Genomic DNA, 54,605 nt, shown 5'->3' with positions numbered 1-54,605 from the left:
GGACAGGAACCCCTGCGCGCCCGCCTGCAGGGCACGGGCGGCAAAGCCTGTCTGGTCGTTCATCGAAAAGACCAGGATGCGCGCGTCGGGTGCGGCGGCCAGCAGCGGGGCGACCAGGTCCAGGCCACCCGCGCCGGGCAGGCTGATGTCCAGGACGATCAGGTCGGGGGCGGGGTCGCGGGTCAGCTGGTCCAGCGCCTCCTCTCCGGACATGGCCTGGCCCACCGGGTCATAGCCCAGATCGCGCAGCAGGCGGCTGGCGCCCAGATGGGTGATCGGGTGGTCGTCGATGACCAAGGCGCGTTTCGTCACGGGTTCGTCCTGTCCTCAGTGCTGGCGGTCGTCAGGGCTGTCCGGCCTGCCGGGGCAGGTCCGCGATCAGGCGCGTGCCGGGCGACCCGGCCTCAAGGCGCAGGGTGCCGCCCAGCAGGGTGATGCGTTCGCGCATGCCCGTCAGGCCGGTCCCCTCGCGCCGGTCGGGGGCCATGCCCACGCCGTCATCGGCCAGCACCATGCGCCAATGCGCCGGATCGGTCCAGAGCCGGATGTCCACCCGGTCCGCCCGTGCATGGCGCAGGGCGTTCGTGGTGCCCTCCTGCAGGATGCGGAACAGGGTCAGCGCGGTGGCCTCGTCGGGCTCTGGCAGGCCCGCGGCCATGTCCAGCGCAAAGCGGGTGCCCGGAAAGCGGCGGTTCAGATCGGCCACGTAATCCGCCAGCACCGTGGCCAAAGGCAGCTGTCCCACCGCCATCGGGCGCAGATCGTCCAGCAGGGTGCGGTTCACGCGGGCGATCTGTTCCGCGATCGCCGCGATCTGGTCGGCCGATGCGGCGGTCGCGGGGTCGGGCGCCGCCTCGCGCAGCGCATCGGCCTCGACCCGAAGGCCGAACAGGCACGGGCCCATCTCGTCGTGCAGGTCGCGGGCGATTGCCTTTCGTTCGGCATCCGCGCGGGCGATCACCTGGTGCTGCAGGCGGGTGCGGTCGGTGCGGGCCTGTTCCAGCGCCTGCGCCAGCCGGTCGGCATGGGTGGCCAGCGCCGCCAGGTCGGGATGGGGCAGCGGGCCGATGCGGCTGTCCAGGTCGCCCCGCGTCATGTCGGACAGGCGCGCGGCGATGGTCGCGACCGGGCGCAACCCCTGCGCCAAAGCCCCGGCGATCAGCGCCGCCTGCAGGACCGCCGCCGCCGCCGCCAGCGCCATCAGGTCGCGGATGTCGCGCCAGGCGCGGGCGATCTCCTCGGCCGGGTCGCCGGTGATCAGCACATAGCCGCGCGGGCGGCCGACGATCACCACCGGCAGGCGGGTTTCCTGCGGGTCGGGGGCGACCAGGGCCGCGAACCAGCCGGGTGCGCGCAGCGCCGGGTCGGGCGGACCCGCGGGCTGGCGCAGCGTCCCGTCCAGCGCGTTCAGGATGCCGATGCGAGCATGGCGGGGTTCGGTCAGCCGTTCGGGCAGCCGCGCCATGATGCGGTCGGGCGGCACGGCCCCCTGCATCGTGCCGATCGTGGCCAGCACCAGGTTGCGCGCCGTCTCGGCGCCCATGCGCGTTTCGGTGGCGATGTCGCGACGCAGCCGGTCCAGGCTGCCCAGGGCCAGCAGCGCGATCAGGCCCAGCTGGACGATCAGGATCAGCGTCAGGATGCGGGTGCGCAGCGTCATAGCGCGACAGTGCCGCCAAGCGGTTGCCGGGGCAATGGTCCGCGTCCCCGCCGCAATCGTCGCGGCGGTGAACGGGCGGGCTTTCCTGTCCCGACGGCCCCGCGTAAGGATATGCGGATGAGCGATTATGACGATCTGTCGGCCCGCATCCGGGCCCTGTGTGCGGGCGAGACCGACGAGGTCGCGCTGATGGCGACCGTCGCCTGCGAACTGCATCATTCCGACGACCGGTTCGACTGGACCGGCTTCTATCGCGTGGTGGGCCCCGAGCTGCTGAAGATCGGGCCCTATCAGGGCGGGCACGGCTGCCTGGTCATCCCGTTTTCGCGCGGGGTCTGCGGGGCGGCGGCGCGCACGCGAACGGTCCAGATCGTGCCCGATGTCGAGGCCTTCCCGGGCCACATCGCCTGTTCCAGCAGCACCCGGTCCGAGATCGTGCTGCCTGTCTTGGGCGCGGGCGGGCGGCTGATCGGGGTGCTGGACATCGACAGCGACCGTCCGGATGCCTTTGGTCAGGCCGACGCGGATGCGTTGACGGCGATTCTGGCGGACGCCTTCGGGCATCTGTGATCACGATGGGGACGGCAGCACGATGATCTGGGACACCTTGGCGAACATTCCCGCGGGACAGCTGACCGCGTTCATCGCGGGCGGGCTGGTCCTGAACTTTGCGCCCGGTCAGGACGTGTTCTTCGCCAGCGCCTGCGGCATCCAGGGCGGGCCGCGCGCCGGGGCCTGGGCCGGGTTCGGCGTGGGCCTGGGCGTGCTGATGCACGTGGCGCTGGCGACCGTGGGCCTGGGCGCGATCGTCGCCGCCCATCCCGAGGCGCTGCGCGCCATCAAATACGCGGGCGCGGCCTATCTGCTGTGGCTGGCGTGGAAAAGCTGGCGGTCGGGCGACATCGACCCGTCGGCCCGGGGCAGCGTCAGGGTCTGGAACATCATCCGCCGCGGGTTCCTGTCCAACGCGCTGAACCCCAAGCCGGTCCTGTTCCTGCTGGCCTTCCTGCCGCAGTTCACCAACGCCGCCTGGGGCCCGGTCTGGCAGCAGATCCTGGGCCTGGGGCTGATCTTCGCATTCACGGGGACGCTGGTGACCATGGGATACGGCATCGTCGGCGGGATCGCAGGTGGGGTGATCGGCAAGCGGCTGGGGATGGTCAACAAGATCGCCGCCGTCATGTTCGCGGGGCTGGCGCTGCGCCTCGTCTGGAAATGACCGAATTCGTCTATGACCCGCCGCCGGACATCCCGGTGGTCCTGCATGCCGACGACCACGTGCTGGTGGTGGACAAGCAGGCGGGGTTGCTGTCGGTGCCAGGGCGCGGAGAGGATCGGGCCGACTGCCTGATCGCCCGCCTGCGCGAGGCGTTTCCGACCGTGCTGCTGGTGCATCGGCTGGACCTAGACACGTCGGGGGTGATGGTCTTTGCCCTGACCCCGCAGGCGCAGCGCCACCTGTCCAAGCAGTTCGAGGATCGGCTGACCAAGAAGGTCTATGTCGCACGGCTCTCGGGCCGCCTGCAGCCGGAGACCGGTCGGGTCGACCTGCCGCTGATCGTGGACTGGCCGAACCGGCCCCGCCAGAAGGTGGACCATGCCGAGGGTCGGCCCGCCCAGACCGATTGGCGCGTCGTCCGCGCGACCGATGCCGAAACACGGGTGCGCCTGATGCCCGTCACAGGGCGCAGCCACCAGCTGCGGGTGCACATGGCGTCCCTGGGCCACCCGATCCTGGGCGATCCGCTTTATGCGACGGGGACGGCCGCCGACCATCCCCGCCTGATGCTGCATGCCGAAAGCCTGCGGTTCCGCCACCCCGACACCGGGGTGCAGACCGGGTTTTCGGCAAAGGTGCCGTTCTAGGCGTCCGCTTCGGCATACCACGGTGCCACGACGACCTGCGTACCCGACCCGCCCTCGGCCACCAAGGCTGCGAACGCGTCCAGGTCGCTGCCCCGGTGGTGATACGGATAGACCACGTCGGGGGCAAAGGCGGTGACTGCCGCCGCCGCCTGATCCACCGACATCGTATAGGGCAGGTTCATCGGCAGGAACGCCACATGGATGTCGGTCAGGGCACGCAGTTCGGGCGTATCCTCGGTATCGCCGGCGATCAGGAAGCGCTGGCCCCCGATGGTCAGGATATAGCCGTTGTCGCGGCCCTGCGGATGGTTCTGCAGCCGGTCCTCGGTGATGTTGTAGGCGGGGATGGCCTCGATCGGCAGGCCCAGGGCCTCTCCGCTGTCGCCGTTGGCCATCGTCGTGGTGCGTTCGGCCATGGCGGCAGGCAGCATCCCGGCCACGGCGGGGTTGGCGATCATCGGCACCTCGGGCAGGGCGTCCAGCGTCGGCTGGTCGTAATGGTCGCCGTGTTCATGGGTGATCAGGATCAGGTCGGGCGCAGGCAGGTCGGCATAGGCCTCGGCACCGCCGACCGGATCGACATAGATCACCCCCACGGGCGTCTCCAGGACCATGCTTGCGTGATCGACGGGGTGGATCACGACCTCTCCACCCTCGACGGCATGGCGAAAGCCGCCGTCCTGCGCGCGGGCCGTGCGGGGCAGGACCAGGGCGGGCAGGACGGCGGTGCCCATCAGGGCTGCGGCCAGTTTCAGTCCGGTGCGACGGGTCAGGTGCATGCTGTCTCCTGCGGAACGGGGCAAAGAAAGGCCAACCCCGGCGGCGTGCCGGGGGTTCCGGCCCGCGCTTGCGGCGCATTGCCGCGTGACCTACAGCTTGGGGCGCAAGCCATGGCAGGGGATCGGGATGACACATCTGTGGGTCAGGGCGGAAAGCCGCCCGAACGAGGATCGCGTGGGCATCACCCCGGACGGGGTCGCCGCGCTGATCGGGCAGGGCATGCGCGTCACGGTCGAGGACAGCCCCCGCCGGATCATCCCGACCGACGCCTATGCCAAGGCCGGCGCGGCCATCACCCCCGAGGGCAGCTGGCCCACCGCGCCTGACGATGCCATCGTCTTCGGCCTCAAGGAGCTGCCCGAGGACGGCACCCCCCTGCGCCATCGCCACGTGATGTTCGGCCACGCCTTCAAGAGCCAGCCCGCGGGTCGGGTGCTGCTGGACCGGTTCCGGGCCGGGGGCGGGGCGCTTTATGACCTGGAATATCTGACCGACGACACGGGGCGCAGGCTGGCGGCCTTCGGGTACTGGGCGGGCTATGCGGGGGCGGCGGTGTCGCTGATGGCCTGGGCCGCGCAGCAGTCGGGCGGCATCTGCGGACCGGTGGCCGCCTATCCCGACCGGCACCGCCTGCTGGACGACCTGCGGGCGCGGCTGGACGCCACCGGCCGCCCGCGTCCGCGGGCCATCGTCATCGGCGCCAAGGGCCGCGTTGGCAGCGGCGCGGCCGACCTGCTGACCGCGATGGGCGTCACCGTGACCGGGTGGGACATGGCCGAGACCGCCCATGGCGGCCCCTTCCCCGAGGTGCTGATGCACGATGTCTTCGTCAACGCGATCCTGGCCCATCCCGGCGCCCCGGTCTTCGTGTCCGCCGATGCCGTGGCGCCGGGTCGTACGCTGAGCGTCATCGGCGACGTGGCCTGCGACCCGACCAGCGATTTTTCCCCGATCAAGGTCTATGACCGCACCACCACTTGGGACGCGCCGGTCCTGCGGGTGGCGGATGCGCCGGTGCTGGACGTGATGGCGATCGACAACCTGCCCTCGATGCTGCCGCGCGAAAGCAGCGAGGATTACGCGGCCCAGCTGCTGCCCGTGCTGCAGGGGCTGGACGACCTCGACGCGGGCGCTTGGGGCCGGGCGGGTGCGTTGTTTCGCGACCATCTCGACGCGCGCTGACATGGGCGCCGTCACGGCCGCCTGACAGGGACGTGTTGCCGCAGGGGGGAACGCCAGGCCGTGTCACGAATTGGGCAGGGTATTCACCGGATCGGAGGACCCCATGACGCGCCGTACGACGACAAGCCTGACCACCCTTGCCGCCACAGGATTCCTGGCCTCGATGGCCGCGGCGCAGGGTTTCAACGACGCCGCCCCCAACGGGGCCGCCTATGACCAAAAGCCCGCCTTCGAAGGCCAGACCCGCGCGCCCATGCTGGACGGCACCGGCCTGCAGCAGCAGGTCCTGGTCGAGGGGCTGGAGCATCCCTGGGGCCTGCAGGAATTGCCCGACGGGAACTGGCTGATTACCGAACGCCCCGGCCGGATGCGCATCTATACCACCGACGGTACCTTGTCCGAACCCATTCAGGGCCTGCCCGAGGTCGATGCCCGCGACCAGGGCGGCCTGCACGACGTGTCCGTCGCGGACGATTTCGCCGACACCCGCCGCGTCTGGTGGACCTATGCCGAACCCCGCGGCGACGGCACGAACGCCACCGCCGTCGCGACCGGTATCCTGTCCGAGGACGGCACCACGATGGACGACGTCCAGCGCATCTGGCAGCAGCAGCCGGCATGGGCCTCGACCAAGCATTTCGGCGCGCGGATCGTGCATGACGACGAGGGCCACATCTTTGTCGGCCTGGGCGAACGCAGCGACCCCGAACCCCGCCAATACGCCCAGGACCCGCAGGCGACCCTGGGCAAGATCATCCGCATCAACGCCACCGACGGCACCCCGGCCGGGGCGGGAATCGAGGGCGCGCTGCCCGAGATCTGGTCCATCGGCCATCGCAACATCCAGGGCGCCGCGATGGGCCCCGACGGCCAGCTGTGGATGAACGAGCACGGCCCCAAGGGCGGTGACGAGCTGAACGCCGTCGAGGGCGGACTGAACTATGGCTGGCCCCTGGCCACCTATGGCACCGACTATAGCGGGGCCCAGATGGGCGCGACCCAGGTCGAGGGCACCGAACAGCCGGTCTATTACTGGGATCCGTCGCCCGCGATCAGCGGAATGGCCTTCTATGACGGCGACATGTTCCCCGACTGGCAGGGGGACGCGCTGATCGGCGGGTTGCGGTCGGGCGACATCATCCGGCTGGAACTGGACGGCACCACCGTGACCGGAGAGGCGCGCCTGGCACAGGGCATCGGCCGCGTCCGCGAGGTCGAGGTTGCTCAGGATGGCGCCTTGGTCGTCATCACCGACGAGGAGAACGGCCGTCTGGTCCGCCTGACCCCGGAAGGGTGATCCAGCCACGATCGGTTCTGGGGCGGTCCTGCGGGGCCGCCCTTCGTCATACCGGACGCTGCAGGTCGTCCTCGATGTCGCCGGGAGAGATGCCCAGCCCTTCCAGCCCGGCCTCCAGCAGATCGGCCAGTCGGGGTTCGCCCATCAGGTAATCCTCGGTCGGGATGGTCCGTTCGATCCGGGCGGTCCGGATCGCCTCCTCCAGTTCGGACGGCTCAAAGCTGTCGCGCCCGATCCACATCACGGCGACCAGGCTGGCCTGCTCATCCTCGTTCAGGCCCGCGATGAAGTCGTGCAACTCGCTCCGGGTGCCATGCTGGCGTCCGCCGCCCTGATGGGCCCAGGGATTCACGCCGCTTTCGTAATCGCGGGCGCGGATGATCACATGGGCGATCTTGTCGACGGCAATCTGCAGCATCGCGGCACCTCCTGTCTGGGCACAGGATCGATCCGCGCGCGCCCTGCGTCAATCCCTGCGACCGAACAGACGTTCGATGTCCGACAGCTGCAGCTTGACCCAGGTCGGGCGGCCGTGATTGCACTGGCCCGATTTCGGTGTCCGCTCCATCTCGCGCAGCAGGGCGTTCATCTCGTCCGCACCCATCCGGCGGCCGGACCGGACCGACCCGTGGCAGGCCATCGACGACAGCACCGCATCGATGCGCGCCTGCAGCCGGTCCGAGGCTCCCTGATCGGCCAGATCGTCCAGGATGTCGCGGATCAGCGCGCGCCCGTCTAGCCGCGCCAGCATTGCTGGCACCTCGCGCAGCGCGACCGCGCCCGGGCCGAACGGCTCGACGACCAAACCAAGCGCGGCCAGATCGGCGGCGATGGACAGGATGCGATCGGCATCGGCCGGGGACAGCTCGACGATCTCGGGGATCAGCAGGGCCTGGGCCGGGATGCCCGCGGCCTGCGCCTGCGCCTTCAGCCGCTCATAGACCAGCCGTTCATGGGCGGCATGCTGATCGACGATCACCAGCCCGTCGGGCGTCTGCGCGATGATGTAGTTCTCGTGGATCTGCGCGCGCGCGGCCCCCAGGGGCGCGTCCTCCATCGGCGCGTCGGCCACGACCGGGTCGAACCGCGCCGACGGCGTCTCGGCAAAGCCCGGCATCTGCAGGTCCAGCGCCGCCCGCACGGCCGCCGCCGACGGCCTGTCGGCCTGCCATGCGGGCCGCGGGTCTGACCGGTTTTCGGCCAAAGGTTCGGGCCCCGGCTCGACCTGCACCGCCTGCAGCGTCGCGTGGCCCACCGTGCTGGAGGCGCGGTGCCCGGCCCCCGCCATCGCGTGGCGCAGGCTGCCCACGACCAGCCCGCGGGCCGATTGCGGGTCGCGGAACCGCACCTCGGCCTTGGCCGGGTGGACGTTCACGTCCACCATCTGCGGATCGCATTCCAGAAACAGCACCGCCGCCGGATGCCGGCCCGCCGCCAGCACGTCCATGTAGCCCGCCCTGAGCGCCCCGGTCAGCAGCTTGTCGCGCACCGGCCGCCCGTTCACGTACAGATGCTGCGCGACCGCCGCCCCGCGCGAATAGGTCGGCAGGGCGGCATAGCCCGTCAGGGTGATCCCGTCGCGTTCGGCATCCATGGGCAGGGCGTTGTCGATGAAATCCGTCCCCATCAGCCGGGTCAGCCGCGTGGTCAGCGCCCCGAACAGCTCTCCCTGCTCGGCATCGGCGCGAAAGATCTCGCGCCCGTCGGCGGTCAGCGAAAAGCCCACATAGGGTTCGGCCATCGCCAGGCGGCGCACCGTGTCGGCCACCGACTGCGTCTCGGCCCGGTCGGTGCGCAGGAACTTCAGCCGCGCGGGCGTGGCAAAGAACAGGTCGCGCAGCTCGACCACGGTGCCGCAATTGGCGGCCGCCGGGCGCAGCGGGTCCAGCCGCCCCCCGGTGACCGCGATGGACGCCCCCTCGCCCCCCCGCGTGCGCGAGGTGATGGTCAGCCGCCCGACCGCGCCAAGCGAGGGCAGCGCCTCGCCGCGAAAGCCGAAGCTGGTGATGGCCAGCAGGTCGGTCCCGTCGATCTTGCTGGTGGCATGGCGCGACAGGGCCAGCGGCAGGTCGTCCGGCACCATGCCGCAGCCGTCGTCGGTGACGCGGATCAGCCGCTTGCCGCCGTCCTGGATGGCGATCTCGATCCGGGTGGCGCCAGCGTCCAGCGCATTCTCGACCAGTTCCTTGACCGCCGAGGCCGGACGCTCGACCACCTCGCCCGCCGCGATGCGGTTGGCGGTGGCCTCATCCAGCTGGCGGATCACGGCGCGGCCGTCGGGGCGTATCTTGGGGGCATGGCTGTTCATCGCCCCAAATCTAGCAGGACTGCCCCGCCGCTGCCAGAGATTCGCGGGGCATCAGCCCCGCGGAACGACCGCGCCGCGCCCCTTGGGGGCGCGGCGCCACCGCTGTTGTCGGCTCAGTTGGTGACAGGGTCCGATTCGATCCCCTCGGGGCGGCCGACCAGCACGAAGCGCAGCCGTTCGGGGTCCAGCAGGCGCTGCGCCACGCGGGACACGTCCTCGGAGGTCACCGCCTCGACCTTGGCATTGCGGGTATCGATATAGTCGATCGGGAATCCGATCAGCTGCATGCCTGCCAGGATCGATGCGATGCGTCCGTTCCCGTCGAACCGCAGGGGATATTCCCCGGTCAGATAGGTCTTGGCATCGGTCAGTTCCTGGTCCGTCACACCCTCGGCCATGCGGGCCCATTCGGCGCGGATCAGCTCCACCGCTTCGGCCGTGGTGGCGTTCGATCCCGACATGCCGCCCTGCCAGGTCTGGCCGTACAGCCCCGTGGCCAGCGCCGTTCCCACGCCATAGGTCAGCCCGCGCTTCTCGCGGATCTCCTCCATCAGGCGGGAACTGAAGCCCCCGCCGCCCAGGATGTGGTTGGCGACGAAAGCCGCGAAATAATCGGGGTCGTCGATCGGGATGCCCGGCCCGGCAAAGGCCACCACGGTCTGCGGGCTGTCCCAGTCGATGACCGTCGTGCCGCCGGTCACCTGCAGCTCCGCCTGCTCGGGCAGGGGGGCGGTCGCCTGTTCCGGCAACCCGCCCAGGATGCGGTCCAGCAGCAGCCCCAGCTCCTCGGCCGAGATGTCGCCCGCCGCGCCCACGACCACCCGGTCGCGCGCCAGCACGCGGTTCTTGGCCGCCACCAGGTCCTGCCTGGTCAGGGCCGCGACGCTCTCCGCCGTCCCGTTGATCGAGGTCGCATAGGGATGCTCGCCCCAGGCCTGCGCCGCCATCTCCTTGGCGGCGATGCTGTTCGGATCGGTCGCCTCGGACCGGATCACTGCCTGCACCTGTCCGCGCACGCGGGTCAGCGCATCGTCGTCGAACCGCGGCTGCGCCAGCGCTTGGGCCAGCAGGTCGGCGGCGGCGTCGCGGTTCTCGGTCAGGGACTGGAAGCCCACGGACACCGTGTCGTCGCTGGCCGAAAAGGACAGCCGCGCGCCCAGGTCCTCGACCGCCTGGGCGAACTGCGTGGCGCTGTTCGACCCGGCGCCCTCCTCCAGCAACGCGGTCATCATGTTGACGGCGCCGCGCTTGCCCTCGGCGTCCATGCTGGCACCGCCGCGGAACTGGATGTCCAGCGCCACAAAGGGGATGCTGTCGTCCTGGACCAGCCAGGCCTTGATCCCACCCGGAGAGGTGACGTCCTGGATCTCGATCGCCTGCGCCGGCACGGCCAGCAGGGCAAGAACGGTGGCGATTGCGGCACGGATCATCCTTGCACCTCGGTCTGTTCGTCGGGGGTGGCCGGGGCCGGTTCCTGGGTCGCGGCGGCCTCCGCCTCCGCGGGGGCGGGCAGCAGCCAGCCGGTCACGGCGGGCGCCTGCAGCACGTCGCGGGCGGCGGCCATCACGTCCTCGGCGGTGACCGCGTCCAGGATGTCGGGCCAGTCGTTCACGTCCTGCACGGTCAGGCTGGTCGACAGCCCCTGGCCATAGTCATAGGCCCGGCCATGCGCCGAATCGCGCGAATAGATCTCCTCGGCCCGGATGCGGGTCTTGACGCGCTCCAGGTCGGCCTCGTCCGGACCCTCGGCCAGAAACTGCGCCAGCGCCTCGTCCAGTGCCGCTTCGGCCTCCTCGGGCGGGGTGCCCTCGGCCGGAACCAGCGACAGCATGAATTCGGTCCGGTCCAGCGACAGCCCGTCATAGCTGGCCCCCGCCCACAGCGCGGTTCCCGGCAGCGTTAGCTGCTGCGCCAGATACGAGGTCTGCGAGGACCCGCCCAGCAGCGCCGCCAGCACGGTCAGCGCCGCCGCATCCTCCTGCGCGCCCGGATCGCGTTCCGCGGCCAGCACGGTGCGGATCATCCGGGGCTGCGCGACGCGCGGGTCCGACATCTCCAGCCGCCGCGCGGTCCGCTTGGGCGGCTCCTGCGGGCGGATGCGCGGTTCGGCCTCGCCCTTGGCGGGGATGGCGCCGTAATGCTCCTCGGCCAAGGCCCGGGCCTCCTCGGGGGTGACGTCGCCGGCGATGACCAGCACGGCCTCGTTCGGCGAATAATGCGTGTCGTACCAGGCGACCGCGTCGTCGCGGGTCAGCGCCTCGATCTCGTCGCGCCAGCCGATGATTGGTCGGCCATAGGGGTGGTTGTCATAGACGACCGCGTTCAGCTCCTCGGCGAACAGGGCGGCGGGGTCGCTGTCGACGCGCTGCGCGCGCTCCTCCAGCACGACCTGGCGTTCGGCCTGCCAGTCCTCATCGCGGATGTTCAGGTTGGCCATGCGGTCGGCCTCCATCCCCATCACCAGGGGCAGGCGGTCGCTGGCGATGCGCTGGAAATAGGCTGTGAAATCCCACGATGTGAAGGCGTTGTCGCTGCCGCCGTTCGCGGTCACCGTCTTGGACAGCTCTCCGGGCTCCAGCGTGTCGGTGCCCTTGAACATCAGGTGTTCCAGATAATGCGCGATGCCGGACTTGCCCGGCACCTCGTCCGCCGCGCCGATCTTGTACCAGACCATCTGCACCACGACGGGCGCGCGCTCGTCCTGGATGACCACCGTCTCCAGGCCGTTGGGAAGGGTGAAATGGGTGACGCCGTCGGGCATCGGGGCGGCGGCGTCTTGCGCCAGGGCGGGCAGGCCGGTCAGCGACGTGCCAAGCGCCAGGGCCACGGCCAGGGCGGAACGGGATGCGGGGTGACGCATGGGTGGAGCAACCTCCTCTTGCTGAGGGGCAACTTGGACGTCAGGGGCAGGCCGCGCAAGCCACGCTCGCGCGAATGTGCAGCGCCGATGGCAGGGGTCGCGGCGCCAGCCGCGCGCCCGGACGGCCCCCTCGCTGGGGGCGGGCCGGGCGACCCGTTCCGACCCGTGCGCCGGTCAGGCGGTCAGACGCACCGGCAAGGACAGCGGCCCATGCGCCTGCAGCCCCTGTTTCCACCGCACCGGCCCATCCGCCGCCATCCCCGGCGCGCGGGCCAGCAGGGCCGTGAACAGCGTCTCCATGTTCAGTCGCGCCAGATTATTGCCCAGACAGACGTGCACGCCTGCGCCAAAGGCCAGATGCACGTTCGGACGGCGGGTGACGTCAAAGCGGTCGGCATCGGCAAAGGCCTCGGGGTCGCGGTTGGCCGACGCGTAAAGCAGCCCGAACAGCGTGCCCTTGGGCCAGTCCCGCCCGCAGATCGTCAGGTCCTCCGACGCATAGCGGTGAAAGAACGGCAGCGGCGCGGCAAAGCGGAACATCTCCTGCACGGCCTGCGGCATCAGGTCCGGCTGCGCGCGCAGCAGGGCCGCCTGGTCCGGGTGATCCAGCAGCGCCACCATCCCCGACCCCAGCACGTCGATGGTCGATCCATGCCCCGCATGCAGGATCTGCATGATCGTGGCGATCAGTTCGTCATGGGTCATCAGGCCCGCGCGCTCGGCCTCGATCATCGCGGACATCAGGTCGTCGCGCGGGCGGGCGGCGCGTTCGGCGTGCAGGTCCTCCAGCAGCGCCGCGAACAGGCGCGTGGCCTCCTCGGCGCGGGCCTTCTTGGCGGACGTCCGGTCGATGTCGAAATAGCTGACCACGTGATCGGACCATTCGGTCATCTGCGGCGCCAGCGCCGGGTCCGTGCCGATCAGGTGGCCGATCACCTGCCCCGGCAGATGCGCCGCCAGATCGGCGATGAAATCGATCCGCCCCTGCGGGACCAGGCGGTCCAACGCAGCATCGACCCAGGACGTCACGAAGCTGCGCATCCCCTCCAGCCGGGTCCTGGTAAAGAACGGGAACACCGCGCGGCGCAGCCGGTCGTGATCCGGCCCATCCGTGTCCAGCATCGAGGTCTGCACGAAGCGTTCGTGGAACGGCATGTCATGGAAGTTGCCCGCGACCTGCATCGCGCGCACCTGTTCGGGCGGGGCAAAGGCCGCGGGCGCGCGCACCATGCGCCGGTCCAGCGCGATGGCGCGCACATCCGCCATGCGCGATGCCAGATGGCCACCGAAGCCCGGCCAGAGGGGCAGGCCCGGCTGCGCCCTGAGCGCCGCATAGGCGGGCCAGGGATCGGCCCCGAAACCGGGGTCCGTCGGGTCGAAGACGGCGGTGCTCACTCTGCCGCGGGCGCCGGCGCGGTCGAGGTGATGGCCCCGGCGCGCTGCCAGCGCCGCTGTTCGCTGACGGGGTCCAGCGCCATCGGCGCATAGGCGCGCTGATAGACCGGCGTGCCCATGATGCGCTCCAGCGGGCGGCGGCCGTTGCGGGCCCGCCATTCGGCATCCGATTGCGCCAGGCGTTCGCGGATCTGCGGGTCGGTGCCCGCGCGGGCGGCCTGCGCGACCAGCGCCTGGTCCGCGGCCCCGATGCCCTGGTTCGCCAGCCGTTCCGGGTTGCCGCCCAGGGCGGCGACCGCGTCGCCGCGGGGGTTCGGATCGGTGATGTTCGCGCCGCCCGGCGTGGGTGCGGGCAGCACCGCCAGATCGGGCGGCATCGACAGCGACCGCGTGGGCAGGATCGCGAATTCGTCCGGCCCCACCTGGCCCGCGCCGATATTGTTCAGCGTCCCGCCGCCACAGGCGGAAAGCCCCATCGCGGCCGCAAATCCGATCACCAGCGCGCTTGTCCGCATGTCCTGCCCCCTTTGGTCCGTTGCGCCGTTCTAGCCCGGTTTTCCGTCGCCGTCACGACCCTGTTGGTCGGCGGGCGCGAACAGGTCGGGCTGGCGCGGACCGGCGGGCGGCGGCGAAGGCACCTTGGGTGCCGGACGCGCAGGCGGCTTGGGCGCCGTGCGCTGTGTGCGGGGCTTTGCCGGGGCGGGGGTTTCGGTCGTCTTGGGCTGCGGCATCAGCACCAGCCCCAACGCGCCCGCAAAGATCGAGATGTCGGCCACGTTGAAGCTGTAGGGGTTCTGCCAGCCCGGCAGCGACATGTTCAGGAAATCGGCCACCGCACCATAAAGAACGCGGTCCACCACGTTGCCCAGCGCGCCGCCGATCAGCAGCCCGGCCGAAATGCGGGCGAACCGCCCCAGGCCCGCGCGCCAGACCCAGATCCATACCCAGGTGCAGATGACCAGCGCCACCCCGATCAGCACCCAGCGCATGATGTCCGTATCCGACGCCATCAGGCCGAAGTTCACGCCCTGGTTCCAGGCCATGCGCAGGTTCAGCCAGGGGGGGAACACGTCGATCGACCGCACGCGGTCCAGGTCCAGCATGTGGACGACGACGTATTTCAGCGCCTGGTCGGCCAGAAAGATCGCCAGCGCGACCCAGATCACCGGCCGCATGTCGCTGCGCGCGGGCTGGGGTGCCGGGCGCGCCTTGCGGGCGGCGGGTTTCGCGGGCGCGGCCATCAGTGGCGGAAGTGACGCTGGCCGGTCAGGACCATCGCCAGCCCAAGGCGGTTGGCCGCCGCGATCACCTCGTCGTCGCGCATCGACCCGCCGGGCTGGATGACCGCGCGGGCGCCGGCCTCGGCCAGGGCCTCGATGCCGTCGGCAAAGGGGAAGAACGCGTCGGACGCCACCGCCGCGCCATTGGTCAGCGGTTCCGACAGGCCCAGGACCTGGGCCATGTCCTCGGACTTGCGCCGCCCGATGCGGGTGCTGTCCACGCGGCTCATCTGGCCCGCGCCGATGCCGACGGTGGCCAGGTCCTTGGCATAGACGATGGCATTGGATTTCACGTGCTTGGCGACGGTCCAGGCGAACATCAGGTCGGCCAGTTCCTGTTCCGACGGCTGGCGGTCGGACACGATGCGCAGGTCGGCGCGGGCCACATGGCCGTTGTCGCGACCCTGGATCAGCATGCCGCCCGACACCTGCCGGAAGGTCAGCCCGCCCGCCCGCGGATCGGGCAGACCGCCCGTGGTCAGCAGGCGCAGGTTCTTCTTGGCGGCAAAGATGCGGCGCGCGTCGGCGTCGGCATCGGGGGCGATGACGACCTCGGTGAAGATCTTGACGATCTCTTCCGCGGTGGCCCCGTCCAGCGGCTGGTTCAGCGCGATGATGCCGCCGAAGGCGGAGGTGCGGTCGCAATCAAACGCCCGCTTATAGGCCTCCAGCGCGGTCGCGCCCTGGGCCACGCCGCAGGGATTGGCGTGCTTGATGATCGCGCAGGCGGGGCCCTCCGCCGGGTCGAACTCGGACACCAGCTCGAAGGCGGCATCGGTGTCGTTGATGTTGTTGTAGGACAGCTCCTTGCCCTGATGCTGTTGCGCGGTGGCAACGCCGGGGCGCGCATCGCCCGTGACATAGAAGGCCGCCTGCTGGTGCGGGTTCTCGCCATATCGCAGGCCTTGCGCCAGCGTACCGGCAAAGGCGCGGCGGCGGGGCGTGGCCTCCCCGATCGCATCCGCCATCCAGGTGCTGACGGCGGCGTCATAGGCCGCGGTGCGGGCATAGGCCGTCTGCGCCATCCGCTGCCGGAAGGGCAGGGTGGTCCCGCCATTCGCGTCCAGTTCGGCCAGAACGGCGTCGTAATCCTGAACGTCCACGACAACGGTGACAAAGCCGTGGTTCTTGGCCGCGGCGCGGATCATTGCCGGGCCGCCAATGTCGATGTTCTCGATGCAGTCGTCATAGGCCGCGCCCTTGGCGACGGTCTCCTCGAACGGATAGAGGTTCACGACCAGCAGGTCGATCGCGCCGATGCCATGCTCCTCCATCGCCGCCACGTGGTCCGCGTTGTCGCGCAGCGCCAACAGGCCGCCATGCACCGCCGGGTGCAGCGTCTTGACGCGGCCGTCCATCATTTCCGGGAAACCCGTCACGTCTGCCACGTCGGTCACGGACAGGCCCGCGTCGCGCAGGGCCTTGGCGCTGCCGCCGGTGGACAGGATCTGGACGCCGCGCGCATCCAGGGCGCGGGCGAAATCGATCAGGCCGGTCTTGTCGGAAACGGAGAGAAGCGCGCGTCGGATGGCGACGGGGTCGGACATGGGGGCCTCGTGTCTCTGGGTGACGCCCAGTTACCGAAACCCCCGCCGAAGGTCCAGCGCCTCAGCGCTTGCGCGACGAGAACAGCTGCTGCGCCAGCTGCACCGCCGCCACGACCATCACGGCCGTGCCGATCCCCGAGGCAAGGCCGCCCGCACCCTTGGCCGCCGTGCTGGCGCCGCGCGTGCGCAGGACGGCCTGCGCCAGTTTCAGTCCCATCGCGACAGTGGTCAGCCTCATCTGGTCATCCTTTCATCCGCATTCGCGGAAGGAAGGCGCAAGGTGGCCCGACGGTTCCGTTCAGCCGGGCTTGCGCAGGCAAGCCATGTAGAACCCGTCCATCCCGCCCCGGTCGGCCCAGTAATCCGGGCGCAGGCGCAGGCCGCCCTCCTCGGTGATCCAGGCGGGGTCGATGCCGGGCAGGTCGATCCGCGACAGGTCCGGGCGTTCCACGATCACGCCGGGATGGCGGACCAGCACCTCGTCGATCTGGACCTCGCCCTCGTCGGGGATCAGCGAGCAGGTGGCATAGACCAGCCGCCCACCGGGCCGCAGCACCGACAGCGCGTGATCCAGCAGGGTCGCCTGCAGCTCGATCAGCTCGGCGATGCCGTGGCCGTCGCGGATGAAGGGCAGGTCGGGATGGCGGCGGATGGTGCCCGTGGCGCTGCAGGGCGCGTCCAGCAGGATCGCGTCGGGTGCCACGTCGGGGCGCCAGTCCAGCACGTCGGCCGTGACCAGATCGGCGGTCAGCCCGCAGCGGGCCAGGTTCTCGGTCACGCGGCGCAGGCGCTGTTCGCTGATGTCCACGGCGGTGACATGGGCACCGGCCGCCGCCAGCTGCAGCGTCTTGCCGCCGGGCGCCGCGCACAGGTCTGCAATGCGTTCGCCGGGCTGCGGGGCCAGCAGGCGCGCGGGCAGGGCCGCGGCGGCATCCTGGACCCACCACTGGCCCTCATCGAACCCCGGCAGGGCGGTCACCTGCACCGGACCCTGCAGGCGCCACGACCCGGTGGGCAGCGCATCGGCGCCCGGCACCGGGTCCGCGCTGGGCTTCATCGTCAGGTCCAGGGGCGCGCCGCGCTGATGGGCGGCCTCGATGGCGGTCATCACCGCGTCGCCGTAAGCCTCGACCAGCGGGCCGCGCAGCCATTCGGGCAAGGGTTGCGGGGCTAGGTCGGCCCAGCCCTGATACGCGCCCGCCTTGCGCAGGACCGCGTTGACCATGCCCGCCGCCGCCTGGCCGCGCGCGCCCAGCGTCCGGGTCAGGTCGACCGCCGCACCCACGACGCCGTGGGCAGGGGCGCCCAGCTCCAGCATCTCGACCACGGCCAGGCGCAGCACGTCGGCGATCTGGGGGGCGGGCCTGCGGTTCACGAAGGCGTCGATCACCACGTCCGCGCGACCCTGATGGCGCAGCGTCTCGGCCGCCAGCCGGGCCGCCCGGGCCTGTTCGGCCACCGGCAGCGCGCGCAGGCTGCCGGACTGGTCCGACAGGGACCGCCCGTCGCGCACGCCCTGGATCAATCGCAATGCGCCCTTGCGCGCCATATCGCCGCCCGGCTTTGCCAAAACGCTTTCCTTTGCCTAAGTGATGTTCAACACTGTTCCGCGACCCCTTACGCCCATTCGGAGGATCTTTCCATGAGCGATGACACCCCCGCCCTGCCCGCCGCCGCACAGCGCGCCCTGGCCGAGGCCGAGGCCCGCAGGAAACAGCAGGCCGGGCAGATCCTGCCGGTCGAATACGGCGGGCGCGACGGGCCGGAGCCGGTCCGCTATGGCGACTGGGAAAAGGGCGGAATCGCGGTGGATTTCTGAATGGACTGGTTGCGGGCATCGGCCACCCAGCAGGGCCGCGCCATCATGGCGGGGGTCCTGGACCCCATCGACCAGACCGAGGCCTATCTGGCCGCCGCGAAGGATCACCCCGACTGCGCGCGCATCTATGCCCGCCTGACCGCCGCCCGCGCCCGGTCCGAGGCCGTGGCCGCCCATGACCGTGCCAAACAGGAACGCCGCCACAGCCTGCTGGACGGCGTGGCCATCAGCTGGAAGGACAACATCGACAGCGGCGGCACCGTGACCGAGGCCGGATCGCGCCTGCTGGAGGGGCGCGTGCCGCGCAAGGACGCCAACATCCTGGCGCGCGCGGCCCGTCGCGGCATGGTCTGCCTAGGCAAGACCCACATGACCGAACTGGCGTTTTCCGGGCTGGGGCTGAACCCGCGCACGGCGACGCCGCCCAATGCGCTGGACCCGGACCTGGCGCCGGGGGGCTCGTCATCCGGGGCGGCGGTGTCGGTGGCGCTGGGGCTGGCGGCGGCGGCGGTTGGCACCGACACGGGCGGGTCCGTCCGCGTGCCCGCGGCGTGGAACGGGCTGGTGGGGTTCAAGCCCACGCATGGCGCGCTGCCCGAAAAGGGCGTGGTGCCCTTGGCGCGCAGGTTCGACATCGCGGGCCCCATCGCCCGCAGCGTCGAGGACTGTGCCCAGATCTTTGCGATCATGGCCGACCAGCGGGCCCCCGACCTGGACGGCGCCAGCGTGCAGGGCCTGCGCCTGATGGTGCTGGAGGGGCTGCCCTTCGACGACGCCGAATCCGGGCCGGTGACGGCGTTCCAGGACGCGGTGGATAGGCTGGGTCGGGCCGGTGCGCAGATCGCGCACGTCTCGACCGACTGGCTGGACAAGGCCATGGCCCTGTCGCCGCAGCTGTTCGCCCCCGAGGCCTATGGCATCTGGCGCGCCCAGATCGAGGATGCGCCGGAACTGATGTGGCAGCCCATCCTGGAGCGGTTCCGTGGCGGGGCAGGGGTCAGCGCGCCCGACTATGTCGCGGCATGGGAAAGCCTGGCCCGCGTGCGCCGCAAGTGGATCAAGGAGGTCGTCGGCGGATACGACGCCGTGCTGCTGCCGACGGTGCCGATCCTGCCGCCCGCGACCCAACGGCTGATGACCGACGGGTCGGAATTCGTGCGCGCCAACCTGCTGACCCTGCGCAACACCCGGATCGCGAACCTGCTGGGCCTGCCCGCGATCACCCTGCCCACCGGGCACCCGGCCTGCGGGATCAGCCTGCTGGGCCATGCCGGTCAGGACCGGCATCTGCTGCGCGTGGCGGCGGGGGCCGAGGGCGCGCTGGCGTGACCGGGTCTTTGCTGGACGCAAGGCCCGGATCACGCTAATGTTTCCGCCAAGGAACGGGGCGCAGACCCCGAAAAGCGAGGCAGAGATGGCATTCCCCGAGCGGTTCTCGAACCTGCCGGACTACGCGTTCCCGCGTTTGCGGGCGCTGTTGTCGGATATCGAGCCGGGGCTGGCCCCCGGCGAATCCCCCATGATCCTGACCATCGGAGAGCCCCGCCACCCGATGCCCGGTTTCGTGGCGCAGGTGATGGCCGACAGCCTGCCCGAACTGGCGAAATACCCCCCGAACGAGGGCGCGCCCGAACTGCTGTCGGCGATCGGCGGCTGGCTGGACCGCCGCTATGGCCTGGACGTTTCACCTGACCGGCTGATGGTGCTGAACGGCACGCGCGAGGGGCTGTTCAACGCGGCCCTGGCCCTGTGCCCCGAGACCAAGGCCGGCCAGCAGCCGATCGTGCTGGTGCCGAACCCGTTCTATCAGGTCTATGCGGTCGCCGCCGCCGCGGTGCAGGCGCAGGCGCTGTTCGTGCCGGCCACGCCCGCCACGGGCAACCTGCCCGATTACGCGGGGCTGGACCCGGCGCTGCTGGACCGGGTGGCGCTGGCCTATCTGTGTTCGCCCGCCAACCCGCAGGGGGCGGTGGCCGACCGCGAATACCTGGAAACGCTGGTGACCTTGGCCGAGAGGCACGATTTCCTGATCCTGGCCGACGAATGCTATTCCGAGATCTGGCGCGATGCGCCCCCGCCGGGTGCCCTGCAGGTCGCGACCGCGATGGGCCTGCCCGACCGGGTGGTGATGTTCAATTCGCTGTCCAAGCGGTCGAACCTGCCCGGCCTGCGGTCTGGCTTCGCCGCGGGCGGCCGCGCCCAGATCGCCCAGATGCGGCGGCTGCGCAACTATGCGGGCGCGCCGCTGCCGCTGCCGGTGCAGCGCGTCAGCACCGCCGCCTGGTCGGACGAGGATCACGTGGCCGCCAGCCTGGCGCTGTATCAACAGAAATACCGCATCGCAGACGAAATCCTGGGCGACATTCCCGGCTATCTGCCGCCGGAGGGCGGGTTCTTTCTGTGGCTGCCGGTGGCCGACGGCGAACAGGCCGCGCGGACGCTGTGGGCGCAGGCGGGCATCCAGGTGCTGCCCGGCGCCTATCTGTCGCGCGACGTGGACGGGATCAATCCCGGCGCGGGCTTCATCCGGGTGGCGCTGGTGGCCGATGCCGACCAGACGCGCGCCGCGCTGACCCGCCTGCGGGCGGTCCTATATGACGAAACGGGGGGCTGAGATCATGGCAAGCTGGCAGGCGAAACACCGCGACCCGCTGTTCGACCAGTCGACCCAGGCCGCCCTGGAACGACGCGGCAAGGAGGCCATCGGCGCGGGACTGATCGTGCTGGGCATCCTGATCGCGATGATGCTGGGCAGCTGGTCGCCCGACGATCCCAGCTTCGGGTCGGCCACCGACGCGCCGGCGCAGAACATGCTGGGCGGGATCGGGGCGATGATCGCCTCGGCGCTGATCATGATCGCGGGCATGGGGGCCTGGATGCTGGTCGTCGCCGCCTGGGTCTGGGGCCTGCGCATGATGCTGCACAAGGGCGAGGAGCGCCTGATGCGCGGCATCTTCACCCCGATCGCCGTGGCCCTGGTGTCGATCTATGCCAGCACGCTGATCCCCGGCCCCGAATGGCAGCAGAATTACGGCCTGGGCGGCCATTTCGGCGACATGGTGATGGGCGCGATGCTGAACCTGCTGCCGATGAAGGCACAGCTGGGTATCCGCCTGGCGGCGCTGCTGGTCGCGGTGGCCGTGGTCGCGGCGGCGGCCTTCGTCCTGGGCTTCGACCGGACCGAAGTCGCGGCTCTGTGGCTGCGGTTCCGGCAGGGGCTGGCGACGGCGCTGCACGGGACGGTTCTGGCGGGATCGGCCGCCGCCGGCGCGGCGCAGCGCCTGCGCCAGCCGCGCGCCGAGGACGCCGCCCCGCGCAAGGCCGCGCCCGCCGCGCGCCGCCGTTCCGCCCCGCCGGCATTCGAGCTGGAATCCGAGATGCCCGAGCCCGAGCTGATCGAGCGCGATTCGGATTACGAGGGCGCCGCCCCGTCCGAGGCCGAGGTCCGGGGCCGCATCAGCGACGCCATCCGCACCAGCACCGCCAAGTCGTCGGTGCTGAAGGCGGTCGCGTCCCGGCTGGCCCGCGAGGGTGCGCCCGCGACCCCCGCCCCCGAGGAGCCGGTCGACCCGCGCCCCTTCGGCGCCGAGACGCCGCGCCAGATCATCGCCCCCGCCAAGCGCGCCGAACCCTCGCGCAGCGCGCGGGCCGAGGCCGAGCCTGCCCTGCGGTTCGACGACAGCGGCAGCCCCGCCTATGAGCGGCCCCCCCTGGCGCTGCTGTCGGCGCCATCGGACAGCGACGTGGTGCCCGTGTCCCACGAGGCGCTGATGGAGAACGCCCGCATGCTGGAGGCGGTGTTGGACGATTACGGCGTCAAGGGCCAGATCACCGAGGTCCGCCCCGGCCCGGTCGTGACGCTGTACGAGCTGGAACCCGCGCCGGGCCTGAAGGCCAGCCGCGTGATCGGGCTGTCCGACGACATCGCCCGGTCGATGTCGGCCTTGTCCGCGCGCGTCAGCACCGTTCCCGGCCGCACCGTGATCGGGATCGAACTGCCCAACGCCAAGCGCGAAAAGGTGCTGCTGCGCGAGATCTTCGCCTCGCGCGCCTTCGGCGACGGCACGCAGCCGCTGCCCTTGGCCTTGGGCAAGGATATCGGCGGCGATCCGGTCGTGGCGAACCTGGCCAAGATGCCCCACCTGCTGATCGCGGGCACCACCGGGTCGGGCAAGTCGGTCGCGATCAACACCATGATCCTGAGCCTGCTGTACAAGCTGACGCCGGACGAATGCCGGCTGATCATGATCGACCCCAAGATGCTGGAACTGTCCGTCTATGACGGCATCCCGCACCTGCTGTCCCCGGTCGTCACCGACCCCAAGAAGGCCGTCGTGGCGCTGAAATGGGTCGTGGGCGAGATGGAGGACCGCTATCGCAAGATGTCCAAGATGGGCGTGCGCAACATCGAGGGCTATAACGGCCGCGTCACCGAGGCCCTGAAGAAGGGCGAGATGTTCAAGCGGACCGTCCAGACGGGCTTTGACGAGGATACCGGCGACGCGATCTGGGAGACCGAGGAGTTCCAGCCCGAGACCTTCCCCTATATCGTCGTGGTCGTCGACGAGATGGCCGACCTGATGATGGTCGCCGGCAAGGAGATCGAGGCCTGCATCCAGCGCTTGGCGCAGATGGCGCGGGCCTCGGGCATCCACCTGATCATGGCGACGCAGCGTCCCTCGGTCGATGTCATCACCGGCACGATCAAGGCGAACTTCCCGACGCGGGTCAGCTTTCAGGTCACTTCGAAGATCGACAGCCGCACCATCCTGGGCGAGCAGGGGGCAGAGCAGCTGCTGGGCCAGGGCGACATGCTCTATATGGGCAACGGCGCGCGCGTCACCCGTATCCACGGTCCCTTCGTCAGCGACGAGGAGGTCGAGGAGATCGTGACCCACCTGAAATCCTTTGGGCCGCCCAGCTACAAGTCGGGCGTGGTCGAGGGCCCCGAGGACGACAAGGCCGACGACATCGACGCGGTGCTGGGCCTGGGCGGCGACGGATCGGACGATGCACTGTATGATCAGGCCGTGATGATCGTCGCCAAGGACCGCAAATGTTCCACCAGCTATATCCAGCGCAAGCTGGCCATCGGCTACAACAAGGCCGCGCGCCTGGTCGAGCAGATGGAGGAGCAGGGCGTGGTCAGCAGCGCCAACCATGTCGGCAAGCGCGAGGTGCTGGTCCCCGAGGTCTGATGACCGCGGTAGGGACCGGCCAGAACGGGATGTGGCCATGACGATCTGGCAGTTGCACATGCTGAATGCCCGCAGCGCCCTGACGCCCGTCATGGCCGAGATCCGCGCCCATGCGCGCGAGATGGTGGCGATGGCCGAGGCGCATCTGGACCTGCCCCGGTTCGACCTTGTGGTGCGGGCGGGCGACGGAGTGATCCCCGAATGGGGCATCGCGGGCCACGCCCCGGCCCCCGGCATCATCGAGATCACGCTGGACCCCGACCGGGTCGAGCCCGAGCATTTTCGCCGCACCCTGGTCCACGCACTGCATCGCCTGACGCGGTGGGATGGGCCGGGATACGGTCGGTCCCTGGGCGAGGCGCTGGTCAGCGAGGGGCTGGCGGGACATTTCGTCCAGCAGGTTCTGGGCGGGCCGCCCGACCCTTGGGATCAGACGCGGCCGGGGCTGGGCACGCTGAAGCAGGCCGCGGGGCTGTGGGCGCGCCGCGACTATGATCAAGGCGAGTGGTTCCTGGGGCGTGGGCGGATGCGCAAATGGACCGGCTATGGCATCGGGCACCGCCTGGTGGCCGAGCACCTGGCGCAGGTCGAGGGGCAGGATTCGGCATCGCTGGTCTGGCAGCCCGCGGACGAGTTCCGCGCGGCGCTGCGGCGCCTGATGGCCGCCGAGGGGATCGAGGACGCCTTTGACCCCGAAGACATCGACCGCGACGATGCCGCCGCCGAGCCGGAAGCGGCCATCGAAGATGCGTCGGTCAGCGGCGATCAGGGTGACGCTGACCCGGTGGAACAGCCTGCGACGGACAGCACCACCGCAGCGGTGGCGGATGACGAAAGCGCGCAGATTGCGTCCCGCGACGCCGGGGGGCAGGCCCCCCGGACCCCCCAGGACGGCTGAGGGTCGCACCGGCGTCGGCAGGGGGTCAGCGGCGCGGGATCAGGGCAAAGATCAGCCCCAGCACCAAGCCCGCCACGCCCCCGCCCAGATGCGCCTGCCAGGCGATCGACGGCATCAGCAGCGTCAGCGCCACGTTCAGCCCCAGGATCAGCGCCACGGCGCGCACCAGCGGGCTCATCGGGCGGTGACGGCGGCGCAAGGTGATCGCCGCATAGCCGACCAGCGCCCCCGCCAGCCCGAAGACCGCGCCCGAGGCGCCGACCATCGGCCCGGCATCGGGCTCCATCCAGGCGAAGGCCATGCCGGCGGCGATCTGGCTGAGCAGATAGGTCAGCGCCATGCGGGCCGATCCGATCATGCGCACCAGTTCTCTGCCGACGGCGGCCAGGGAGATCATGTTCATCGCCAGATGCAGCGGTCCGGAATGCAGCAGGCCGTAGGTCAGGAACATCGCGACCCCCTGACCGGGATAGAGCCCGACCCCGTCGCCCACCAGCGGCGCCCAGAAGCCGCCCAGCATCACCGAGGCCGTCCGCGCGCTGCCCAGGCCCAGCATGGGCGCGGCAAAGCAGAACGCCTCGATCATGCAGCAGGCGATGATGACCGCCCGCAGCCACAGGGGCAGGGCGGCGGGTTCGGGCCGGCGCGCGGCCGCCACCCGCGGGATCGCCACGGGGCGGTCCATGTCGGTCACGCCCCTGCGCGCGGGTCAGTCATCGGCGCGGATCTGGCGGGCCTCGTCGATCAGCATGATCGGGATGCCCGAACGGATCGGAAAGGCCAGCCCCGCCGTGCGGGACACCAGCTCCTGCGCCTGGGCATCATAGCTGAGCGTGGCGTGGGTCACCGGGCAGACCAGCGCCTCCAGCATGTGGCGGTCGAAAAGGGGGGCATCGGTCATTGCAGGCGTTCCTCGTTCTCTCCGCCGTGCAGGGCGAATTCGATCAGGCCGACCAGCAGCTCGCGACGGTCGGCCAGGGTGGGCGATTCCAGCAGCGCCTGCTTGTCGCCGGGGGTGAAGGGCAGCATCATCGACAGCGAATTAATCAACAGCTCGTCCTCCGCCTCGGCGGCGGCGTCCCAGTCCGTCGACAGCTCCTGCGTCTGCATGTAGCGGTCCAGCAGCGAAAACAGTGCCTTGCGGTCCAGCGTCGGATCCTGCTCCGGCCCGGACAGGTCGCGCCCGAACGAGGACCAGTCGACGCGGCCCTGCAGGTAGGGGGCAAAGCCCTCCTCGACCTCCTGCAGGCGGAACCGCGAGATCGCGCCAAGCGAGATCATCATCCGCCCGTCGCCGGTTTCCGAGAACGCCACGACCCGGCCCGCGCAGCCGATGGCGGACAGGCCATCGCCTTCGGGCTGGATCATCCCGATCAGGCGGTGATCGGTCTTCAGCGTGTCTTCCAGCAGCTGCAGATAACGCGGCTCGAACAGGTGCAGCGGCATGCGGGCCCGCGGCATCAGCACGGCCCCGGGCAGCGGGAACAGCGGGATGCGGTCGGGCAGGTCGAAACGCAGCGCCATCGGTCAGGCGAAGATCAGCGAGGACAGGCGGCGACGGCCTTTCTGCCCGATGGGGTCGGTGGGCTTGAGGCTGTCGAAGATCGTGATCAGCTGCGCCTTGGCGGCGCCGTCGTTCCACTCGTGGTCGCGGCGGAAGCTGTCCAGAAGGATGTCGATGGCGGCCTCCAGCTGGCCGTCGGCATGCAGTGCCTGCGCGTATTCCAGCCGTGCCTGCTGATCGGCCGGATCGGCCTCGACGCGGGCGGCCAGATCATCCAGCGGACCGGCGCTGGCGGCCTGCTGGGCCAGGGCCAGCTTGGCGCGCGCGGCCTCGACCGGGCCGGCATGGGCCAGGGGGCTTGGCACCTGCGTCAGGGTCGAGGCGGCGGCGGCATGGTCGCCCGCGGCCAGATGGGCGCGGATCAGCCCGCCCCAGGCCTCGGGGCTGTCGGGCAGCTCTCCGATGATGGCGGTGAAGGTCTCGATGGCATCGGCGGCCTCGTTGTCCTCGATCATCTGCTCGGCCGCGGCAAGGGCGTCTGCCAGACCACCGTCATCGCCCGACATCGCGGCCAGCTTGTCGACGAACTGCTTGACCTGGCTTGCGGGCACTGCGCCTTGGAAGGCATCGACCGGCTGGCCCTGGAAGAAGGCATAGACGGTCGGGATCGACTGCACGCGCAACTGGCCCGCGATCGTCTGGTTCTCGTCCACGTTGATCTTGGCCATGCGTACGCGGCCCTTGTGTCGGGCGACCTCGGCCTCCAGCGCGGGGCCCAGCGTCTTGCAGGGGCCGCACCAGGGCGCCCAGAAATCGACGATGACGGGCACTTGCATCGACGCCTCGACCACCTCGGCCATGAAGGTGGCCTCGGTCACGTCCTTGATGAAGTCGTCGGTCTTGGGCGCTTGGGCCCCCTCGAAAAGCATGGTCATCCTGGCCCCGCATGGTTCGGTTGGCGTGTTCCCCGCAATATGGGGCGCTTGGCGGCTGAACGAAAGGGCCGGTTTGCGCGTTGCGATCACGCAGGCCTCACGGCCGTGTGAAGACATGAGGGACATGACCATGACAGAGACCCCCCCGACCCGGCCGGGCCTGCCGCCTTTGTGGCTGGCCCTGCTGCCCATCGTGCTGACGCTGGGCCTTCTGGCGCTGCAGCTGTTCTATTACGGCGATTTCACCCCGCACATCCCGTTGATCTTGGGGCTGGCCATCACCGGCCTTCTGGGCGTCCTGCGCGGGCAGGGGTGGATGGACATCCGCGAGGGGGTGTTCCACGTCATCCACGTGTCCATGCCGTCGCTGTCGGTGCTGATCGTGGTGGGCATGATCATCGGGGTCTGGATCGCGTCGGGGACGGTGCCGACGCTGATCTATTACGGGCTGACGCTGCTGAACCCGCAGATCTTCCTGGTCGCGGCGATGGTGCTGTGTGCGGTCGTGTCGCTGTCCCTGGGCACCAGCTGGGGCACCGTGGGCACCGTGGGCGTGGCGCTGATGGGCATCGGCGCGGGCTTCGGCATCCCGGCCTACTGGACGGCGGGGGCGGTCGTGTCGGGGGCGTTCTTCGGCGACAAGATCTCTCCGCTGTCGGACACGACGAACCTGGCGCCGGCGGTGACGGGGGTGAACATCTTCGATCACATCCGCAACATGCTGCCCACGACCGTGCCCGCGATGCTGATCGCGCTGGTCATCTATTTCATCGCGGGGACCTGGCTGATCTCTCCGGCCGAGACCAGCATGGCGCGCATCGACGCGATCACCGACACGCTGGCCGCGCAGTTCACGCTGGGCTGGGTGCCGATGATCCCGGCGCTGGTGGTGATCGTGCTGGCCGTCACGCGCCGCCCGCCGCTGCCGTCGCTGTTCGCGGGGGTGCTGCTGGGCGGGATCATCGCGATCTTCCTGCAGGGCGCGGGGCTGCACGACGTCTTCACCTATGCCCAGTCCGGTTACGCGATCGAGACGGGCGTGGCCGACATCGACAGCCTGCTGAACGCGGGCGGCATCCAGTCGATGATGTGGACCATCTCGCTGATGCTGATCGCGCTGGGATTCGGCGGCGCGCTGGAGCGGACCGGCTGCCTGGAGGCGATCATCAACGCCATCATCAGCCGCGTCAAAAGCTTTACCGCCGTGCAAAGCAGCGCCATCGCGACCGCCTTCGCCACCAATGTGGTGGCGGGCGATCCCTATATCTCGATCGCGCTGCCGGGGCGGATGTATGCGCCGCTGTACCGCGGCATGGGCTATTCCACGCTGAACCTGTCCCGCGCGGTCGAGGAGGGGGGCACCCTGATGTCCCCGCTGATCCCGTGGAACGCGGGCGGGGCCTTCGTCATCACCGCCCTGTCGCTGGGCGTGATGGACGGCAACCTGACGAACCTGCTGTACATCCCGCTGGCCTTCGCCTGCTGGACGGCGCCGCTGATCGGTATCCTCTATGCGGTCACCGGCTGGTTCTCGCCCCAGGCGACCGATGCCGAACGCCGCGAGTGGGACCGCCAGAACGAGGACGTCCTGGACCTGGGCGATCACGCCCTGGGCGAAAACGCCTAGAGGTCGAAGCTGGCCATGACGGGGACGTGGTCGCTGGGCCCCTCCCAGCCCCGCAGGGGGCGCAGGATGCGGCTGCCATGGGCAGCGCCCGCGATGTCGGCGGTGGCCCAGATATGGTCCAGCCGCCGGCCCTTGTCGGCCGCGTCCCAGTCCTTGGCCCGATAGCTCCACCAGCTGTAGAGCAGCCCCTGCGGGATGTCCTGCCGGGTGACGTCCACCCAGCCGCCCGCGTCCTGGGCGGCCAGCAGGTGCTCGACCTCCACGGGCGTGTGGCTGACGATCTTCAGCAGCTGCTTGTGTGACCAGACGTCATCCTCGCGCGGCGCGATGTTCAGGTCGCCCACCAGGATCGACCGGGTGGGGCGGTCGGCGTGGAACACGTCGCGCATCTCCGACAGGAAATCCAGCTTCTGCCCGAATTTCAGGTTCTGGTCACGGTCGGGGATGTCGCCGCCCGCGGGGACGTACATGTTGTGGATCACCACGCCGTTCTCCAGCCGGGCGGCCACGTGCCGGGCATGGCCCAGCTGCGCGTAATCGCGGTCGCCCGCATCCTCCAGCGGCAGGCGCGACAGGATCGCCACGCCGTTGTAACCCTTCTGCCCGCGCGCCACGATATGCGTGTATCCCAGGTCCGCGAACCGGGTCAGCGGGATCTTCTCCACCGGCGACTTGCATTCCTGCAGGCACAGCACGTCGGGCGCCTCTTCCTGCAGCAGGCGGGCGACCAGACCCTCGCGCAGGCGGACCGAGTTGATGTTCCAGGTGGCGATGGTGAACATGGGGCAGGCTCCTTTGGGCGCGGACCCTAGCGGCGCGACCCCGGCCTGTCGAGGCGCAGGCTTGCCATATGATCCCCGCGCGCTATGCAAGGGGCTGTTGGGACAAGGGGGACGGCCATGAAACTGACCATCGACGAGGCGCTGACGCGCGGCGGCACAGGCCGGTTCCAGTGGCGCCTGCTGGGCATCTTCGGCCTGGTCTGGGCGGCGGACGCGATGCAGGTGATCGCGGTGGGTTTCGCCGCACCCTCGGTCGCCGCGACCTTCGGCCTGGAGCGGGTGACCGCGCTGCAGATCGGGACGGTGTTCTTCCTGGGCATGTTCGTCGGCGCCTTTGCCTTCGGCCGACTGGCCGACCGGATCGGGCGCAAATGGGTGCTGATCGGCACCGTCGCGATGGACGCGGTGTTCGGGCTGGCATCGGTGATGGCCGGCGATTTCACCTGGCTGCTGATCCTGCGGTTCCTGACCGGGGTCGCGGTGGGCGGCACTCTGCCCGTCGACTATGCGATGATGGCCGAATTCCTGCCGCCCAGGAACCGCGGCCGCTGGCTGGTCTGGCTGGAGGGGTTCTGGGCGGTGGGCACCATCGTCGTGGCCCTGACGGCCTGGGCCGCCGCCAGCATGGGGGCCGTCGCGCCGTGGCGCTGGATCTTCCTGGTCGCGGCGATGCCGGCGCTGATCGGGTTCTTCCTGCGGTTCTGGATCCCGGAATCGCCCATGTACCTGGTCCGCAAGGGCCGCCAGGCCGAGGCGCGCGCCGTCATCGACCGCGTGCTGGCCGTGAACGGCGCGATGCCGCTGCCCGCCAACGCGCATCTGCGTCCCGCACCGGTGCCGTCGGGAGGTGCCGCGTCGATCATGGCGGCCCCGCTGCGGCGCGCGACCATCGGCGTGCTGGCGGTGTGGTTCCTGGTGTCGCTGTCCTATTACGGGGTCTTTGTCTGGGTGCCGGGACAGCTGGCGACCGAAGGCTTCGGCTTCGTGCGCGGATACGGCTTCCTGGTAATCCTGGCACTGGCGCAGGTGCCCGGGTACGCGCTGGCGGCCTGGGGGGTCGAGGCGGTGGGCCGTCGCCCCACGCTGGCGGCCTTTCTGGTCCTGTCGGCCCTGGGCTGCGGCCTGTTCGCCCTGGCCAGCAGCCCCGCCCTGGTCGCAACGGCCCTGATCGTGATGAGCTTTGCGCTGCTGGGCACCTGGGGCGCGCTCTATGCGTTCACGCCGGAACTCTATCCAACGCATCTGCGCGGCACGGGCATGGGCACGGCCAGCGCGGTCGCCCGCCTGGGCGGCATCCTGGCGCCCAGCCTGCTGGCCGTCGTCTTTGCGCGCGGCTTTGGCTTGGCCATCGGCAGTTTCGCCGTGCTGCTGCTGCTGGCGGCGGCGGCCCTGCTGCTGATCCGCATCGAGACCCGCGACCGCGCCATCGGGTGACGGGGAACAAGGCGGCCCCCCGCCCGTTGCCCCGTCACATCACCGAAAGGAGTTCACATGGGCCAGCTGGTCGACGGCGTCTGGAAGGACGAATGGTATGACACCGACAGTACCGGGGGAGAGTTCAAGCGCGACACGGCCAAGTTCCGCAATTGGGTGACCTCGGACGGGCAGGCGGGGCCGACGGGCCAGGGCGGGTTCGCGGCCGAATCGGGACGCTATCACCTCTATGTCAGCCATGCCTGTCCCTGGGCGCATCGCACGATGATCTTCCGCGCGCTGAAGGGTCTGGAGGATCACATCGACATCTCGGTCGTCCACCCCGAGATGCTGAGCGAGGGATGGGAATTCCGCACCGATTTCGACGGCGCCACGGGCGACCGGCAGTTCGGCCTGGACTATCTGCGCCAGGTCTATCTGAAGGACACGCCCGACATGTCGGGACGCGTCACCGTCCCCGTCCTGTGGGACCGCCAGACCGGCCGGATCGTGTCGAACGAAAGCGCCGACATCATCCGCATGTTCAACAGCGCCTTTGACGGCGTGACCGGCAACACGGACGATTACTGGCCCCAACCCCTGCGCGCCCGCATCAAGGCGATCAACGACCGCGTCTATGACACCGTCAACAATGGCGTCTACAAGGCGGGCTTCGCCACCACCCAAGAGGCCTATGACAAGGCGGTCCATCCGCTGTTCGACAGCCTGGACGGGATCGAGGGGCTGCTGGCCGAACACCGCTATCTGACCGGCGACCGCATCACCGAGGCCGACTGGCGGCTGTTCACCACCATCGTCCGGTTCGATGCCGTCTATCACACGCATTTCAAGTGCAACCGCCGCCGCATCGTCGACTATCCGAACCTGTGGGGCTGGGCACGCGAGCTGTACCAGTGGCCGGGCGTCGCCCGGACGATCCATCCGGATCATTTCATGCGGCACTACTACTACAGCCACGACATGATCAATCCGCACCGCATCGTGCCCATCGGTCCGGACGCGGACTGGACCGCGCCGCACGGGCGCTGACCGGACGGCCGTCCAAAAAAGAAGCCCCGGCGCAGGGAACGCCGGGGCAGAACAGAGAGGGAGGGGTGTGGCCGCATCCGCCGACCACTGGGCTTCGGGGACAGAACGTCACATCAGGGCTTGGGTTCCCGGCAAAGTTGTCTGCGCAGGAACCCGCCGATGCCTCAGGCGACCAGGCGATAGCCGCCCGATTCCGTGACCAGAAGGCGCGCGTTCGACGGATCCGGCTCGATCTTCTGGCGCAGGCGATAGATGTGCGTCTCCAGCGTGTGCGTGGTCACGCCCGCGTTGTATCCCCAGACCTCGTGCAGCAGCACGTCGCGGGCCACCACCCCGTCCTGCGCGCGGTACAGGAACTTGAGGATGTTGGTCTCCTTCTCGGTCAGGCGGATCTTGCGGTCCTTGGCGTCGATCAGCATCTTCATCGACGGCTTGAACGTGTACGGCCCAAGCTGGAAGATCGCGTCCTCGGACTGTTCATGCGTGCGCAGCTGGGCGCGCAGGCGGGCCAGCAGGACCGGGAACTTGAAGGGCTTGGTGACATAGTCGTTGGCGCCCGCATCCAGGCCCAGGATCGTGTCGGCATCGGTGTCATGCCCGGTCAGCATCACGATGGGGCATTTGACGTTCAGCTTGCGCAGCTTCTTGCACAGCTCGCGCCCGTCGGTATCGGGCAGGCCGACATCCAGGACCACCAGGTCAAAGATCGCGTTCTTGGTGGCTTCGACCGCCTCGGCGCCGCTGCCGGCCTCGGTCACGTCGAAATCGTCGGTCGCGACCAGCTGTTCGGCCAAGGCCTCGCGCAGGTCTTCCTCGTCATCGACAAGCAGGATCTTCTTCAGTCCGGCCATGGTTGCCTCCTTTGCGTCATTGCGCAATGAGTTGGGCGTCGCAGCCCGGACCGTCCAGCACCATGTGCGAATCCTCACATGGAGTTGTCGGATTGGTGCGTTATGTTTCAGACTGTTTCAAGAATGCGTGGCCCCATGAGCCTGATCCCGACCCTGCCCGAGACCATCGCCCGCGCGCGCGCCGACCTGCGCATGGGCCTGCCGGTGGCGTTTGGCGACCATCTTGCGGCCGCGGTCGAGACGCTGTCGCCCGCGCGTCTGGCCGATCTGCGCGCGCTTGGCCCCGCCGTCCTGGCCCTGACCGGACGGCGGGCCGAAACGCTCAAGGCGCGCGCCTATGACGGCGATCTGGCGCGGGTTGCGCTGCCCGTGGGGGCCGATCTGGCGTGGCTGCGGGCGTTGGCCGATCCCGCAGGCGACCTGATGACCCCGATGAAGGGACCACTGACCACCCTGCGCGACGGCGATGCGGGACCCCATCGCGCGGCGCTGGCGCTGGCGAAATCGGCGCAGCTGCTGCCTGCCATGCTGATGGTCGCGGCCCCCGCGCCGCCGGGCCTGACGCGCCTGCCTCCGGGTCCGGTTCTTGCGCAGCTTGCAGCCGAGGCCGCGATGGCCCCGGTCGCGGCAGCGCGCCTGCCACTGTTGTCGGCGGAGCGGTCGCGGCTGCACATCTTCCGTCCCGATGACGGTGGAGAGGAGCATTACGCGATCGAGATCGGCGACCCGCCCCGCGATGCGCCCGTCCTGGCGCGGCTGCATTCGGCCTGTTTCACGGGCGACGTGCTGGGCAGCCTGAAATGCGATTGCGGGCCGCAGCTGAACGCCGCGCTGGCCGCGATGGGGCAGGCGGGGGCGGGGGTGCTGCTGTACCTGAACCAGGAGGGGCGGGGCATCGGGCTGGCCAACAAGATGCGCGCCTATGACCTGCAGAACCAGGGCTTTGACACGGTCGAGGCGAACCACCGCCTGGGATTCGAGGATGACGAGCGCGACTTCCGCATCGGCGCGGCGCTGCTGCGACGGTTGGGTTTCGGCGCCGTGCACCTGATGACCAACAACCCGCGCAAGGTGGCGATGATGCAGGCCCACGGCATCGCGGTCCCCGAACGGGTTCCGCTGGTCGTGCCGCGCAACCGTCACAACACCGGCTATCTGGATGTGAAGGCCGAAAAGTCGGGGCATCTGCTGTGACCGGCATGGTGCTGACCCCGCAGGGGCTGCGTTTTCTGGGCCGCGTCATTCCCTGCAGCATCGGCCGCGCCGGGATCACCCCCGCCAAGCGCGAGGGCGATCACGCCACCCCTTCGGGCCGCCATCGCATCACCGGGCTGTGGTACCGCCCGGACCGCTTGGCCCGCCCCGCGCCTTGGGCGCGGGTGATCGGGCCGGGCGATCTATGGTGTGACGATCCGGGCCATGCGGCCTATAACCAGCACGCCCGCGCGCCGGTTGCGGCCAGCCACGAACGGCTGCGCCGCGCCGACCCGCTGTACGATGTGATCCTGACGACGGACTGGAATGCGGATGCGGTTCCGGGGCGGGGATCCGCGATCTTCTTGCACCAGTGGCGCCGCCCCGGTTTCGGGACCGAAGGCTGCATCGCCTTTGCCCGCCGGGACCTGATGTGGATCGCGCGTCACGCGCCCCCGGGCACGCCGCTTTACGTGCCCTGAGCGTTCCGCGCCCCGAAGATCGCCGACCCCACGCGGACATGGGTCGCGCCATGGGCGATGGCGGTCTCGAAATCGGCGCTCATGCCCATCGACAGGCCGGGCAGGCCGTGGTCGCGCGCCAGGTCGCGCAGCAGGGTGAAATGCGGTGCCGGATCCTCGCCGTCGGGCGGGATGCACATCAGGCCCTCAGGCGACAGCGACAGCTCGGCGCACAACGCCAGGAAGCCGGGCAGCTCATCCGCCAGGATGCCGGCCTTTTGCGGCTCATCCCCGGTGTTGACCTGCACGAACAGCTGCGGGCGACGGCCCTGTTCGGCCATCTGCGCGGCCAGCTTGCGGGCCAGCGTCACGCGGTCCAGCGTGTGGATCGCGTCGAACAGCTGCACGGCGGCCCGCGCCTTGTTCGATTGCAGCGGCCCGATCATGTGGACCGACACGCCCGGATGCGCCGCGGTCCAGGCAGGCCACTTGGCCTGCGCCTCCTGGACGTAGTTCTCTCCGAAGACGGTGTGGCCCGCGGCCAGAACGCCCTCGACCCGTTCGGAAGGTTGCAGTTTGCTGACCGCGATCAGCGTGACGCTGCCCGGTGCGCGCCCTGCGGCGGATTCGGCCGCGCGGATGCGGCGGGTGATGTCGTCCAGTCCCATGATCCCACCTGACAAAAAGAAAAGAGCGGGCGCAAGGCCCGCTCTTTCCATATGACGTCTGACCGCGAGGGATCAGAAGTTGAACTGCACGCCCATGTCGGCGGTGATGTTCTCGTTGTAGCCGCGCTGAACCGAACCGGCCAGCATGGCGCCGCCCAGGTCGTACGAGCCGCCGATACCGAACGCGTTGTCGGTTTCGTTGGAATCTGCGCTGTTGTTGGCGACATAGCCGTTGATGGTGGTCAGCGGAGCAACCTCGTAGCTGCCGTACAGCGTGATGGTCTTGCCCAGGTCCGAGTCGTCGCCCAGCACTTCACCGTTGTCGATGTACAGCAGGCCGATGTCGGTCTTGTCGTTGAACGCGTATTCCGCGCCAAGCAGATACTGGTCGTTGTCGTCGATGCCTGCGCCGTTCTTCACGTAGGCTGCCGACAGCGTCACCGAGTCATTCCAGACATAGTCGGCCGAGACGCTGTATTCTTTTTCGTCATCGCCACCAAGGCCATCATAAACCTGGTCGGGATCGACGACCGAGGCGCGCAGGTTCACACCGGCGACGGCGTACTTGACCATGACGCCCATGTAGTCGTTGCGACGCTGGTTGGTCAGGTCGACCGTGTTGTCATAAGACGGGTAGCCGTCGGTGTTGAATGCGAAGAAGTCGCCGCGCGAGTTGCCGAACGAACGCGAGTAGACGCCGATTTCCGAGTTGTACAGCAGGGCAGCCGAGTCGTAGGCGGTGTTCGAGTTACCGATTTCCACGGTCAGGCCGCTGGCGGTCACGTAGACATAGCCGGGTGCGACGGTGGTTTCGTCATCGCCCTGGTCCCACTGGATGCGGATCCGGCCACCGAAGTCGACGCCCTGGTCGGTCGAGGTCGTCGCGTCGATGTTCATGCGCAGGCGCGACTGGACGATCGCCTCGCTGGCGGTGTAGACATCGCCGTCATCCGTAACGATCGCACCGCGCACGCCGTCTTCTTGGTACAGCACGCCGGTACGGCCATAACCCGAGATGGTGACGTCTGCAGCGGCGATACCCGCGGTCAGGACCAGCGCGGTCGAGGCGATAAGTGCCTTCTTCATGGTGTGTTCCCTCTTGTCTCTCTGTTGCCCAAGCCAGCTGTCCCGCCCTGGGTATGCAATTTGTTTCACTCTTTCGCGATTGTGATGCAACGGAATCACGCGTCTGCTGTTTTCTTTGCCCATTTCCGTGATGCACTTGGGCCACACCTGCCCCGACCGCCCTGTCCGGACAGGCCCCGCGTCGGGCGAACTGACGGGGTCCGCGCCTCAAGTCGCTTGTTTCGCGGCGCCGATCCGGGCTAATGCTGACCCAAAGAGATTGTACCACTGAACTGACCTCCGGGGGACTGGGATGACCTATGCACGCGCCACGCGCCTGATGATCGTCACGACGCTGTGCGCGGGCCTGGCGGCCTGCGGCAACGGCACGACGGAAAACGCGGGCCCCACCCCCGACCGCGACATGCGCCCGTCCGAGCGGGGCACCCTGATCCAGGACCTGTTCATCCGGTCGGGCAACCCGGACCAGATGGTCGGGGTGAACAAGTACCTGTGGAACGCCAGCCTGGACGTGCTGAACTTTCTCCCGGTGCAGACGGTCGATCCGTTCACCGGCGTGATCCAGACCGGCTACGGCACGCCTCCGGGCGGGGGGCGGTCCTATCGTGCGACGATCCAGATCAGCGACCCGGCGTTGGATGCGCGCAGCCTGCGCCTGGCGCTGCAGGGGCCGGGCGGCGCCGCGGTCGAGGCGGGCACCGTCCGCGCGGTCGAGGATGCCATCCTGACCCGCGCCCGCCAGCTGCGCATCCAGGACGGCCGCCTGTAAGGTCGCGTCCGCGCAGCGGGGGCCCGATCGCGGGGCATCCGGCGGTGTTTCGCGATGCCCGCGGGCGGTCGCATTCGACGGGCTCCGGTCGGCCGCATCTGGACCCGCACAGGCGGGGCGTATAGACCCTGCGGGCAACGAATGATGCCCGAGGTTCCCCATGCCCTATGATCCCGCGACAAGCGAAGCCCGTTGGCAGACGGCCTGGGCCGATGCCGACGCCTTTGCCGCCGTCCGCGACGAGCGCCCGAAATACTATGTGCTGGAGATGTTCCCCTATCCGTCGGGGCGCATCCACATGGGCCATGTGCGCAACTATGCGATGGGCGACGTGGTCGCGCGGTTCAAGCGGGCGCAGGGGTTCAGCGTGCTGCACCCGATGGGCTGGGACGCCTTCGGCATGCCCGCGGAGAACGCCGCGATGGAGCAGGGCGGTCATCCCCGCGACTGGACCTATGCCAACATCGAGACCATGCGCGAGCAGCTGAAGCCCCTGGGCCTGTCCATCGACTGGAGCCGCGAATTCGCGACCTGCGACGACGCCTATGTGGCGCAGCAGCAGGCGCTGTTCCTGGACATGCTGGACGCGGGCCTGATCACGCGCAAGTCGGCGCAGGTGAACTGGGACCCGGTCGACATGACCGTGCTGGCCAATGAACAGGTGATCGACGGCAAGGGCTGGCGGTCGGGCGCCACGGTGGAACGGCGCGAGCTGACGCAGTGGTTCTTCAGGATCAGCGATTACAGCGACGAGTTGCTGGAGGCGCTGGACGGGCTGACGGGCTGGCCCGAGAAGGTTCGCCTGATGCAGGCCAACTGGATCGGCCGGTCGCGCGGGCTGCAGTTCACGTTCCGCACGGTCGATGCGCCGGCGGGCCATGAGGCGATCGAGGTCTATACGACCCGTCCCGACACGCTGATGGGCGCCAGCTTCGTCGCGCTGTCGCCGGATCATCCCCTGGTCAAGGAGCTGGCGGCCAGCCGCCCCGAGATCGAGGCCTTCCGCGAGGAATGCCGCAGGATCGGCACGACCGAGGAAGCCATCGAGACCGCCCCCAAGCTGGGCTTCGACACCGGCCTGACCGTCGCGCATCCGCTGGACCCCGACTGGCGCCTGCCGATCTGGATCGCGAATTTCGTGTTGATGGATTACGGCACCGGCGCGATCTTCGGCAGCCCGGCGCATGACGAGCGTGACCACGAATTCGCGCGCAAGTACGGCCTGCCCATCCGCGCGACCTTTGGTCAGCCCGGCATGACGCAGGAACAGGCAGACGCACTGGTGGCGGATGCGCCCTTCGTGCCTGCCAAGACCGAACCCGTGACCTATGTCCGCGGCTTCAGCGGCGCGGCCGATCAGACCGGAGAGGCCGCCGTGGACGCCGCCATCGCCCATGCGGAAAGCGCGGGATACGGCGAGGGCGTGACCAAGTTCCGCCTGCGCGACTGGGGCATCTCGCGCCAGCGCTATTGGGGCTGCCCGATCCCGGTCCTGCATTGTGACAGCTGCGGGACCGTGCCCGAGGCGAAAGCGAACCTGCCCGTGCTGCTGCCGCAGGACGTAACCTTCGACGTGCCGGGCAATCCGCTGGACCGCCACCCGACCTGGCGTCAGGCGACCTGCCCCAAATGCGGAGGCGCGGCGCGGCGCGAGACCGACACGATGGACACCTTCGTCGATTCGTCGTGGTATTACGCGCGCTTCACCTCGCCGGGGGCGGCGACGCCGACCGACCGGGCGGATGCGAAATACTGGATGAACGTCGACCAGTATATCGGCGGCGTCGAACACGCGATCCTGCACCTGCTCTATTCGCGCTTCTTTGCCCGCGCGATGGTCAAGACGGGCCACCTGCCCGAGACGGCACGAGAGCCGTTCGACGCGCTGTTCACGCAAGGCATGGTCACGCACGAGATCTATCGCACCACCGACGACCGGGGGCGCCCGGTCTATCACCTGCCCGAGGACGTGAACGACGGGCGTCTGGCCGACGGCACCGCGGTCGAGGTGATCCCGTCCGCGAAGATGTCGAAATCCAAGAAGAACGTCGTCGATCCGGTCAGCATCGTCGAAAGTTTCGGCGCGGATACCGCACGGTGGTTCATGCTGTCGGACAGCCCGCCCGAACGCGACGTCGAATGGACCGCCGCCGGAGCGGAGGCCGCGTTCAAGTTCCTGTCCCGCGTCTGGCGCCTAGCCGACGAGGTTCCCGAAGGGGGCGACGATGCCGACCTGACGCGCACGGCGCACCGCGCCATCGCGGATGTCACCAAGGCGATCGAGGGCTTTGCCTTCAACAAGGCGGTCGCGAAACTCTATGAACTGGCCAACGCTGTAGCGAAATCGCAGGCCGGGGGCGAGGCGCGCCGCGCGGCCCTGCGGATCATGGCCCAGCTGATGGCGCCGATGGTGCCGCACCTGGCCGAAGAGGTCTGGTCGAAATCGGGCGGGCAGGGCATGGTGGTCGATGCGGGCTGGCCAAAGGCGGACCCGGCCCTGCTGGAGGACGACAGCGTGACCCTTCCGATCCAGATCAACGGCAAGCGCCGGGCCGAGATCACCGTTCCCAAGACCATGCACAAGTCCGAAATCGAGGCGCTGGTGCTGGCCGACGACACCGTGCTGCGGTTCCTGGACGGGGCGGCGGTCAAGAAGCTGATCGTGGTGCCGGGGCGGATCGTCAATGTGGTCGCCTGATCGCCGCGCGGTCCTGCTGGGGCTGCTGGCCGTCTCGGGGCTGGCGGCCTGCGGGCTGTCGCCGGTCTATGGGCCGGGCGGCGGGGGCGGCAAGCTGTTCGGCAAGGTCCGCCCGCGCGACCCGGACACGCCGCTGGACTTCGTCTTCAACCGGCGCCTGGCCGAACGGTTGGGCCCCGAGGACGCGGCAGTCTATGACCTGGATTACCGCATCAGCGCGGGCGTCGTCGCGCAGGCCATCACGCCCGATGAGGTCACGACCCGCTATTCGCTGAACGGCACCGCCGATTTCGCGCTGACCGGGCCGGGGGGTGCGGTGATCACCCAGGGACGCGTCAGCAGCTTCACGTCCTATTCCACCACCGGGACCACGATCTCGACCCTGGCGGCCGAGGGCGACGCGCGCGAGCGGTTGGCGCTGATGCTGGCCGATCAGGTGGTCACGCGCCTGCTGGCGGCCGCATCCGGCCTGCCGGACTGATCCATGCTGCTGAAGGGGGCCGAGATCGCGCGCTATCTGGCCCGCCCCGACCCCTCGCGGCCGGGGGTGCTGATCTATGGGCAGGACGCGATGCGCGTGGCGCTGAAGCGGGCCGAGGTCGTGCGCGCCCTGACCGGCGAGAAGGCCGACGAGGAGATGCGGCTGACCCGGATGCCCGGCGCGGGCCTGAAGAAGGACCCCGCCCAGCTGATCGACGCGGTGCGCGAGGTGGGGTTCTTTCCCGGCCCCCGCGTGGTCGTGGTCGAGGACACACCCGACCTGGCCACCGACGCGATCCGCGATGCGCTGACAGGCTGGCGGCAGGGGGATGCGGTGATCGTGGTCACGGCGGCAAGCCTGTCCAAGTCGTCATCCCTGCGGCGCCTGTTCGAGACGCATGGCCAGGCGGTGACCGCCCCCATCTATGACGATCCTCCCTCCGAGGACGAGATCGGCCGCTGGCTGGCGGATGCCGGCCTGCGCGAGGTGCCGCGGGACGCGATGCGCGAACTGGGTCTTCTGGCGCGCGCGCTGGACCCCGGCGATCTGCGCCAGACGGTCGAGAAGATCGGCCTGTACAAGTACCAGGACCCCGCCCCCCTGACGGTCGAGGAGATCGCCATGCTGGCGCCCGCCACGATCGAGGCCGACCTGGACGAGCTGATCCACACCGTCGCCGAACGCCGCGAGGCCGATTTCGGCCCGCTGATGCGGCGGATCGAACAGCAGGGGATCGCGCCCGTCACCCTGTGCATCGGCGCGCTGCGCCATTTCCGCACGCTGCACCTGGCCGCTGCCGACCCGGCGGGGCCGGGGGTGGCGCTGGCCCGCGCGCGCCCGCCCGTCTTCGGCCCCCGCCGCGACCGCATGACCCGCCAGGCGCAAAGCTGGGGCATGGGCCCGCTGGAGGAGGCGGTGTCGCTGCTGCTGTCGACCGACATGACGCTGCGGTCCGCCAGCCGCGCGCCGCAGATGCCGCTGGTGGAACGCGCGCTGCTGCGCCTTGCGATGAAGCCGCGGGGGCGGCGGTGACCCTTGCCCTGGTGATCGGGGCCGGACCTGCCGGGCTGATGGCGGCCGAGGCGCTGATGGCGCCCGGCCGTCAGGTGGTGGTGGTCGACGCGATGCCCACGCCCGCCCGCAAGTTCCTGATGGCCGGGAAATCCGGCCTGAACCTGACCCGCGACGAACCGCTGGCGGCCTTTGGCGCCCAGATCGCCGCGTCGGACAGGCGCGATTATCTGGCGACCGATGCGGGGGCGTTCGGCCCGCAGGCGGTGCGGGATTGGGCCCAGGGCCTGGGCATCGCTCTGTTCGCGGGATCGACGGGCCGGGTGTTTCCGGTGGGCATGAAGGCCTCGCCCCTGCTGCGGGCCTGGCTGGCGCGGCTGCGCGCGGGCGGGGTCGAGCTGCGGTCGCGCTGGCGATGGGTCGGGCTGGGCGGTGGCTTTGCCTTCGACACGCCCGACGGTCGCCGGGTGCTGCAGCCCGATGTGACGGTGCTGGCCCTGGGCGGGGCCAGCTGGCCGCGGCTGGGGTCGGATGCGACCTGGGTGCCGATCCTGGCAGAGGCCGGTGTCGCCATCGCGCCGTTTCGTCCGGCCAACATGGGGTTCCGGGTCGACTGGTCGCCCGCGATGGCGCGGCTGCACGGCGCGCCGGTCAAGGGCGTCGCGATCCGCGCAGGCGACAGCGTCAGCCGCGGCGAATGGGTCATCACCCCCGATGGGATCGAGGGCGGGGGCGTCTATGCCGTCGCGGCCCCGATCCGCGACGGGCAGGCGGCCCATGTCGATCTGGCCCCCGACCTGGACCACGCGTCCCTGGCGCGGCGCTTTGCGCAGCCGCGCGGCAAGCTGAGCCTGGGCAACTGGTTGCGCCGCATCCTGGGCGATCCGGCGCGGGTGGGCCTGCTGCTGGAATGGGGGCGCCCCCTGCCGGACAGCGCCGAGGGCTGGGCCGCGCGGGCCAAGGCGCTGCCGCTTTGCCATGTGGGGCCGATGGGGCTGGACCGGGCGATCTCGTCGGCCGGGGGCATCCGGTCGGAGGCGCTGACGTTTGAGCTTGAACTGCGCGCCCTGCCCGGCGTCTTTGCCGCCGGAGAGATGCTGGACTGGGAGGCGCCGACAGGCGGCTATCTGCTAACCACCTGCCTTGCCACGGGGCTGCGCGCGGGGCAGGCCGCAGCCCGCAGGCTCTAGCGTGCCATGGCCCGCTGATAGGCGGGGCGCTGGCGGATGCGGTCCAGGTATTCGGTCAGGCGGTGTTCGACGATCGGGAACCGCGCCGACAGCGCCCAGTCGAGGCAATGCGCCAGGATCAGGTCGGGCACGGTCATCCGCTCTCCCATCAGATAGGGGCCGTCGGACATGCGGTGGACCAGGGTCTTCTGGCTGGCCTCGAATTCCCACCGCAGGGTGTTCTTGATCGCGCCAAGTCGCATCTCCTCGGGCAGGATGAAGCTGTGGCGCGCGGCCAGCCACAATGCCGCGTCGAATTCGTCCAGCAGGAACTGGGTCAGGCTGTCCTGACGCGCCCGGTCCAGGGTGCCCGCCGGGTGGGTCAGATCGCCGTGGCGATCGGCCAGATAGGTCAGGATCGCGGTCGAATCGGTGATCGGCGTGCCGTCGTCGATCAGGACCGGAACCTTGCCTGCCGGGTTGAACTGGGCCACGCCGTCGCTGCGCGGATTGGCGGGAATGTGGTCGTAAGGCTGTCCCAGCTCCTCCAGCATCCACAGGACGCGCAGGGCGCGGGACTTGGCGGTGCCGATGACGCGGTACATGGGGATCCTCCTGGCCGTTGGACGGACAGAAGGCCCCAGCCCCCGCGCCGCGTCAAGCGCGGCGGCAGCCGACCAGCTGCTGGCGGTACATCTCGGACCGCTGGCCCACGGATCCGGCCACGCGCATCAGCCAGCTTTTCTGGCGATAGCTGCCGCGGGCAAAGCCGCTGCGGCCTTCGTGATAGGCCAGGTACTGCGACGCGGCGTCGTTCTTGGACAGGCCAAGCCGCTGCTGGCTGCCATGCATGTACCAGCCCATGAAGTCGGTCGCGTCGCGGATGCTGTCGCGCCGGGCGCGGCGGTTGCCGGTCTCGCGCTGGTACTCCTCCCAAGTGCCGTCCAGGGCCTGGGAATAGCCGAAGGCGCTGCTTTGGCGGCCGATGGGAATGACGCCAAGCGCGTATTGATGCGGGGTGCGCGCATCGCCGATGAATTTCGATTCCTGGTACAGGGTCGCCATCTGAACATGGACCGGCACGCCCCATTTGCGTTCGGTCTGGCGCATGGCGCGCAGATAGGCGGGTCGTTCCGACGTGATCGCGCACGCATTGTCCAGCTGCCGCGGCGCGCTGAAGTTCCCGCCGCCCCCGCATGAGGCGACCAGCCCGACAATGGCCAGCTTCAGTAGCCTGTTCATCCTGCCCTCGTTCTCTTGTTTTGCGGACAGTCTACGCAAATTCACCCGCCTGTGAAATCACAAAGCCGGAAGCGGGGCACCGACCGGCCGATGGATCAGCCCGATCCCTCGGGCCGCAGCAGGGCGTTCAGCGCCATCAGATCCGCGGCCCCCGCATCCAGCAACAGCGATTCCAGCGCCCGGTAATGGGCCAGGACCTGCTGTCCGGTGGGGGTGACGGTCGCGCCGCCGCCCCCCGCCCCGCCGCGCGCGCTGTCGATGACGGGGTCGGCAAAGGCGGTGTTCATCTCCTCGACCAGGGTCCAGGCGCGCTTGTAGCTCATCCCCATCTCGCGCGCGGCGGCCGAGATCGAGCCGAGCCGCCCGATCCGCGCCAGCAGCTCGGCCTTGCCCGGCCCCAGGATCAGGGGCGAGTCGTATTCCAGGCGCAGCTTGATGCGCAGCCGGGGGCCGGTCTGGGTCATGGGATCTCTCTCGTTATTCCTGCGCAACATAGCGCCTTGCGCGGAGGCATGCAATTTGCCGCGACGGCACGGTTGCGGGACGCGGGCAGCGCGCCCAGACTGTCGCCAAAGGCAAGAGGAGGCCCATCCATGTCCGCATCCGATATCGTCATCCTGTCCGGCGCGCGCACCGCCATCGGCACCTTCGGGGGCAGCCTGGCCGCGGTTCCGCCGATTCAGCTGGCCGCCACCGTCACCCGCGCCGCGCTGGATCGCGCGGGCGTCGCCCCCGACCGGATCGGGCAGGTGGTCTTCGGCCATGTGATCAACACCGAACCCCGCGACATGTACCTGTCCCGCGTGGCCATGCTGGAGGCGGGCATCCCGCACACCACGCCCGCGATGAACGTGAACCGTCTGTGCGGGTCGGGCGCGCAGGCCATCGTGTCGGCGGCGCAGGCGCTGATGCTGGGCGACGGCGATTTCGCGGTCGCGGGCGGCGCCGAGAGCATGAGCCGGGCGCCCTATGTCGTGCCCTCGGCGCGGTTCGGGGCCAAGATGGGGGACCAGGTCATGCTGGACATGATGACCGGCGCGCTGACCTGCCCGATGGGCACGGGCCACATGGGCGTCACGGCGGAGAACGTGGCCGCCGAACATGACATCACCCGCGAACAGCAGGACGCATTCGCGATGGAATCGCAGCGTCGCGCCGCGGCGGCGATCGCTGCGGGCCATTTCAAGGATCAGATCGTCCCGGTCGAGGTCAAGTCGCGCAAGGGCATGGTGGCCTTCGACACGGACGAGCACCCCAAGGACACCAGCCTGGAGAAGCTGGCGGGCCTGAAGGCCGTGTTCCAGAAGGGCGGCAGCGTGACCGCGGGCAATGCCAGCGGCATCAACGACGGCGCCGCGGCCTTGGTCCTGGCACGGGCGGATGCCGCCGAACGCGCTGGCCTGACCCCGCGGGCGCGCATCCTGGGCTATGCCGTGGCCGGCGTGCGCCCCGAGGTGATGGGCATCGGACCGGTCTCCGCGGTCGAGGCGCTGATGGCCCGCACCGGGCTGAAGGCCGGCGATTTCGACGTGATCGAATCGAACGAGGCCTTTGCCGCCCAGGCCCTGGCGGTGAACAAGGGCCTGGGGCTGGATCCGGCCCGCGTGAACCCCAATGGCGGCGCCATCGCCCTGGGCCATCCGGTCGGCGCCACCGGCGCGATCCTGATGGTCAAGGCCATCCACGAGCTGGAGCGGACGGGTGGGCGCACCGCGCTGATCACCATGTGCATCGGCGGCGGCCAGGGCATCGCCATCGCGATCCGCCGCGACTGACGCACCGTTCCGACACCGTTTGCGCAACCGGTCTGGTTTCCAGACCGGTTTTTTCTTGCTTTCCGCCGTGAACCTGTCCCGAATGATGCGGACAATTCGAGGAGGAGTTGGGGTGTCACAGGGAATAATGTTCATTGCCGCGGCCTTGCCCGTCGCGGTGGTGTTTGTGTTGCTGGTCGTCATGCGACGGTCGGCCAAGCTGTCGATGATGACCGCCTATGTGGTCACGGTGCTTCTGGCACTGTTCCTGTGGGGGGCGCCGCTGGCGCGGGTCGCGGGGGCCACGGTCAACGGGCTGGTGACGGCGGTGACGTTGCTCTACATCGTGTTCGGGGCGATCCTGCTGCTGTACACGGTGCAAGAATCGGGCGCGATCCGCACGATCCGGCGCGGGTTCATGGACATCTCGCCCGACCGGCGCATCCAGGCGATCATCATCGCATGGATGTTCGGGTCGATGATCGAGGGCGCGTCCGGGTTCGGCACGCCGGCCGCCGTGGCGGCGCCGCTGCTGCTGGCGATCGGCTTTCCGGCCATGGCCGCGGTCATGGTCACGCTGATCATCCAGTCGACGCCCGTGTCCTTCGGCGCGGTCGGCACGCCGATGCTGGTCGGCATCAACACCGGCCTGTCCAACAGCCCCGAGGTCGCTAGCGCCATCGCGCCCCTGACCCTGGCCGAATACGTGCCGGTGGTGGCCGCGCAGGTCGCGCTGGTCCATGCGCTGGTGGGCGTGCTGATCCCGCTGCTGATGGTCGGCATGCTGACGCGGTTCTTCGGCACCGAGCGGAGCTTTGCCAAGGGCTTTCGCGCGTGGAAGTTCGCGATCTTTGCCGGGCTGGCCTTCACGATGCCCTATCTGCTGGTCGCGCGCATCCTGGGACCGGAATTCCCGTCCCTGCTGGGCGGGCTGATCGGCCTGATGATCGTGGTGCCGGCCGCGCGGGCCGGTTGGTTCATGCCGTCCGACAGGTTCGACTTTCCGGCACGCGCCCAGTGGGACGAAGGCTGGCAGGGCAACATCGAACCCGACCAGGCCGAACTGGGCCCCGATGACCGCCGCATCGGCCTGCTGACGGCATGGATGCCCTATGTCATCGTCGCGGCGCTGCTGGTGCTGACGCGGACCATCGCGCCGCTGAAGGCGTGGCTGACCGGGCCGGACACCACGCTGGCGCTGCGCGACCTGTTCGGGTCGGGCATCAACGCGACCGCGCAGTTCGCCTATTCGCCGGGGACGGTGATGATCATCGCATCCCTGATCTCGGTCGCGCTGTTCCGCATGCGGGGCAGCGATTACGGCCGGGCCTGGGCGATCTCGGGCCGCACGATGCTGGCCGCGGCGCCCGCGCTGCTGCTGGCGGTGCCGATGGTGCAGGTGTTCATCAACTCGGGCTCGGAGGGCGTGGCGTCCATGCCGATCACCCTGGCCGAGGGGATGGCCGCGGCGACCGGTGCCAGCTGGCCCTTGTTCGCACCGATCGTGGGCGCATTGGGCGCGTTCATCGCGGGATCGAATACCGTGTCGAACATGATGTTCGCGCTGTTCCAGTTCTCGGCCGCGCAGGGCATCGGACTGGATCTTGCGGGGATCACCATCGTGGTGGTGCTGCAGGCCGTGGGCGGCGCTGCGGGCAACATGGTCTGCGTGCACAACGTGGTGGCCGCGTCCGCCGTCGTGGGCCTGACCGACCGCGAGGGCGACATCATCCGCAAGACGCTGATCACCATGGCGTATTACGTGGTGCAGGCGGGCCTGATCGGGATGGCGCTGATCGGCGGCGGGCTGTGGTGGCTGGCGGCGCTGATCTGGGCCGCGATCGTGGTCGGCGCGATGCGCGCCAATCGCGACCGGGCCGCGGTGCCTGTCCGCGCCTGACGCAAGGCTGACGACATCGGTGCGGGCGGTCCTTCGGGGCCGCCCGTTCTCGTTGCGCCGGGCCGCACGGCCGGACACGGTGGCGCAAACCGGACACGGGGGCGCAAAAAGGAACGGGCCGCCCAGCAAGAGGCGGCCCGCGAGATCCAAGGAGATGGTCCGGTTAGGGGCGGACGCAGGTCCGGTCCCAACCAGGGGTGGTGGCCTTTGGGGCTGCCCTCAGGCCGGGGTCCCCCCGACTGTTCCGAAACGTCTCTCCACTATCACTCTAGACACTGGACCACCTCCTTTCAAAAGATTGCTGTATAGGGACAGGCTGACACAGATCGAAATTCTGTCAATTAGCTTTCTGCCCTGTGCCCCAACAAATTGCGGACGATGATGCGGAACGGCACAAGGGCCAGTATCGCCAGACCAAGTTTGACCATCCAGTCGGCAAGTGCCAGCGAAACCCACAGCGGGCTGAACGGTCCCGCGCCAAGCAGCGGAACCGCCTCGTTGGCCCAGCCCGTGTTGGTGTCCGCGGGCAGCACGACCGCAAAGGCGATTCCGAAGAACAGCACCGTGTCCAGCGCCGACCCCAGCAGGGTCGAGACCAGCGGCGCGCGCCACCAGCGCCCGCCGCGCAGCGTGTCGAAGACCTGCACGTCGACCATCTGCGCCACCAGGAAGGCCGCCCCAGACGCGATGGCGATTCGCAGCGTGGTGGCATCCATCCCTGCGGCGATCAGCGACCAGACGACCCCGGTCACGAACCCTGCCAGCACCACGCGGCGCGCGGCGGCGGCGCCGTGGACGCGGTTCATGACGTCCGTGACCAGGAAGGCCAGCGGATAGGTGAAGGCCCCCCAGGTCAGCCAGGTGGCGACCGTGAACTGGACCAGGACGTTCGAGGCCACGACAATGGCGGCCATGGCAAGGATGCCGGGCAGAAAGCGGATCATCGGCGGGTTTCCGTTTTTGCGAAGGTTGCGGAAGAACTCGGCCCCCCGGACGGGTGGGGCAGCGCGCGCCTTACGCCCGCGCGGGCGGTCTTGTCAATTCCGCAGCGCCTGCAGGCCGGTGTCGCGCAGGCGGTATTCGACGATCTCGGTCCGCTGGACGAACAGGAAGTTGTCGTCCGAGATCATGGTGATGCGCATGCCCACGCCGTCGTCCCAGACCGAGATGCCTTCCAGGTTGTCGTATTGCAGGGGCCGCGTCTCCAGCAGGATCTGGTCGTCCTGGATCACCCCCGGCTCCAGCCGCATCCGCCGCACGCGCGAGACAAAGCCCAGGATGCCGCGGAAATCGCGCTCCAGCAGGTAGAACCAGCCGTCGGGCCCGAAATCCGCCCCCACCGCACGCCAGCGCGGATCGCGGCGGATCTGGCCGTATTCCGTCCAGGCGCCGTCGAACGACAGGATGGTGAAGGGCTGGGTTTCCGAACCCGACCGCTCGGGGACGGCGAACAGGGTGCCGTCGTCGTCGATGGCCAGCGCCTCCAGCCCCACGTTCACGCCCATGCCGGGCAGGCGGTCCGGGCGGGGGTGGGTGGTGGCGGGTGTGTCGGGGTGATCATAGGTCGCGACCCGGTCCAGCCCTTCGAAGCTGACATGGATGCGGCCGTCGGGGCCCACCGCGATGCCTTCGCTGTCGCCGGTATAGCCGGGGGGCAGGGGCTGGCCCTTGCTGTCCTTTAGGTTCGTGCGCCCGGCGACGGACATGCCGCGCACCAGGCCCTGGGCATCGCGTTCGATCCGGCCCCAGTACAGGTGCGCCCGGTCGGTCAGGGCGTGGAACCCGGTGCCGTCCGGGCTGATGTCGATCGCCGAGAAGCCGCCGAAGGTCGATTGGTCCATCGTCCAGATATAGGTGCCGACATAATCAAGAACCGCGCCTGCACGGGCAGGCGCGGTGGCAAGGATCGACCCGGCAAGGGCCAGCGTCAGGGCGCCGATGCGACGGTCGAACATTGGGCTGGCAGGTCGCTCATCCGATAGGTGCGGGGGTGGCGATAGTTGGGGTCCGGGGTCGAGGGCTTGGCGCGGCTGGGGTCGATGCGGATGTTGATCCATTCCTGCGCCTCGGCGCAGCCGTCGCCGGCCGGGATCGGGTTCGGCGTCTGGCAGATCGACCCGGCAGGGCAGTTCATGCGGACGTGGAAATGGAAGTCGTGGTTGTTGATGGGGCGGATCTTGCGCAGCCAGTCGCGGTTGCCCGTCTCCATCTGGCACATGGCGACCTTGGCGACGGGATCGACGAAGATGCGTTCGACGCGGGGATCGCGCGCGGCGGCGCGCATGATCGACATGTGCCCGCCCGTCCAGTTGCCCGACAGCGCCGTGCCGCCATTCGCGACGACCGACACGGATGACAGGTTCTCGCGCTGCTGCGGGGACAGGCCCAAGGTCGGGGGCGGCAGCATCCAGATGTCGGCATCCAGCCCCAACTGGTGGCTGGCATGGCCCGAGGTCATCGGTCCGCCGCGCGGCTGGCTGATGTCCCCAATATAGAGGCCCCGCCACCCGGCCTGCTGCGCCGCCCGCGACAGGCCCTGCAGAAAGCCGATCATCTCGGGGTGGCCCCAGTTGCGGTTGCGCGACGGGCGCATGGATTGCCAGCTGGGTCCGCTTTCGGGCATCTGCACCAGGCCCTGTGCGCAACCTTGGGAATAGTTGCCGATCGACACGGCCGGCCCGCCTGACGCCGTGCGGAACGCGCCGAAGACGTCCTTGGCCAGGGATTGGGCCGATGCGGGCAAAGCCAGGCCCATCAGGACGGCGGCGGCGGTCAGGGTCTTGCGGATCACGGGGACGTCTCTCCTTCGGGGTCCACCCACACTAGCAGAACCAGCGCGACAAGAAAGATCACGATCAGGGGAAGAAACCCGATGCGCTGATTCCCGGTCAGGTCGGTCGTCAGCGCGATCAGGAAGGGTGCCAGGAACGCCGTGGCCTTGCCCGACAGCGCGTAAAGCCCGAAACCCTCGGTTGCGCGGTCGGGGGTGGTGTGGCGCACCATCATCGTGCGGCTGGCCGCCTGCAGCGCGCCGCCCGAGCCCCCGATCACCGCCCCGCAGGCAAAGAAGATCAGATCGGGCAGGCGCAGGGTGCCCAGGACCGCATCCGGCGTGGCAATGCCCAGGACGGATGTCCGGTCCATGCCCACCAGCAGCATGCAGACCGCCATCAGCGCCAGGATGCTGGCCACGATCACCGCGCGGGGGCCGAAGGCGCGGTCCGCGCGCCCGCCCAGCCAGCTGATCACCGCCGCCGAGATGGCGCTGACCACCCCGAAGACGCCGGCCAGGAACACCGGCCAGCCCAACACCGTCCCCGCATAGACGCCCCCGAACCCGTACAGCGCGTTCAGCGCGTCGCGCGAGAACATCGACGATGCCAGCCAGGCCGCCAGGCTGCGCCGATGCCGCAGGCTGCGGATCAGCGTCCACAGGTCGCGCAGGGCGCGGCGCACCTGCACCGGCCGGCCCGGCCCCGGTTCGCGGACCCACAGGAAGAACGGGATCATGAAGACCGCGTACCAGATCGCCGTCAGGGGGCCGACGAACCGCGTGCCTTCGCGCATCGCGGGGTCCAGGCCGAACAGGGGCGGGATGCCCAGCAGCGTGCGCCCCGAGGGCGTTTCGGCGAACAGCAGCAGCATCACGGCCAGCGCCGTCACCCCGCCCAGATAGCCGAAGGCATAGCCCGACCCGGACAGGCGGCCGATCTCGTCGCGCGGGGCCAGGGCAGGCAGCATGGCATTGGTGAAGATGGTGGCGAATTCGACCCCGATCAGGCCGATGCCGAACAAGACGATGGCCTGGATCAGCGGCGGCTGGGCGGGGGTCAGGGTCCACAGCCCCGCCGCGCCCACCACGTAGAATGCCGAGAACACCCAGACCCAGGGCATCCGCCGCCCCGAACTGTCCGCGATGGCGCCCAGGACCGGGGCGGCCAGCGCGATGACCGCGCCCGCGATGGCCAGCCCGTATCCCCAAAGCGCCTGCGCCTGCGCCCCGGCCTGCGCGGCATCAAAGCCCTGGGCGATGAAATGCGTGCGCGCGACCTCGGCGAAGTAGATCGAGAAGACGAAGGTCAGCAGCAGCGTGTGATAGGGCTGGCTGGCCCAGTCAAAGAACCACCAGCCCCAGACCCGCCTGCGATCGATCGTCATGTCCGTCCCTCATGGCTTTTCCGTCATAAGGAACAGAGCCCGTCAGAGTGGCAAGTGAAGTTTCGCGTCATCCGGGATGACGGGGGGCCAGGGCCGCGTCGCATCCGCCGCGATCCAGGCCGCGATCCAGTCGGGCAGGGGCGGACTGTCGGGGGCGTGGCCCAGGGCCTCCATGACGCGGGCGGGGGCGACGATCCCCTGGGCCGAGGTCACGGCCGAGCGGATCATCACCTGGTTGCAGCATTCCGTGCCCTTCCACATGGACTGCTCCATATAGACGAAGCGCGCGTCCCAGCCTACCATGCGCGAGATCATGGTGAAGCGTTCGAACGCCCGGACACGGCGGCGATAGCGGGTCGAGTTCCCCGCCACCGTGATGCCCCAGCCATTCGCCCGCAGCACTGGCACCAGCCCGGTCCGCCGCGCCAGCGGGATGCGGCCCAGATCGAACAGGGTCAGGGTGCGGCCGTTGTTCAGCTCCCACCAGGGGTCCAGGTCCCAGGGCCAGCACATATGCGTGGACACATGCGTGCCCAGGGGGTCCAGGGCGGGGGCATTGCGGAACTTGACCAGTTCCTTGGCAAAGCGGATCAGCGGATACATGGAGGGGCCTTTCGTCAGCAGGCCTTTCGGGGGCGGGCCTTTCGTTCTGCCCCGTGGGTGGCCCGTGATCACGCGGGCGTCAAGCCGGACGCGGCGGCATCCGGTCGCGCCCCGCTTGCGTCCCGCCTTACGCGCGGCCATACAGGGCCCGAACGCGCGCGCAGCCAAGGAGACGACCATGGGAACCCTGTACGAAGCCCTGCAACTGATCCTGCAGGTCCTGTGGTTCATCATGATCGTGCACATCATCATGTCCTGGCTGATCAACTTTCAGGTGCTGAACCTGCGCCAGCCGCTGGTCGCGCAGATCTGGGACGGCCTGAACCGGCTGCTGGAGCCGATCTATCGCCCGATCCGGAACATCCTGCCCAATACCGGCGGGCTGGATCTGGCGCCGCTGGTCGTCTTCATCATCATCATCATCGCGCAGCGCGCCCTGGCGAACAACGCGGGCTTCTTCTACGGCATGTGATGTCAACGGACCTGCTGCGCCAGGTCTGGGGATTCGACGGTTTCCGCCCCGGACAGCAAGAGATCGTCGAGGCGGTGGCCGCAGGCCGCGACGTGCTGGCGATCATGCCGACGGGCGGCGGCAAGTCGCTGTGCTTCCAGCTGCCCGCGCTGATGCGCGAAGGCGTGACGGTGGTCATCTCTCCACTGATCGCGCTGATGCGCGATCAAGTGCGCGCGCTGCGCGAAGCGGGGGTCGAGGCGGGCGCACTGACCAGCGGCAACACCGAGGCCGAAACCGACGCGGTGTTTTCGGCCATCTCCGAGGGGCGGCTGAAGGTGCTGTACATGGCGCCCGAACGGCTGGCATCCGGGGGCACGGTGAACCTCTTGCGCCGGGCGGGCGTCACGGCGATCGCGGTGGACGAGGCGCATTGCGTCAGCCAGTGGGGCCATGACTTCCGCCCCGACTATCTGCGCATCGGCGATCTGAAGCGCGCGCTGGACGTGCCGCTGGCGGCGTTCACCGCCACTGCGGACGTGGAAACGCGGGCCGAGATCGTCACCCGCCTGTTCGACGGACAGGCCCCCGTGACCTTCCTGCGCGGCTTCGACCGGCCAAACATCCGGCTGGCCTTCCAGCCCAAGAACAGCCCCCGCACCCAGGTCCTGGCCTATGCCGCCGCGCGCCGGGGTCAGTCGGGCATCATCTATTGCGGCGCCCGCGCGCGGACCGAAAGCCTGGCGCAGGCGCTGCGCGAGGCGGGCCATCCGGCCATCGCCTATCATGCCGGCCTGGAGGCCGAGGCCCGGCGCGAGGCCGAGGCGCGGTTTCAGACCGAGGACGGGCTGATCGTCGTGGCGACCGTGGCCTTTGGAATGGGCATCGACAAGCCCGACATCCGTTGGGTGCTGCATGCCGACCTGCCGAAATCCATCGAGGGGTATTACCAGGAGATCGGGCGTGCGGGCCGCGACGGTGATCCGGCGGATACGCTGACCCTCTACGGTCCCGACGACATCCGCCTGCGCCGCACCCAGATCGACGAGGGCCTGGGCGACAGCGCCCGCAAGGCCGGCGATCATGCACGTCTGAACGCGCTGCTGGGTCTGGCCGAGGCGACAGGATGCCGCCGCCGCCGCCTGCTGGCCTATTTCGGCGAGGAGATGGACCGCGACTGCGGCAATTGCGACTTGTGCCAGAGCCCGCCCAAGCTGTTCGACGGGACGCTGGCGGTCCGCAAGGCGCTGTCGGCGATGGTCCGCACCGGGGAGTGGTTTGGCAGCGGCCACCTGATCGACATCCTGACCGGTACCACCACGGACAAGGTCCGCGAGCGCGGCCATGACCAGCTGCCGACCTTCGGCGTGGGGCGCGAACACGGGCGCGGGCAGTGGCAGGCGATCTTCCGGCAGATGATGGGGCTGGACCTGTGCCGCCCCGACCCCGAACGCCACGGCGCGCTGCACCTGACCGAGACCGCGCATCCGATCCTGCGCGGCGAGGAGAGCGTGACGCTGCGCGAGGACACGACCAAGGGCGCCAAGCCTGCCAACGTCCTGCGCACCCAGGTATCGGAGGAGGACGAGCCCCTTCTGTCCGCGCTGAAGGCCAAGCGGCGCGCCCTGGCCGAGGCGGCGCGCGTGCCGGCCTATGTCATCTTCCCCGACCGCACCCTGATCGAGATGGCCGAGAAGCGGCCGCAGGACCTGGACCAGATGGCGCGGGTCGGCGGCGTGGGCGCAAAGAAGCTGGACAGTTTTGGCCGCGCCTTCCTGGAGGTCATCGCGGGGGCGCAGCCCGAGATGCACCCGGCACGGCGCGCTCTGGCCGGGCGTCCCGAAGGCGCGCTGTTCGACCGGCTGATGGCCGTGCAGCTGGACCTGCAGCGCGGCCCCGACGGCACCGACAAGCCGCTGTCCTGTTCGACCGCCCAGATCAAGCGCATCGCGGAAAGCCGCCCCGCCGGCGTCGATGGACTGGCGCGCCACCTGGACGCGCCGCGCATGGAGCGGTTCGCCGACGCCTTCCGGGCCGAGATCGAGCGCGTCGAATAATTCGCGCCGCGCCTGTAACGAACAGGTGCCCTGCAGCGAACAGTCAACCGAACGTGATGCATCATTTGCGCAACCCCCTGCGTGGATCATGCGATAACGCAGGGGTACCGCCCCGTTGGGGCAGCCCGATCGGAGGACATGATGAAGCTGAACTGGTCTGACGTCACGCCGCACAGGATCTTTCTGGACCGTCGAAAATTCATGGCCGCAGGGGCCGCCGCCGTGGCCCTGCCCGGACTGGTCCGCGCGCAGACGATCAATGCACGCCCGTCCCCGCTGTCGACCGACCAGACGCCGAACACCTTCGAGGAGATCACCAACTACAACAACTTTTACGAATTCGGGACGGGCAAGGAGGATCCGGCGCGCAATGCGGGCGCGCTAACCACCGATCCCTGGTCCGTGGAGGTGGCGGGCCTGGTCGACCGCCCGGGCAGCTATGGTGTCGAGGATCTGGCCCCCGACAACGCGCTGGAGGAACGCATCTATCGCCTGCGCTGCGTCGAGGCGTGGTCGATGGTCGTTCCGTGGATCGGCGTGCCGCTGGCATCCGTGCTGGCCAAGGTCGGCGTCCAGCCCAGTGCCAAGTTCGTCGAGTTCGAGACGCTGGTGCGCCCCGAGGAGATGATCGGTCAGCAACGCGCGATCCTG

Annotated in this window: 54 protein-coding genes (2 of these 54 running past the window's edge); 25 read left to right on the top strand and 29 right to left on the bottom strand. The window is 69.4% G+C overall.

Annotated elements, in window-relative coordinates; genetic code table 11:
• Both PRL19_RS03670 and PRL19_RS03665 read right to left on the bottom strand, forming a co-directional pair.
• On the bottom strand, positions 1-312 hold the beginning of the coding sequence (locus PRL19_RS03670) for a response regulator (protein WP_046000410.1). It extends 315 nt beyond the left edge of the window; the window shows 312 of its 627 coding nt (coding positions 1-312); it begins with the start codon at positions 310-312; the stop codon falls past the left edge of the window.
• Between the two features lie 31 nt (positions 313-343).
• Positions 344-1,660, bottom strand: a complete 1,317-nt coding sequence (locus PRL19_RS03665; RefSeq protein WP_273743909.1) for a histidine kinase — start codon at positions 1,658-1,660, stop codon at positions 344-346.
• A gap of 117 nt (positions 1,661-1,777) precedes the next feature.
• Here PRL19_RS03665 and PRL19_RS03660 point away from each other — a divergent pair, with 117 nt between their 5' ends.
• Genes PRL19_RS03660 through PRL19_RS03650 form a run of 3 tightly spaced genes read left to right on the top strand, consistent with a single transcriptional unit; the run spans position 1,778 to position 3,526 of the window.
• Positions 1,778-2,230, top strand: coding sequence for a GAF domain-containing protein (locus PRL19_RS03660; protein ID WP_045982463.1), 453 nt, complete (start codon positions 1,778-1,780; stop codon positions 2,228-2,230).
• 22 nt (positions 2,231-2,252) lie between these two features.
• Positions 2,253-2,879: a LysE family translocator gene (locus PRL19_RS03655; protein ID WP_273743908.1), complete on the top strand. Its 627-nt coding sequence runs from the start codon at positions 2,253-2,255 to the stop codon at positions 2,877-2,879.
• Entirely contained in the window at positions 2,876-3,526 is a 651-nt protein-coding gene (locus PRL19_RS03650; protein WP_273743907.1) for a pseudouridine synthase, read from the top strand. The genes PRL19_RS03655 and PRL19_RS03650 overlap by 4 nt, the downstream gene beginning before the upstream one ends.
• Here the strand turns inward: PRL19_RS03650 and PRL19_RS03645 are convergent.
• Positions 3,523-4,305: an MBL fold metallo-hydrolase gene (locus tag PRL19_RS03645; protein ID WP_273743906.1), complete on the bottom strand. Its 783-nt coding sequence runs from the start codon at positions 4,303-4,305 to the stop codon at positions 3,523-3,525. The genes PRL19_RS03650 and PRL19_RS03645 overlap by 4 nt on opposite strands.
• A gap of 127 nt (positions 4,306-4,432) precedes the next feature.
• Between PRL19_RS03645 and PRL19_RS03640 the strand changes: the two genes are divergently transcribed.
• The gene (locus PRL19_RS03640; protein WP_273743905.1) at positions 4,433-5,488 is read left to right on the top strand and encodes a saccharopine dehydrogenase; all 1,056 of its coding nucleotides are present in this window, start codon (positions 4,433-4,435) and stop codon (positions 5,486-5,488) included.
• Positions 5,489-5,591: 103 nt separating this feature from the next.
• Positions 5,592-6,785 (top strand): PQQ-dependent sugar dehydrogenase, encoded by a 1,194-nt coding sequence (locus tag PRL19_RS03635; RefSeq protein ID WP_273743904.1) that lies wholly within the window; start codon positions 5,592-5,594, stop codon positions 6,783-6,785.
• A 46-nt stretch (positions 6,786-6,831) separates the two neighbouring features.
• On the opposite strand, the gene PRL19_RS03630 is transcribed toward PRL19_RS03635, so the two are convergent.
• From PRL19_RS03630 to PRL19_RS03585, 10 genes are all read right to left on the bottom strand, one after another.
• A complete protein-coding gene (locus PRL19_RS03630) occupies positions 6,832-7,203 on the bottom strand; it encodes a DUF3775 domain-containing protein (RefSeq protein WP_139598636.1) in 372 nt (123 codons plus the stop codon).
• Positions 7,204-7,251: 48 nt separating this feature from the next.
• Complete coding sequence (gene mutL, locus PRL19_RS03625) at positions 7,252-9,093, bottom strand: DNA mismatch repair endonuclease MutL (RefSeq protein WP_273743903.1); 1,842 nt, start codon at positions 9,091-9,093, stop codon at positions 7,252-7,254.
• 113 nt (positions 9,094-9,206) lie between these two features.
• Positions 9,207-10,523 carry a M16 family metallopeptidase gene (locus PRL19_RS03620; protein ID WP_273743902.1) on the bottom strand — a complete coding sequence of 439 codons (1,317 nt, stop codon included), beginning with the start codon at positions 10,521-10,523 and terminating at the stop codon, positions 9,207-9,209.
• On the bottom strand, positions 10,520-11,953 hold the full coding sequence (locus PRL19_RS03615) for a M16 family metallopeptidase (RefSeq protein ID WP_273743901.1): 1,434 nt from the start codon (positions 11,951-11,953) through the stop codon (positions 10,520-10,522). Before PRL19_RS03615 ends, PRL19_RS03620 begins: the two co-directional genes overlap by 4 nt.
• A 174-nt stretch (positions 11,954-12,127) precedes the next feature.
• Positions 12,128-13,348 (bottom strand): cytochrome P450, encoded by a 1,221-nt coding sequence (locus PRL19_RS03610; protein WP_273743900.1) that lies wholly within the window; start codon positions 13,346-13,348, stop codon positions 12,128-12,130.
• Complete coding sequence (locus PRL19_RS03605; RefSeq protein WP_139598632.1) at positions 13,345-13,863, bottom strand: DUF3035 domain-containing protein; 519 nt, start codon at positions 13,861-13,863, stop codon at positions 13,345-13,347. Before PRL19_RS03605 ends, PRL19_RS03610 begins: the two co-directional genes overlap by 4 nt.
• A 30-nt stretch (positions 13,864-13,893) precedes the next feature.
• Positions 13,894-14,589 carry a signal peptidase II gene (lspA, locus tag PRL19_RS03600; protein ID WP_064503553.1) on the bottom strand — a complete coding sequence of 232 codons (696 nt, stop codon included), beginning with the start codon at positions 14,587-14,589 and terminating at the stop codon, positions 13,894-13,896.
• A complete protein-coding gene (purH, locus tag PRL19_RS03595; RefSeq protein WP_273743899.1) occupies positions 14,589-16,175 on the bottom strand; it encodes a bifunctional phosphoribosylaminoimidazolecarboxamide formyltransferase/IMP cyclohydrolase in 1,587 nt (528 codons plus the stop codon). The genes lspA and purH overlap by 1 nt, the downstream gene beginning before the upstream one ends.
• A 61-nt stretch (positions 16,176-16,236) precedes the next feature.
• Positions 16,237-16,413, bottom strand: coding sequence for a hypothetical protein (locus tag PRL19_RS03590; RefSeq protein WP_157001474.1), 177 nt, complete (start codon positions 16,411-16,413; stop codon positions 16,237-16,239).
• Between the two features lie 60 nt (positions 16,414-16,473).
• Entirely contained in the window at positions 16,474-17,724 is a 1,251-nt protein-coding gene (locus PRL19_RS03585; RefSeq protein WP_273744449.1) for an RsmB/NOP family class I SAM-dependent RNA methyltransferase, read from the bottom strand.
• A gap of 93 nt (positions 17,725-17,817) precedes the next feature.
• On the opposite strand from PRL19_RS03585, the gene PRL19_RS03580 reads away from it, so the two are divergent.
• The 5 genes from PRL19_RS03580 to PRL19_RS03560 all read left to right on the top strand — a co-directional run bounded on the left by PRL19_RS03580 (position 17,818) and on the right by PRL19_RS03560 (position 24,090).
• Positions 17,818-17,994, top strand: a complete 177-nt coding sequence (locus PRL19_RS03580; protein ID WP_042251299.1) for a DUF1674 domain-containing protein — start codon at positions 17,818-17,820, stop codon at positions 17,992-17,994.
• The gene (locus tag PRL19_RS03575) at positions 17,995-19,323 is read left to right on the top strand and encodes an amidase (RefSeq protein ID WP_273743898.1); all 1,329 of its coding nucleotides are present in this window, start codon (positions 17,995-17,997) and stop codon (positions 19,321-19,323) included.
• Positions 19,324-19,408: 85 nt separating this feature from the next.
• The gene (locus tag PRL19_RS03570; protein WP_273743897.1) at positions 19,409-20,608 is read left to right on the top strand and encodes an aminotransferase class I/II-fold pyridoxal phosphate-dependent enzyme; all 1,200 of its coding nucleotides are present in this window, start codon (positions 19,409-19,411) and stop codon (positions 20,606-20,608) included.
• Positions 20,609-20,612: 4 nt separating this feature from the next.
• Positions 20,613-23,192, top strand: coding sequence for a DNA translocase FtsK (locus PRL19_RS03565; RefSeq protein ID WP_273743895.1), 2,580 nt, complete (start codon positions 20,613-20,615; stop codon positions 23,190-23,192).
• Between the two features lie 37 nt (positions 23,193-23,229).
• Complete coding sequence (locus PRL19_RS03560) at positions 23,230-24,090, top strand: DUF2268 domain-containing putative Zn-dependent protease (protein ID WP_273743894.1); 861 nt, start codon at positions 23,230-23,232, stop codon at positions 24,088-24,090.
• Positions 24,091-24,115: 25 nt separating this feature from the next.
• On the opposite strand, the gene PRL19_RS03555 is transcribed toward PRL19_RS03560, so the two are convergent.
• Genes PRL19_RS03555 through trxA form a run of 4 tightly spaced genes read right to left on the bottom strand, consistent with a single transcriptional unit; the run spans position 24,116 to position 26,523 of the window.
• The gene (locus PRL19_RS03555) at positions 24,116-24,775 is read right to left on the bottom strand and encodes a rhomboid family intramembrane serine protease (protein WP_273744448.1); all 660 of its coding nucleotides are present in this window, start codon (positions 24,773-24,775) and stop codon (positions 24,116-24,118) included.
• Between the two features lie 24 nt (positions 24,776-24,799).
• A complete protein-coding gene (locus tag PRL19_RS03550) occupies positions 24,800-24,991 on the bottom strand; it encodes a Trm112 family protein (protein WP_045983714.1) in 192 nt (63 codons plus the stop codon).
• Positions 24,988-25,614, bottom strand: coding sequence for an LON peptidase substrate-binding domain-containing protein (locus PRL19_RS03545; protein WP_045983713.1), 627 nt, complete (start codon positions 25,612-25,614; stop codon positions 24,988-24,990). The genes PRL19_RS03550 and PRL19_RS03545 overlap by 4 nt, the downstream gene beginning before the upstream one ends.
• Positions 25,615-25,617: 3 nt before the next feature.
• Positions 25,618-26,523, bottom strand: a complete 906-nt coding sequence (trxA, locus tag PRL19_RS03540) for a thioredoxin (protein WP_420704419.1) — start codon at positions 26,521-26,523, stop codon at positions 25,618-25,620.
• Positions 26,524-26,659: 136 nt separating this feature from the next.
• On the opposite strand from trxA, the gene nhaC reads away from it, so the two are divergent.
• Complete coding sequence (gene nhaC, locus PRL19_RS03535; RefSeq protein WP_194885896.1) at positions 26,660-28,156, top strand: Na+/H+ antiporter NhaC; 1,497 nt, start codon at positions 26,660-26,662, stop codon at positions 28,154-28,156.
• Here nhaC and PRL19_RS03530 read toward each other — a convergent pair.
• Positions 28,153-28,938 (bottom strand): exodeoxyribonuclease III, encoded by a 786-nt coding sequence (locus PRL19_RS03530; protein ID WP_273743892.1) that lies wholly within the window; start codon positions 28,936-28,938, stop codon positions 28,153-28,155. The two genes, nhaC and PRL19_RS03530, sit on opposite strands and share 4 nt — an antisense overlap.
• A 117-nt stretch (positions 28,939-29,055) precedes the next feature.
• On the opposite strand from PRL19_RS03530, the gene PRL19_RS03525 reads away from it, so the two are divergent.
• Positions 29,056-30,372, top strand: a complete 1,317-nt coding sequence (locus PRL19_RS03525) for an MFS transporter (RefSeq protein WP_139599439.1) — start codon at positions 29,056-29,058, stop codon at positions 30,370-30,372.
• Between the two features lie 57 nt (positions 30,373-30,429).
• Positions 30,430-31,401: a glutathione S-transferase family protein gene (locus PRL19_RS03520; RefSeq protein ID WP_148910561.1), complete on the top strand. Its 972-nt coding sequence runs from the start codon at positions 30,430-30,432 to the stop codon at positions 31,399-31,401.
• Positions 31,402-31,565: 164 nt separating this feature from the next.
• Here the strand turns inward: PRL19_RS03520 and PRL19_RS03515 are convergent, their stop codons facing one another.
• Complete coding sequence (locus PRL19_RS03515) at positions 31,566-32,252, bottom strand: response regulator transcription factor (protein ID WP_127897427.1); 687 nt, start codon at positions 32,250-32,252, stop codon at positions 31,566-31,568.
• A 135-nt stretch (positions 32,253-32,387) separates the two neighbouring features.
• On the opposite strand from PRL19_RS03515, the gene ribA reads away from it, so the two are divergent.
• Both ribA and PRL19_RS03505 read left to right on the top strand, forming a co-directional pair.
• Complete coding sequence (ribA, locus tag PRL19_RS03510) at positions 32,388-33,446, top strand: GTP cyclohydrolase II (protein ID WP_273743890.1); 1,059 nt, start codon at positions 32,388-32,390, stop codon at positions 33,444-33,446.
• Positions 33,447-33,451: 5 nt separating this feature from the next.
• Positions 33,452-33,928 carry a L,D-transpeptidase family protein gene (locus tag PRL19_RS03505; RefSeq protein WP_273744447.1) on the top strand — a complete coding sequence of 159 codons (477 nt, stop codon included), beginning with the start codon at positions 33,452-33,454 and terminating at the stop codon, positions 33,926-33,928.
• Here the strand turns inward: PRL19_RS03505 and PRL19_RS03500 are convergent.
• Together PRL19_RS03500 and PRL19_RS03495 are read right to left on the bottom strand one after the other, a co-directional pair.
• Positions 33,916-34,575, bottom strand: a complete 660-nt coding sequence (locus PRL19_RS03500) for a YggS family pyridoxal phosphate-dependent enzyme (RefSeq protein WP_148910559.1) — start codon at positions 34,573-34,575, stop codon at positions 33,916-33,918. The genes PRL19_RS03505 and PRL19_RS03500 overlap by 13 nt on opposite strands.
• 72 nt (positions 34,576-34,647) lie before the next feature.
• Complete coding sequence (locus PRL19_RS03495) at positions 34,648-35,661, bottom strand: porin (protein ID WP_273743888.1); 1,014 nt, start codon at positions 35,659-35,661, stop codon at positions 34,648-34,650.
• A gap of 292 nt (positions 35,662-35,953) precedes the next feature.
• Between PRL19_RS03495 and PRL19_RS03490 the strand changes: the two genes are divergently transcribed.
• From PRL19_RS03490 to PRL19_RS03470, 5 genes are all read left to right on the top strand, one after another.
• Positions 35,954-36,430 carry a DUF3576 domain-containing protein gene (locus tag PRL19_RS03490; protein ID WP_045983147.1) on the top strand — a complete coding sequence of 159 codons (477 nt, stop codon included), beginning with the start codon at positions 35,954-35,956 and terminating at the stop codon, positions 36,428-36,430.
• A gap of 160 nt (positions 36,431-36,590) precedes the next feature.
• Positions 36,591-39,128 carry a leucine--tRNA ligase gene (gene leuS, locus PRL19_RS03485; RefSeq protein WP_273743887.1) on the top strand — a complete coding sequence of 846 codons (2,538 nt, stop codon included), beginning with the start codon at positions 36,591-36,593 and terminating at the stop codon, positions 39,126-39,128.
• Positions 39,115-39,609 carry an LPS assembly lipoprotein LptE gene (gene lptE, locus PRL19_RS03480; RefSeq protein WP_139599434.1) on the top strand — a complete coding sequence of 165 codons (495 nt, stop codon included), beginning with the start codon at positions 39,115-39,117 and terminating at the stop codon, positions 39,607-39,609. Before leuS ends, lptE begins: the two co-directional genes overlap by 14 nt.
• Positions 39,610-39,612: 3 nt before the next feature.
• Positions 39,613-40,641 (top strand): DNA polymerase III subunit delta, encoded by a 1,029-nt coding sequence (holA, locus tag PRL19_RS03475; RefSeq protein ID WP_045983144.1) that lies wholly within the window; start codon positions 39,613-39,615, stop codon positions 40,639-40,641.
• A 38-nt stretch (positions 40,642-40,679) separates the two neighbouring features.
• Positions 40,680-41,810: a TIGR03862 family flavoprotein gene (locus PRL19_RS03470; protein ID WP_273744446.1), complete on the top strand. Its 1,131-nt coding sequence runs from the start codon at positions 40,680-40,682 to the stop codon at positions 41,808-41,810.
• Here the strand turns inward: PRL19_RS03470 and PRL19_RS03465 are convergent.
• The 3 genes from PRL19_RS03465 to PRL19_RS03455 all read right to left on the bottom strand — a co-directional run bounded on the left by PRL19_RS03465 (position 41,807) and on the right by PRL19_RS03455 (position 43,495).
• Positions 41,807-42,394: a glutathione S-transferase family protein gene (locus PRL19_RS03465; RefSeq protein WP_046000383.1), complete on the bottom strand. Its 588-nt coding sequence runs from the start codon at positions 42,392-42,394 to the stop codon at positions 41,807-41,809. The genes PRL19_RS03470 and PRL19_RS03465 overlap by 4 nt on opposite strands.
• Before the next feature lie 52 nt (positions 42,395-42,446).
• A complete protein-coding gene (locus PRL19_RS03460; RefSeq protein WP_045983142.1) occupies positions 42,447-43,031 on the bottom strand; it encodes a transglycosylase SLT domain-containing protein in 585 nt (194 codons plus the stop codon).
• A gap of 95 nt (positions 43,032-43,126) precedes the next feature.
• Positions 43,127-43,495: a winged helix-turn-helix domain-containing protein gene (locus tag PRL19_RS03455; RefSeq protein WP_045983141.1), complete on the bottom strand. Its 369-nt coding sequence runs from the start codon at positions 43,493-43,495 to the stop codon at positions 43,127-43,129.
• 129 nt (positions 43,496-43,624) lie between these two features.
• On the opposite strand from PRL19_RS03455, the gene PRL19_RS03450 reads away from it, so the two are divergent.
• Positions 43,625-44,806, top strand: coding sequence for an acetyl-CoA C-acyltransferase family protein (locus PRL19_RS03450; protein ID WP_273743885.1), 1,182 nt, complete (start codon positions 43,625-43,627; stop codon positions 44,804-44,806).
• Positions 44,807-44,933: 127 nt separating this feature from the next.
• Positions 44,934-46,685, top strand: a complete 1,752-nt coding sequence (locus PRL19_RS03445) for an L-lactate permease (RefSeq protein WP_273743884.1) — start codon at positions 44,934-44,936, stop codon at positions 46,683-46,685.
• 341 nt (positions 46,686-47,026) lie between these two features.
• On the opposite strand, the gene PRL19_RS03440 is transcribed toward PRL19_RS03445, so the two are convergent.
• The 5 genes from PRL19_RS03440 to PRL19_RS03420 form a co-directional block, all read right to left on the bottom strand.
• Positions 47,027-47,629, bottom strand: coding sequence for a queuosine precursor transporter (locus PRL19_RS03440; RefSeq protein ID WP_273743883.1), 603 nt, complete (start codon positions 47,627-47,629; stop codon positions 47,027-47,029).
• A 93-nt stretch (positions 47,630-47,722) separates the two neighbouring features.
• On the bottom strand, positions 47,723-48,640 hold the full coding sequence (locus PRL19_RS03435) for an esterase-like activity of phytase family protein (protein ID WP_273743882.1): 918 nt from the start codon (positions 48,638-48,640) through the stop codon (positions 47,723-47,725).
• Positions 48,613-49,476 carry a penicillin-insensitive murein endopeptidase gene (mepA, locus tag PRL19_RS03430; RefSeq protein WP_273743881.1) on the bottom strand — a complete coding sequence of 288 codons (864 nt, stop codon included), beginning with the start codon at positions 49,474-49,476 and terminating at the stop codon, positions 48,613-48,615. Before mepA ends, PRL19_RS03435 begins: the two co-directional genes overlap by 28 nt.
• Positions 49,473-50,843 (bottom strand): MFS transporter, encoded by a 1,371-nt coding sequence (locus tag PRL19_RS03425; protein WP_273743879.1) that lies wholly within the window; start codon positions 50,841-50,843, stop codon positions 49,473-49,475. Before PRL19_RS03425 ends, mepA begins: the two co-directional genes overlap by 4 nt.
• Before the next feature lie 42 nt (positions 50,844-50,885).
• Positions 50,886-51,446 carry an acyl-CoA thioesterase gene (locus PRL19_RS03420; RefSeq protein WP_045983134.1) on the bottom strand — a complete coding sequence of 187 codons (561 nt, stop codon included), beginning with the start codon at positions 51,444-51,446 and terminating at the stop codon, positions 50,886-50,888.
• Positions 51,447-51,624: 178 nt separating this feature from the next.
• Here PRL19_RS03420 and PRL19_RS03415 point away from each other — a divergent pair, with 178 nt between their 5' ends.
• From PRL19_RS03415 to msrP, 3 genes are all read left to right on the top strand, one after another.
• On the top strand, positions 51,625-51,918 hold the full coding sequence (locus PRL19_RS03415; RefSeq protein WP_045983133.1) for a YggT family protein: 294 nt from the start codon (positions 51,625-51,627) through the stop codon (positions 51,916-51,918).
• Positions 51,918-53,954, top strand: coding sequence for a DNA helicase RecQ (recQ, locus tag PRL19_RS03410; protein ID WP_273743878.1), 2,037 nt, complete (start codon positions 51,918-51,920; stop codon positions 53,952-53,954). The genes PRL19_RS03415 and recQ overlap by 1 nt, the downstream gene beginning before the upstream one ends.
• A 138-nt stretch (positions 53,955-54,092) precedes the next feature.
• Positions 54,093-54,605 carry the 5' portion of a protein-methionine-sulfoxide reductase catalytic subunit MsrP gene (msrP, locus tag PRL19_RS03405; protein WP_273743877.1) on the top strand. 399 nt of this gene lie beyond the right edge of the window, so the window shows 513 of its 912 coding nt (coding positions 1-513); its start codon is at positions 54,093-54,095; the stop codon falls past the right edge of the window.

This window comes from Paracoccus marcusii, assembly GCF_028621715.1.
Taxonomy (GTDB): Bacteria; Pseudomonadota; Alphaproteobacteria; order Rhodobacterales; family Rhodobacteraceae; genus Paracoccus; species Paracoccus marcusii.
The sequence above is the reverse complement of the archived record's forward strand: the minus strand, read 5'-3'. Positions and strand labels throughout refer to the sequence as shown.

What these genes read in the sequence shown, in the direction of transcription:
- PRL19_RS03665 (WP_273743909.1), bottom strand. Translation starts at nt 1,660, where the DNA reads ATGACGCTGCGCACCCGCATCCTGACGCTGATCCTGATCGTCCAGCTG.
- PRL19_RS03660 (WP_045982463.1), top strand. Translation starts at nt 1,778, where the DNA reads ATGAGCGATTATGACGATCTGTCGGCCCGCATCCGGGCCCTGTGTGCG.
- PRL19_RS03655 (WP_273743908.1), top strand. Translation starts at nt 2,253, where the DNA reads ATGATCTGGGACACCTTGGCGAACATTCCCGCGGGACAGCTGACCGCG.
- PRL19_RS03650 (WP_273743907.1), top strand. Translation starts at nt 2,876, where the DNA reads ATGACCGAATTCGTCTATGACCCGCCGCCGGACATCCCGGTGGTCCTG.
- PRL19_RS03645 (WP_273743906.1), bottom strand. Translation starts at nt 4,305, where the DNA reads ATGCACCTGACCCGTCGCACCGGACTGAAACTGGCCGCAGCCCTGATG.
- PRL19_RS03640 (WP_273743905.1), top strand. Translation starts at nt 4,433, where the DNA reads ATGACACATCTGTGGGTCAGGGCGGAAAGCCGCCCGAACGAGGATCGC.
- PRL19_RS03635 (WP_273743904.1), top strand. Translation starts at nt 5,592, where the DNA reads ATGACGCGCCGTACGACGACAAGCCTGACCACCCTTGCCGCCACAGGA.
- PRL19_RS03630 (WP_139598636.1), bottom strand. Translation starts at nt 7,203, where the DNA reads ATGCTGCAGATTGCCGTCGACAAGATCGCCCATGTGATCATCCGCGCC.
- mutL (WP_273743903.1), bottom strand. Translation starts at nt 9,093, where the DNA reads ATGAACAGCCATGCCCCCAAGATACGCCCCGACGGCCGCGCCGTGATC.
- PRL19_RS03620 (WP_273743902.1), bottom strand. Translation starts at nt 10,523, where the DNA reads ATGATCCGTGCCGCAATCGCCACCGTTCTTGCCCTGCTGGCCGTGCCG.
- PRL19_RS03615 (WP_273743901.1), bottom strand. Translation starts at nt 11,953, where the DNA reads ATGCGTCACCCCGCATCCCGTTCCGCCCTGGCCGTGGCCCTGGCGCTT.
- PRL19_RS03605 (WP_139598632.1), bottom strand. Translation starts at nt 13,863, where the DNA reads ATGCGGACAAGCGCGCTGGTGATCGGATTTGCGGCCGCGATGGGGCTT.
- lspA (WP_064503553.1), bottom strand. Translation starts at nt 14,589, where the DNA reads ATGGCCGCGCCCGCGAAACCCGCCGCCCGCAAGGCGCGCCCGGCACCC.
- purH (WP_273743899.1), bottom strand. Translation starts at nt 16,175, where the DNA reads ATGTCCGACCCCGTCGCCATCCGACGCGCGCTTCTCTCCGTTTCCGAC.
- PRL19_RS03590 (WP_157001474.1), bottom strand. Translation starts at nt 16,413, where the DNA reads ATGAGGCTGACCACTGTCGCGATGGGACTGAAACTGGCGCAGGCCGTC.
- PRL19_RS03585 (WP_273744449.1), bottom strand. Translation starts at nt 17,724, where the DNA reads ATGGCGCGCAAGGGCGCATTGCGATTGATCCAGGGCGTGCGCGACGGG.
- PRL19_RS03580 (WP_042251299.1), top strand. Translation starts at nt 17,818, where the DNA reads ATGAGCGATGACACCCCCGCCCTGCCCGCCGCCGCACAGCGCGCCCTG.
- PRL19_RS03575 (WP_273743898.1), top strand. Translation starts at nt 17,995, where the DNA reads ATGGACTGGTTGCGGGCATCGGCCACCCAGCAGGGCCGCGCCATCATG.
- PRL19_RS03570 (WP_273743897.1), top strand. Translation starts at nt 19,409, where the DNA reads ATGGCATTCCCCGAGCGGTTCTCGAACCTGCCGGACTACGCGTTCCCG.
- PRL19_RS03565 (WP_273743895.1), top strand. Translation starts at nt 20,613, where the DNA reads ATGGCAAGCTGGCAGGCGAAACACCGCGACCCGCTGTTCGACCAGTCG.
- PRL19_RS03560 (WP_273743894.1), top strand. Translation starts at nt 23,230, where the DNA reads ATGACGATCTGGCAGTTGCACATGCTGAATGCCCGCAGCGCCCTGACG.
- PRL19_RS03555 (WP_273744448.1), bottom strand. Translation starts at nt 24,775, where the DNA reads ATGGACCGCCCCGTGGCGATCCCGCGGGTGGCGGCCGCGCGCCGGCCC.
- PRL19_RS03550 (WP_045983714.1), bottom strand. Translation starts at nt 24,991, where the DNA reads ATGACCGATGCCCCCCTTTTCGACCGCCACATGCTGGAGGCGCTGGTC.
- PRL19_RS03545 (WP_045983713.1), bottom strand. Translation starts at nt 25,614, where the DNA reads ATGGCGCTGCGTTTCGACCTGCCCGACCGCATCCCGCTGTTCCCGCTG.
- trxA (WP_420704419.1), bottom strand. Translation starts at nt 26,523, where the DNA reads ATGCTTTTCGAGGGGGCCCAAGCGCCCAAGACCGACGACTTCATCAAG.
- nhaC (WP_194885896.1), top strand. Translation starts at nt 26,660, where the DNA reads ATGACAGAGACCCCCCCGACCCGGCCGGGCCTGCCGCCTTTGTGGCTG.
- PRL19_RS03530 (WP_273743892.1), bottom strand. Translation starts at nt 28,938, where the DNA reads ATGTTCACCATCGCCACCTGGAACATCAACTCGGTCCGCCTGCGCGAG.
- PRL19_RS03525 (WP_139599439.1), top strand. Translation starts at nt 29,056, where the DNA reads ATGAAACTGACCATCGACGAGGCGCTGACGCGCGGCGGCACAGGCCGG.
- PRL19_RS03520 (WP_148910561.1), top strand. Translation starts at nt 30,430, where the DNA reads ATGGGCCAGCTGGTCGACGGCGTCTGGAAGGACGAATGGTATGACACC.
- PRL19_RS03515 (WP_127897427.1), bottom strand. Translation starts at nt 32,252, where the DNA reads ATGGCCGGACTGAAGAAGATCCTGCTTGTCGATGACGAGGAAGACCTG.
- ribA (WP_273743890.1), top strand. Translation starts at nt 32,388, where the DNA reads ATGAGCCTGATCCCGACCCTGCCCGAGACCATCGCCCGCGCGCGCGCC.
- PRL19_RS03505 (WP_273744447.1), top strand. Translation starts at nt 33,452, where the DNA reads ATGGTGCTGACCCCGCAGGGGCTGCGTTTTCTGGGCCGCGTCATTCCC.
- PRL19_RS03500 (WP_148910559.1), bottom strand. Translation starts at nt 34,575, where the DNA reads ATGGGACTGGACGACATCACCCGCCGCATCCGCGCGGCCGAATCCGCC.
- PRL19_RS03495 (WP_273743888.1), bottom strand. Translation starts at nt 35,661, where the DNA reads ATGAAGAAGGCACTTATCGCCTCGACCGCGCTGGTCCTGACCGCGGGT.
- PRL19_RS03490 (WP_045983147.1), top strand. Translation starts at nt 35,954, where the DNA reads ATGACCTATGCACGCGCCACGCGCCTGATGATCGTCACGACGCTGTGC.
- leuS (WP_273743887.1), top strand. Translation starts at nt 36,591, where the DNA reads ATGCCCTATGATCCCGCGACAAGCGAAGCCCGTTGGCAGACGGCCTGG.
- lptE (WP_139599434.1), top strand. Translation starts at nt 39,115, where the DNA reads ATGTGGTCGCCTGATCGCCGCGCGGTCCTGCTGGGGCTGCTGGCCGTC.
- holA (WP_045983144.1), top strand. Translation starts at nt 39,613, where the DNA reads ATGCTGCTGAAGGGGGCCGAGATCGCGCGCTATCTGGCCCGCCCCGAC.
- PRL19_RS03470 (WP_273744446.1), top strand. Translation starts at nt 40,680, where the DNA reads ATGGCGGCCGAGGCGCTGATGGCGCCCGGCCGTCAGGTGGTGGTGGTC.
- PRL19_RS03465 (WP_046000383.1), bottom strand. Translation starts at nt 42,394, where the DNA reads ATGTACCGCGTCATCGGCACCGCCAAGTCCCGCGCCCTGCGCGTCCTG.
- PRL19_RS03460 (WP_045983142.1), bottom strand. Translation starts at nt 43,031, where the DNA reads ATGAACAGGCTACTGAAGCTGGCCATTGTCGGGCTGGTCGCCTCATGC.
- PRL19_RS03455 (WP_045983141.1), bottom strand. Translation starts at nt 43,495, where the DNA reads ATGACCCAGACCGGCCCCCGGCTGCGCATCAAGCTGCGCCTGGAATAC.
- PRL19_RS03450 (WP_273743885.1), top strand. Translation starts at nt 43,625, where the DNA reads ATGTCCGCATCCGATATCGTCATCCTGTCCGGCGCGCGCACCGCCATC.
- PRL19_RS03445 (WP_273743884.1), top strand. Translation starts at nt 44,934, where the DNA reads ATGTTCATTGCCGCGGCCTTGCCCGTCGCGGTGGTGTTTGTGTTGCTG.
- PRL19_RS03440 (WP_273743883.1), bottom strand. Translation starts at nt 47,629, where the DNA reads ATGATCCGCTTTCTGCCCGGCATCCTTGCCATGGCCGCCATTGTCGTG.
- PRL19_RS03435 (WP_273743882.1), bottom strand. Translation starts at nt 48,640, where the DNA reads ATGTTCGACCGTCGCATCGGCGCCCTGACGCTGGCCCTTGCCGGGTCG.
- PRL19_RS03425 (WP_273743879.1), bottom strand. Translation starts at nt 50,843, where the DNA reads ATGACGATCGATCGCAGGCGGGTCTGGGGCTGGTGGTTCTTTGACTGG.
- PRL19_RS03420 (WP_045983134.1), bottom strand. Translation starts at nt 51,446, where the DNA reads ATGTATCCGCTGATCCGCTTTGCCAAGGAACTGGTCAAGTTCCGCAAT.
- PRL19_RS03415 (WP_045983133.1), top strand. Translation starts at nt 51,625, where the DNA reads ATGGGAACCCTGTACGAAGCCCTGCAACTGATCCTGCAGGTCCTGTGG.
- recQ (WP_273743878.1), top strand. Translation starts at nt 51,918, where the DNA reads ATGTCAACGGACCTGCTGCGCCAGGTCTGGGGATTCGACGGTTTCCGC.